53 protein-coding genes, 2 rRNA genes and 2 riboswitches (1 of these 57 running past the window's edge) are annotated in these 55,163 nt (G+C 66.7%); of the genes, 20 read left to right on the top strand and 35 right to left on the bottom strand.

The genetic code is table 11. From position 1 onward, the window contains the following. The 3 genes from PQU89_RS15070 to PQU89_RS15060 all read right to left on the bottom strand — a co-directional run. Window positions 1-668 carry the 5' portion of a translocation/assembly module TamB domain-containing protein gene (locus tag PQU89_RS15070; protein WP_272766541.1) on the bottom strand. Its footprint begins 3,160 nt before the window's first position, so 668 of the gene's 3,828 nt are visible here — the first part of the coding sequence; it begins with the start codon at window positions 666-668; the stop codon falls past the left edge of the window. Continuing rightward, window positions 668-2,383 (bottom strand): autotransporter assembly complex protein TamA, encoded by a 1,716-nt coding sequence (locus PQU89_RS15065; protein WP_272766540.1) that lies wholly within the window; start codon window positions 2,381-2,383, stop codon window positions 668-670. The genes PQU89_RS15070 and PQU89_RS15065 overlap by 1 nt, the downstream gene beginning before the upstream one ends. Before the next feature lie 155 nt (window positions 2,384-2,538). Next, window positions 2,539-3,387, bottom strand: coding sequence for a DMT family transporter (locus PQU89_RS15060; RefSeq protein ID WP_272766539.1), 849 nt, complete (start codon window positions 3,385-3,387; stop codon window positions 2,539-2,541). Window positions 3,388-3,610: 223 nt separating this feature from the next. Here PQU89_RS15060 and PQU89_RS15055 point away from each other — a divergent pair, with 223 nt between their 5' ends. Then, complete coding sequence (locus tag PQU89_RS15055) at window positions 3,611-4,381, top strand: class I SAM-dependent methyltransferase (protein ID WP_272766538.1); 771 nt, start codon at window positions 3,611-3,613, stop codon at window positions 4,379-4,381. 214 nt (window positions 4,382-4,595) lie between these two features. Next, complete coding sequence (gene trxC, locus PQU89_RS15050; RefSeq protein WP_272766537.1) at window positions 4,596-5,048, top strand: thioredoxin TrxC; 453 nt, start codon at window positions 4,596-4,598, stop codon at window positions 5,046-5,048. Window positions 5,049-5,249: 201 nt separating this feature from the next. Here trxC and PQU89_RS15045 read toward each other — a convergent pair whose 3' ends face one another. Further along, window positions 5,250-6,164, bottom strand: a complete 915-nt coding sequence (locus tag PQU89_RS15045; protein WP_272766536.1) for a DMT family transporter — start codon at window positions 6,162-6,164, stop codon at window positions 5,250-5,252. An 85-nt stretch (window positions 6,165-6,249) separates the two neighbouring features. On the opposite strand from PQU89_RS15045, the gene PQU89_RS15040 reads away from it, so the two are divergent. Beyond that, window positions 6,250-7,119, top strand: coding sequence for a LysR family transcriptional regulator (locus tag PQU89_RS15040; RefSeq protein ID WP_272766535.1), 870 nt, complete (start codon window positions 6,250-6,252; stop codon window positions 7,117-7,119). A 118-nt stretch (window positions 7,120-7,237) separates the two neighbouring features. On the opposite strand, the gene PQU89_RS15035 is transcribed toward PQU89_RS15040, so the two are convergent. From PQU89_RS15035 to PQU89_RS14990, 10 genes are all read right to left on the bottom strand, one after another. Then, window positions 7,238-7,543 carry a hypothetical protein gene (locus PQU89_RS15035; RefSeq protein ID WP_272766534.1) on the bottom strand — a complete coding sequence of 102 codons (306 nt, stop codon included), beginning with the start codon at window positions 7,541-7,543 and terminating at the stop codon, window positions 7,238-7,240. Window positions 7,544-7,916: 373 nt separating this feature from the next. Continuing rightward, entirely contained in the window at window positions 7,917-8,663 is a 747-nt protein-coding gene (locus PQU89_RS15030) for a hypothetical protein (RefSeq protein WP_272766533.1), read from the bottom strand. A gap of 167 nt (window positions 8,664-8,830) precedes the next feature. Then, on the bottom strand, window positions 8,831-10,624 hold the full coding sequence (gene lpdA / locus PQU89_RS15025; protein WP_272766532.1) for a dihydrolipoyl dehydrogenase: 1,794 nt from the start codon (window positions 10,622-10,624) through the stop codon (window positions 8,831-8,833). A gap of 107 nt (window positions 10,625-10,731) precedes the next feature. Then, window positions 10,732-12,402, bottom strand: a complete 1,671-nt coding sequence (gene aceF / locus PQU89_RS15020; RefSeq protein WP_272766531.1) for a dihydrolipoyllysine-residue acetyltransferase — start codon at window positions 12,400-12,402, stop codon at window positions 10,732-10,734. A gap of 195 nt (window positions 12,403-12,597) precedes the next feature. Continuing rightward, window positions 12,598-15,261: a pyruvate dehydrogenase (acetyl-transferring), homodimeric type gene (gene aceE / locus PQU89_RS15015; protein WP_272766530.1), complete on the bottom strand. Its 2,664-nt coding sequence runs from the start codon at window positions 15,259-15,261 to the stop codon at window positions 12,598-12,600. 345 nt (window positions 15,262-15,606) lie between these two features. Continuing rightward, window positions 15,607-17,049: a M48 family metalloprotease gene (locus PQU89_RS15010; RefSeq protein WP_272766529.1), complete on the bottom strand. Its 1,443-nt coding sequence runs from the start codon at window positions 17,047-17,049 to the stop codon at window positions 15,607-15,609. 193 nt (window positions 17,050-17,242) lie between these two features. Further along, window positions 17,243-18,949 (bottom strand): SulP family inorganic anion transporter, encoded by a 1,707-nt coding sequence (locus PQU89_RS15005; protein WP_272766528.1) that lies wholly within the window; start codon window positions 18,947-18,949, stop codon window positions 17,243-17,245. Continuing rightward, entirely contained in the window at window positions 18,946-19,389 is a 444-nt protein-coding gene (locus PQU89_RS15000; RefSeq protein WP_272766527.1) for a DUF6691 family protein, read from the bottom strand. The genes PQU89_RS15005 and PQU89_RS15000 overlap by 4 nt, the downstream gene beginning before the upstream one ends. 10 nt (window positions 19,390-19,399) lie before the next feature. After that, entirely contained in the window at window positions 19,400-19,831 is a 432-nt protein-coding gene (locus PQU89_RS14995; RefSeq protein ID WP_272766526.1) for a YeeE/YedE family protein, read from the bottom strand. 15 nt (window positions 19,832-19,846) lie between these two features. Then, window positions 19,847-20,170: an ArsR/SmtB family transcription factor gene (locus tag PQU89_RS14990; RefSeq protein WP_047967982.1), complete on the bottom strand. Its 324-nt coding sequence runs from the start codon at window positions 20,168-20,170 to the stop codon at window positions 19,847-19,849. A 119-nt stretch (window positions 20,171-20,289) separates the two neighbouring features. Between PQU89_RS14990 and PQU89_RS14985 the strand changes: the two genes are divergently transcribed. The 10 genes from PQU89_RS14985 (at window position 20,290) to PQU89_RS14940 (ending at window position 28,281) form a co-directional block, all read left to right on the top strand. Continuing rightward, window positions 20,290-21,150, top strand: a complete 861-nt coding sequence (locus tag PQU89_RS14985) for an MBL fold metallo-hydrolase (protein WP_272766525.1) — start codon at window positions 20,290-20,292, stop codon at window positions 21,148-21,150. 86 nt (window positions 21,151-21,236) lie between these two features. Then, window positions 21,237-22,190, top strand: coding sequence for a DUF2804 domain-containing protein (locus PQU89_RS14980; RefSeq protein WP_272766524.1), 954 nt, complete (start codon window positions 21,237-21,239; stop codon window positions 22,188-22,190). A 138-nt stretch (window positions 22,191-22,328) separates the two neighbouring features. Continuing rightward, window positions 22,329-23,690 carry an acetyl-CoA carboxylase biotin carboxylase subunit gene (accC, locus tag PQU89_RS14975; protein WP_272766523.1) on the top strand — a complete coding sequence of 454 codons (1,362 nt, stop codon included), beginning with the start codon at window positions 22,329-22,331 and terminating at the stop codon, window positions 23,688-23,690. 5 nt (window positions 23,691-23,695) lie between these two features. Continuing rightward, entirely contained in the window at window positions 23,696-24,160 is a 465-nt protein-coding gene (locus tag PQU89_RS14970; protein ID WP_272766522.1) for a GNAT family N-acetyltransferase, read from the top strand. Window positions 24,161-24,285: 125 nt separating this feature from the next. Beyond that, window positions 24,286-24,852, top strand: a complete 567-nt coding sequence (locus tag PQU89_RS14965; RefSeq protein WP_272766521.1) for a beta-class carbonic anhydrase — start codon at window positions 24,286-24,288, stop codon at window positions 24,850-24,852. Next, window positions 24,833-25,495 carry a nicotinate-nucleotide adenylyltransferase gene (nadD, locus tag PQU89_RS14960; protein WP_272766520.1) on the top strand — a complete coding sequence of 221 codons (663 nt, stop codon included), beginning with the start codon at window positions 24,833-24,835 and terminating at the stop codon, window positions 25,493-25,495. The genes PQU89_RS14965 and nadD overlap by 20 nt, the downstream gene beginning before the upstream one ends. 140 nt (window positions 25,496-25,635) lie before the next feature. Next, window positions 25,636-26,010: a ribosome silencing factor gene (gene rsfS / locus PQU89_RS14955; protein ID WP_272758572.1), complete on the top strand. Its 375-nt coding sequence runs from the start codon at window positions 25,636-25,638 to the stop codon at window positions 26,008-26,010. A gap of 84 nt (window positions 26,011-26,094) precedes the next feature. After that, window positions 26,095-26,565 carry a 23S rRNA (pseudouridine(1915)-N(3))-methyltransferase RlmH gene (gene rlmH, locus PQU89_RS14950; protein ID WP_272766519.1) on the top strand — a complete coding sequence of 157 codons (471 nt, stop codon included), beginning with the start codon at window positions 26,095-26,097 and terminating at the stop codon, window positions 26,563-26,565. Window positions 26,566-26,858: 293 nt separating this feature from the next. Then, a complete protein-coding gene (locus tag PQU89_RS14945) occupies window positions 26,859-27,371 on the top strand; it encodes a YcnI family copper-binding membrane protein (protein ID WP_272766518.1) in 513 nt (170 codons plus the stop codon). A 235-nt stretch (window positions 27,372-27,606) separates the two neighbouring features. Continuing rightward, entirely contained in the window at window positions 27,607-28,281 is a 675-nt protein-coding gene (locus PQU89_RS14940) for a lytic transglycosylase domain-containing protein (RefSeq protein WP_272766516.1), read from the top strand. Window positions 28,282-28,352: 71 nt separating this feature from the next. Here PQU89_RS14940 and holA read toward each other — a convergent pair whose 3' ends face one another. The 5 genes from holA to PQU89_RS14915 form a co-directional block, all read right to left on the bottom strand. Continuing rightward, on the bottom strand, window positions 28,353-29,363 hold the full coding sequence (holA, locus tag PQU89_RS14935) for a DNA polymerase III subunit delta (protein ID WP_272766515.1): 1,011 nt from the start codon (window positions 29,361-29,363) through the stop codon (window positions 28,353-28,355). Next, a complete protein-coding gene (locus PQU89_RS14930) occupies window positions 29,344-29,862 on the bottom strand; it encodes an LPS-assembly lipoprotein LptE (RefSeq protein ID WP_272766514.1) in 519 nt (172 codons plus the stop codon). The genes holA and PQU89_RS14930 overlap by 20 nt, the downstream gene beginning before the upstream one ends. Before the next feature lie 89 nt (window positions 29,863-29,951). Continuing rightward, complete coding sequence (gene leuS, locus PQU89_RS14925; protein ID WP_272766513.1) at window positions 29,952-32,567, bottom strand: leucine--tRNA ligase; 2,616 nt, start codon at window positions 32,565-32,567, stop codon at window positions 29,952-29,954. Window positions 32,568-32,693: 126 nt separating this feature from the next. Beyond that, window positions 32,694-33,506, bottom strand: a complete 813-nt coding sequence (locus PQU89_RS14920) for a sulfite exporter TauE/SafE family protein (RefSeq protein WP_272766512.1) — start codon at window positions 33,504-33,506, stop codon at window positions 32,694-32,696. Then, window positions 33,506-33,964: an EVE domain-containing protein gene (locus PQU89_RS14915; RefSeq protein WP_272766511.1), complete on the bottom strand. Its 459-nt coding sequence runs from the start codon at window positions 33,962-33,964 to the stop codon at window positions 33,506-33,508. Before PQU89_RS14915 ends, PQU89_RS14920 begins: the two co-directional genes overlap by 1 nt. Window positions 33,965-34,055: 91 nt before the next feature. Between PQU89_RS14915 and PQU89_RS14910 the strand changes: the two genes are divergently transcribed. Then, complete coding sequence (locus PQU89_RS14910) at window positions 34,056-34,235, top strand: hypothetical protein (protein ID WP_047967998.1); 180 nt, start codon at window positions 34,056-34,058, stop codon at window positions 34,233-34,235. Window positions 34,236-34,265: 30 nt separating this feature from the next. Here the strand turns inward: PQU89_RS14910 and PQU89_RS14905 are convergent, their stop codons facing one another. The 7 genes from PQU89_RS14905 to PQU89_RS14875 form a co-directional block, all read right to left on the bottom strand. Beyond that, window positions 34,266-34,871 (bottom strand): 5-formyltetrahydrofolate cyclo-ligase, encoded by a 606-nt coding sequence (locus PQU89_RS14905; RefSeq protein ID WP_272766510.1) that lies wholly within the window; start codon window positions 34,869-34,871, stop codon window positions 34,266-34,268. A 210-nt stretch (window positions 34,872-35,081) separates the two neighbouring features. Then, on the bottom strand, window positions 35,082-35,396 hold the full coding sequence (locus tag PQU89_RS14900; protein WP_047968000.1) for a cell division protein ZapA: 315 nt from the start codon (window positions 35,394-35,396) through the stop codon (window positions 35,082-35,084). After that, on the bottom strand, window positions 35,393-35,596 hold the full coding sequence (locus PQU89_RS14895) for a hypothetical protein (RefSeq protein ID WP_047968001.1): 204 nt from the start codon (window positions 35,594-35,596) through the stop codon (window positions 35,393-35,395). The genes PQU89_RS14900 and PQU89_RS14895 overlap by 4 nt, the downstream gene beginning before the upstream one ends. A 157-nt stretch (window positions 35,597-35,753) precedes the next feature. Continuing rightward, window positions 35,754-36,623: a cobalamin-binding protein gene (locus PQU89_RS14890; protein WP_272766509.1), complete on the bottom strand. Its 870-nt coding sequence runs from the start codon at window positions 36,621-36,623 to the stop codon at window positions 35,754-35,756. Next, window positions 36,620-37,153 (bottom strand): bifunctional adenosylcobinamide kinase/adenosylcobinamide-phosphate guanylyltransferase, encoded by a 534-nt coding sequence (gene cobU, locus PQU89_RS14885; RefSeq protein WP_272766508.1) that lies wholly within the window; start codon window positions 37,151-37,153, stop codon window positions 36,620-36,622. Before cobU ends, PQU89_RS14890 begins: the two co-directional genes overlap by 4 nt. Window positions 37,154-37,242: 89 nt before the next feature. Next, window positions 37,243-39,084, bottom strand: coding sequence for a TonB-dependent receptor domain-containing protein (locus PQU89_RS14880; protein WP_272766507.1), 1,842 nt, complete (start codon window positions 39,082-39,084; stop codon window positions 37,243-37,245). 126 nt (window positions 39,085-39,210) lie between these two features. Beyond that, a riboswitch (cobalamin riboswitch) is annotated at window positions 39,211-39,420 on the bottom strand. A gap of 261 nt (window positions 39,421-39,681) precedes the next feature. After that, entirely contained in the window at window positions 39,682-41,529 is a 1,848-nt protein-coding gene (locus tag PQU89_RS14875) for a TonB-dependent receptor domain-containing protein (RefSeq protein WP_272766506.1), read from the bottom strand. A 171-nt stretch (window positions 41,530-41,700) separates the two neighbouring features. Further along, window positions 41,701-41,909: riboswitch (cobalamin riboswitch) on the bottom strand. Window positions 41,910-42,026: 117 nt separating this feature from the next. Between PQU89_RS14875 and cobT the strand changes: the two genes are divergently transcribed. The 4 genes from cobT (at window position 42,027) to PQU89_RS14855 (ending at window position 45,202) form a co-directional block, all read left to right on the top strand. Then, complete coding sequence (gene cobT / locus PQU89_RS14870) at window positions 42,027-43,061, top strand: nicotinate-nucleotide--dimethylbenzimidazole phosphoribosyltransferase (protein WP_272766504.1); 1,035 nt, start codon at window positions 42,027-42,029, stop codon at window positions 43,059-43,061. Window positions 43,062-43,232: 171 nt separating this feature from the next. Further along, window positions 43,233-43,841, top strand: coding sequence for a histidine phosphatase family protein (locus PQU89_RS14865; RefSeq protein ID WP_272766503.1), 609 nt, complete (start codon window positions 43,233-43,235; stop codon window positions 43,839-43,841). Window positions 43,842-43,910: 69 nt separating this feature from the next. Further along, the gene (locus PQU89_RS14860) at window positions 43,911-44,759 is read left to right on the top strand and encodes an adenosylcobinamide-GDP ribazoletransferase (RefSeq protein ID WP_272766502.1); all 849 of its coding nucleotides are present in this window, start codon (window positions 43,911-43,913) and stop codon (window positions 44,757-44,759) included. A gap of 65 nt (window positions 44,760-44,824) precedes the next feature. Further along, window positions 44,825-45,202: a hypothetical protein gene (locus tag PQU89_RS14855; RefSeq protein WP_272766501.1), complete on the top strand. Its 378-nt coding sequence runs from the start codon at window positions 44,825-44,827 to the stop codon at window positions 45,200-45,202. 85 nt (window positions 45,203-45,287) lie between these two features. Here the strand turns inward: PQU89_RS14855 and speB are convergent, their stop codons facing one another. Then, complete coding sequence (gene speB / locus PQU89_RS14850; protein ID WP_120812258.1) at window positions 45,288-46,256, bottom strand: agmatinase; 969 nt, start codon at window positions 46,254-46,256, stop codon at window positions 45,288-45,290. A gap of 176 nt (window positions 46,257-46,432) precedes the next feature. Here speB and PQU89_RS14845 point away from each other — a divergent pair, with 176 nt between their 5' ends. Continuing rightward, entirely contained in the window at window positions 46,433-47,539 is a 1,107-nt protein-coding gene (locus tag PQU89_RS14845; protein ID WP_272766500.1) for a YjgN family protein, read from the top strand. Further along, window positions 47,533-48,561 carry a M48 family metallopeptidase gene (locus tag PQU89_RS14840; protein ID WP_272766499.1) on the top strand — a complete coding sequence of 343 codons (1,029 nt, stop codon included), beginning with the start codon at window positions 47,533-47,535 and terminating at the stop codon, window positions 48,559-48,561. The genes PQU89_RS14845 and PQU89_RS14840 overlap by 7 nt, the downstream gene beginning before the upstream one ends. 135 nt (window positions 48,562-48,696) lie before the next feature. On the opposite strand, the gene PQU89_RS14835 is transcribed toward PQU89_RS14840, so the two are convergent. The 8 genes from PQU89_RS14835 to rrf (PQU89_RS14800) form a co-directional block, all read right to left on the bottom strand. After that, the gene (locus PQU89_RS14835) at window positions 48,697-50,658 is read right to left on the bottom strand and encodes a PhoX family protein (protein ID WP_272766498.1); all 1,962 of its coding nucleotides are present in this window, start codon (window positions 50,656-50,658) and stop codon (window positions 48,697-48,699) included. 97 nt (window positions 50,659-50,755) lie between these two features. After that, a complete protein-coding gene (locus tag PQU89_RS14830; RefSeq protein ID WP_272766497.1) occupies window positions 50,756-51,562 on the bottom strand; it encodes a YoaK family protein in 807 nt (268 codons plus the stop codon). Between the two features lie 49 nt (window positions 51,563-51,611). Next, window positions 51,612-52,445: an SPOR domain-containing protein gene (locus PQU89_RS14825; RefSeq protein WP_272766496.1), complete on the bottom strand. Its 834-nt coding sequence runs from the start codon at window positions 52,443-52,445 to the stop codon at window positions 51,612-51,614. Then, window positions 52,442-53,158 carry a type III pantothenate kinase gene (locus PQU89_RS14820; RefSeq protein WP_272766495.1) on the bottom strand — a complete coding sequence of 239 codons (717 nt, stop codon included), beginning with the start codon at window positions 53,156-53,158 and terminating at the stop codon, window positions 52,442-52,444. Before PQU89_RS14820 ends, PQU89_RS14825 begins: the two co-directional genes overlap by 4 nt. Further along, window positions 53,155-54,120, bottom strand: a complete 966-nt coding sequence (locus PQU89_RS14815) for a biotin--[acetyl-CoA-carboxylase] ligase (RefSeq protein ID WP_272766494.1) — start codon at window positions 54,118-54,120, stop codon at window positions 53,155-53,157. The genes PQU89_RS14820 and PQU89_RS14815 overlap by 4 nt, the downstream gene beginning before the upstream one ends. Continuing rightward, entirely contained in the window at window positions 54,117-54,614 is a 498-nt protein-coding gene (rfaE2, locus tag PQU89_RS14810) for a D-glycero-beta-D-manno-heptose 1-phosphate adenylyltransferase (protein ID WP_272766493.1), read from the bottom strand. The genes PQU89_RS14815 and rfaE2 overlap by 4 nt, the downstream gene beginning before the upstream one ends. 165 nt (window positions 54,615-54,779) lie before the next feature. Further along, window positions 54,780-54,893, bottom strand: a 5S ribosomal RNA gene (rrf, locus tag PQU89_RS14805). Window positions 54,894-54,967: 74 nt separating this feature from the next. Next, window positions 54,968-55,080: ribosomal RNA gene (gene rrf, locus PQU89_RS14800) — 5S ribosomal RNA — on the bottom strand. Between the last annotated feature and the right edge of the window lie 83 nt (window positions 55,081-55,163).

The raw sequence follows: 55,163 nt of genomic DNA, 5'->3' as shown, positions 1-55,163 counted from the left end.
AGCCGCCCGCCGAGCGCGAACGGCGCGCTGCTGCCCAGCGCCACGCTGGCGTACATCCGCCCCCACGGGCTGTCCAGCCGCCGCAACACCAGCGCGTGCTGCTGTTGCTGGTAGTAGTAGCCGGCGTCGAGCGCGCGCAGCAGCGGCGGCGCGTCACCGAGCTGCAGCGTGTCCAGCCGCAGGCTGTCGATGGCGACCTCCAGTGGCAGGCGCAGGTGGTCCGGCAGCTGCGGCGGCCGGCCGTCGGACGGCTTGCTGCTGTGATAGCGCAGCACGCCCAGGTGCAGCTGTTCGATCTGCAACTGGCGCTGCCACAGCCGCCCCGGCGACCACGCCAGCTGCAGCCGGCTCAGTGCCAGCTGCTGTTGCGGCGTCTGCCAGCGGATGTCCTCCAGCACGAAGCCGTGCCACAGCGTACCGTGGCTGCGGCCAACCTTGAGCTGGCCGCCACTGGCGCGCTCCAGCAGCGGCCACAGGCTGGCGAAGCCGAGCGGCGTGGCGGAGAACCACACCAGCGCGCCCGCGACGCCGAGCAGCAACAGCAGCACAAACAACAGCAGCCAGCGCAGCCACCGCCGGCGGCGTGGCGCTGGCGGTTCCGGGGTCTGCGGTGCCGCGTCTGGCACCAGGGCGGGCGGCGGCGAGATCAGGTCTTCGGCGTGCGACATCAGAACGCCAGCCCCAGGTTGAGGTTCCAGCGCCAGCGCTGGTCGCGCGCGCCATAGGCGATGTCGAACGCCAGCGGTGCCAGCGGGCTGAGCCAGCGCACGCCGACCCCCTGCGCCCGCGCCAGGCGCCAGCTCTGCCAGCTGTCGGCGGCGTCACCGGCATCGACGAACGCCGCCAGCCGCCACGCCGGCGTCAGCGGGTACTGGTACTCCAGCGTCGCCGTCGCCAGCACGCGGCCACCGGTGACCGCGCCGCTGTCCGGATTGACGATGCCCAGGCTCTGGTAGTCGTAGCCGCGCACGCTGCCGACGCCGCCGGCCTTGAACAGGCGCGACGCCGGCACCTGCAGCGCGTCGTCGGCCCACACCTGGCCCAGCTCCAGCCGCGTCAGCCAGGTGCCGCGCATGAAACGCGGGCTCCAGTACAGCGCACCGCGGCCGTAGCCGCGCAGGAAGCGGGTGTCCGCCGCCAGCCCGGCGCCGGAGACATGCCCCTCCAGCAGATAGCCGGCCGCGGGGCGCAGCGGGTTGTCCACCGCACGCTTTGCCCAGCCGTAGGACAGGATCAGCGCCTTGTTGTCGCGGGTGGCCTCGCCCTCGATCTGCTCGCGCTCGATCAGGTATTCCACGCCGAAGCGGGCCTCGATATTGTCTTGCTGGCGGATGCGGAACAGGCCCAGCTCGGTGGCGTCGGTGACGGTCAGGTTCTGTTCGGCGTGGCGCTGCTGCAGGTTGAGGCTGTGCGCGTAGCCGTCGCCGCCGCGCGAAAAGCCGAGGCCGAGATCCAGCTGCTGCCGCGATTTTTTCCAGTCGTAGGCCACCGAACCGGTATAGCCGCGGCGCAGCAGGTTGTAGTGCTCGTAGCCGAGGCGGGTGCCGGCGCCGTCGCCGGTGCTGTAGTTGAGGCCGACCTCCAGCTTCTGCCGCTGCTGCTCGCTCAGGGTGATGCCCAGCGGCACGGTGTCGTCGTGCAGCTGCTCCCACAGCGGCGCCACCACCACGCCGGTGAAGTGCGGATCGTTCTCCAGCGCCGCCTGCAGCGCCACTAGCGACGGCTGCGAGTACGGCGCGCCGGGGGCGAAATCGGCCATGCCGCTGACGATGCTCGCCGGATAGCGCTGCAGGCCGTCGATGCGGAAGTCGCCAAAGCGGATCAGCGGCCCGCTGTCCACCGTCAGCGTCACCCGCGCCTGGCGGCTGGCCGGGTCGATGCGCACCTGCGCGGCGGTGAGTCTGGCCTGCGGGAAGCGGTCGAGCAGGAAGGGGCGCAGCGCCGCCTTCTTGCTGCTGTCCCAGTCGTCCTGGCGGAATACCGCGCCCTCCGGCAGCGCCCAGTCTTCCATCACCTTGGAAAGAAAACGGCTGTAGTCCGCCTGCTGTCGCACCGGCCCCTGCAGCGTGACATCGACCGCGCTGACGATCACCGGCGCACCGGCGCTGACCTGCACCCGCACCAGATCGCCGTCGCGGCTGACCTTCACCTCGCTGCCGAAATAGCCCTCGGTCTCCAGCAGCGCGCGTGCCTCGACCGGGGTGCCGGCCACGATGCTGTCCAGGTCCTGCGCCGTCAGCGCCTCATCCTGCTGCAGCGTGTACAGGTCGAGGTTGCCACGCAGCAGCTCGCTCAGTTCCGACGGCGCCACCAGCTCGACGCGGTAATCCAACGCGTGGGCAGTCAGGGGCAGGCAGGCAAGTAACAACAGGACGCGATACATGGGCGGATAATTCGGCAGGTGGGCGGGCAAGCGCCCATGGTAGTGCAGTTGCCGCGCAATGAAAAATGACATTCACACGGCCGGCGCGGTAGATCAGACCGCCGCCGGCGCGCGCCGTTCCCGCTGCGGCCAAGCTTACCGGCGGCGAACGCCGTCTAGGCGCGTGCCGGCCGCGCGCGGATCACCAGCGCGATGCCGCCGAGTATCGCCAGCGCCGCCATGAGCAGGCGCCAGCCCGGCTGCTCGGCCAGCAGCAGCCAGCCGGCCAGCGCCGTCAGCAGAGGCACGCTCAGCTGCACCGTGGCCGCGCTGCTGGCGCTCAGCCCGCGCAGCGCGCGATACCAGATGGCGTAGCCGATGCCGGACGCCAGCGCCCCGGACGCCACCGCGTACCCCACCCCGGCCACCGGCGGCGACAGAGGCGGCGTCTGCCACAGCCACAACAGCAAGGCCAGCGGCAGCGCGCGCAGGAAATTGCCGGCGGTCACCGCGGTGGCATCGCCGGCGCCGCGCCCGAGCATCGAATACGCGCCCCACGCCGCACCGGCCAGCAGCATCAGCAACATGCCGCCCAGCGGCGGCGCCGACGCCCCCGGCAACAGCAGCAGCAACAGCCCGCCCAGCGCGGCGGCAAAGCCCAGCCACTGGCGCGCGGCCAGGCGTTCGCCCTGCCACCAGCCGCAGGCGATCATGGTCGCCTGCACCGCGCCGAACAGGCACAGCGCACCGCTGGCCGCCGGCAGGCTGAGATAGGCAAACGAGAACGCGGCGGCGTAGACGAACAGCGCCGCCGCACCGCGCCAGCTGCCGGCCGCCGGCCACTGCCGCGTTTGCCACACCACCAGCACCGCCAGCATCAGCGCACCGGACAGCAGGCGGATCGCGGTGAAACTGGCGGCGTCGATACCGGTGCTGCTCAATGCCAGCCGGCACAACAGCGAATTGCCGGCAAAGGCCAGCATCGCCAGCCAGGTCAGCCACAGGGTCTGTGCGCGTGCGGTCACGGCGGCTCCTTTAATAGGGATCGGGGCAAGAGATCAGGATAGGCCGCTGGCGAGCGCCGCCAGCGGCTGGTGCTGCCTACCATAGCCGTTTTTTGCGGCGCCGGCACACGCTGGCCACCTCCGGCAGCGGAGACAGGTAGCACGGATACCAGGATAACTGCTTATCTTGTACCCCTATCCGGCAGCGGTTAAGGTCGGGACTCCATCTTGCAGAGCACCCGACATGAGCAGCCATCACCAGGCCACCCGGCAACAGTTCGATCCGCAGGCGCAAGCCTACCTCACCAGCGCGGTGCACGCCGCCGGCCCCGACCTTGCCGCCGCGCAGCAGCTGGTCGCCGCCCATCTGCCGCGCGACGGCCGCGGCCTCGATGTCGGCTGTGGCGCCGGCCACCTCAGCTTCGCGCTGGCGCCACTGCTGGGCGAAGTGGTGGCTCTGGATCCGGCACCGGCGATGCTGACCACCGTCGCCACGGCAGCCGCCAGCAACGGCCACGGCAATATCGCCACCCAACAGGGCGATGCCGCTACGCTACCGTTTGCCGACGCCAGCTTCGATCTGGTCGCCAGCCGCTACAGCGCCCACCACTGGCTGGACCTCGCCGCCGGCGTGCGCGAAATGTGCCGTGTGCTGCGCCCCGGCGGCTACCTGCTGCTGATCGACGTGGAAACCGACGCCGACGCGCTGGTCGACACCCACCTGCAATGCTGGGAACTGCTGCGCGACCGCTCCCACATCCGCGACCGTTCCGACGCGGAATGGCGCCAGCTGCTGGCCGACGCCGGCATCACCCTGCAACAGCAGCAACACTGGCCGCTGCGGCTGGAGTTCGGCAGCTGGGTCAGCCGCATGCGCACGCCACCGGAAAAGGTCGCCATGCTGCGCCAGCTGCAGCAGGAAGCGCCGCAGGAAGTCGCTAGCGCGCTGCAGCTGGAAGCCGACGGCAGCTTCACCACCCGCACCGGGCTGTGGTGGGGCCAGCGCGCCGGCTGAACGGGCAAGGCCACCCCTCCCGCCCTCCTGACGTTGGCCGCACGGCAGTCATGCCTGCGGCCAACCTTGCGGCCGGATCGGTGGCCGGTGCCGGGCCAGCATCAGCTCAGCGCGTCAGACCGGCGTGCCGCTCCGGCCGGCCGCGGCACGCGCCAAGCCTTGAAAGTGGCCACACCGTACCGATATGCCCAGCAGACACCCCCTGGAGCCAGCCATGAACACCCCCACCGCCCTGCACCTGGCCTGCCCGCACTGCCACGCGCTCAACCGCGTCCCCGCCAGCCGCCTGACCGACGGCCCCAACTGCGGCCAGTGCCACCAGCCACTGCTCACCGGCCAGCCGCTGGAACTGACCGTCGACCACGCCGAGCGCCACATCTCGCGCAACGACATCCCGGTGGTGGTGGATTTCTGGGCGCCATGGTGCGGCCCGTGCCAGATGATGACCCCGGCCTTCGCCCAGGCCGCCGCCGCCATGCCGCAGGTGCGCTTCGCCAAGATCAACACCCAGAACGAAACCACCCTCGGCCAGCGCTTCGCCATCCGCAGCATCCCCACGCTGATCCTGTTCGTTGGCGGCAGTGAAATCCAGCGCCAGGCCGGCGCCATGGACACCGCCAGCATCCAGCGCTGGATCGCCGCCGGTTTGCAGAAGGCGGGGCGATAACCGCAAAAAGGTTGGCCGCAAATCCAGTACCCAGTTTTAACGGGCACGCCGCCTGACGGCAAAGCGGCGAAACACCCCGGCACGGGCGCTCTCCTGTGCCGGGGCAGATCCGGCTTCGTCGCCCACGGCTTGAATCAGCGCCGCGCATCCGCGGGTCGGAGTCAAGCAGCACCGGACCCAAGTGTCGTGCGGACAGATGGCTCACGCGCCGCGCCGTACCGTCCACAGCGCGCCGCCCAACAGCAGCAGGCCGCCCAGCTGCAGCGGGCCCAGCGCATGGCCGTAGGCCAGCCAGTCGATGACAATGGCGGTAGCCGGGTAGATGAACTGCAGCACCGCGATGCGGCCGGTGGGCAGGCGGCTCATGCCGGCGTACAGCAGCACGTAGGCAAGGCCGGTGTGCAGGCTGCCGAGGCCGATCAGCCAGCCCCAGGCGGCACCGGCCGGCGGCAGGCCGTGCCACAGCGGCCACCAGGCGCTCAGCAGCACGCCCACCGCGCATTGCCACCACGCCAGCGCAAAGGCGCTGACACCGGGCGCCAGCTTGGCGATCAGCGGCACGCCGGCATAGCACAGCGAGCCGATCAGGCACAGCAGCAGGCCCTTGATGTAGCCGGCGCTCAACACCTGCTGTGCCGGCTGGTCGAACAGGCCGCTGGCCAGCGCCAGCCCCAGTAGCGCCACGCCACAGGCCAGTGCGCGGGTGGACGACAGATGCTCGCGCAGCAGCCACGCCCCCAGCAGCAGCACCCAGAACGGCTGCAGGTGGAACACCACCGTGCTGACGCCGATGGAGGTCAGCGGAATGGCGGCAAAGAACAGCGCCCAGTTGCTCACCATCAGCACCCCGGCCAGCACTGCGGCCAACCGCGCGCGCCCGCCCAGGCGCAACTCGCCCAGCCGGCCACTGGCCGCGCCCCACAGCAGCAGCGCCAGGCCGCCGAACAGACAGCGGAACAGCACCGTGGTCACCGGGTCCTGCCCGGCTTCGGTAACGAAAATGCCGATGCTGCCCAGCAGCACGCCGCCAAGCGTCATCAGCAGCGTGCCGCGCTGTTCGGCGGCGGTGGCGCTGCCGGTGGCAGCAGCGTTCAGGGTGGGGGTAGCGGTCTTCATGCAGCCATTGTGGAAGCGGCACAACATCGCGAAAAGCGGATTTATGGCGATGCTATCATTCGATTTCCGAATGCTTGGAGTGAGCATGAACAGTACCGATCTGCAGCTGGACTGGCTGCGTGCCTTCGTTACCGTGGTGGACAGCGGCTCGCTGACCGCCGCGGCGCGGCAGCTGTACCGCTCGCAGTCGGCGATCAGCATGCAGCTGAAGAAGCTGGAAGACGCCGCCGGCCGCCCCTTGCTCGCCCGCGGCCCGCGCCACCTGTTGCTGACCGTGGCCGGCAGCGAGCTGCTGCCGCACGCCCGCCGCCTGCTGGCGGTGCATGCCGAGGCGCTGGCGACGCTGCATGGCCCGGCGGTGAGCGGCCGCATCAGCCTGGGCGTGCCGGACGACTACGCCACCGCCTACCTGGCACCGGTGCTGCGCACCTTTTCCAGCCGCTACCCGGGGGTGGAGATCACCCTGGTGTGCGAACAATCGACAGTGCTGATTCCGCGCGTGGAGCGCGGCGAGCTGGATCTGGCGCTGGTAACGCGCGACCAGCCGCAGCGTGGCGAGCTGCTGTTCCGCGAGGCGCTGCTGTGGGTGGGGGCGGAAGAGCACGAAGCCTGGCGCCGCGAGCCGCTACCCATCGCGGTGCACGAGCTGGGCAGCCGCGCACGCAACGATGCGCTGGCGGCCATCGAGGCGCAGCAGCGGGCCTACCGCATCGTCTACTACAGCCCCAACGTGGCCGGTCAGCTGGCGGCGGCCTACAGCGGCATGGCGATCGCGGTGCTCAGCCGCTGCATCCTGCCGGCGGACCTGAAAGTGCTGGACGAACGCCACGGCCTGCCGCCGCTGCCGGAAATGGAGGTAGCGCTGATCCGCAGCGACGCCTCGGCCCGCACGCCGGCGGTGGACGCCATGCACGAACAGCTGCTGCGTACCCTGCGACGCGAGGGCATCGGGTAAACGGTACGGCGTGGCAACACCCCGCCTTGCATGCCCGCAGCCAGTGTTTTCTTGCCGCAGCAAACACGGGTCACCACTCGCAGCGCAGACAGCTGCTGATGCCGGGATTCACACCGCGTTACGGCAGACGAAGCAAGGTTGGCCACCAGCCATTCCAACCGCCAGCCAAAACCGGAGCGACGCGCCCCGTCCCGTTGGCGCAGGCCGTACCAGCGGCGGCCAGCCCGGAAACAAGCCGCCCCCTTTTGAGTGCGTAGGTCGGGTTAGCGCAGCGTAACCCGACACCGCTTGCGGCCAACCTTGTCGCGGTAATCGATTCTGATTTTTTGCCACGGAAGAACACGGAAAATATGGACAGAGGCAAAAACCGGTTGACCGTGAGCACCATGAAAAACACGAGAATTAAAGCGGCGGAATAAACCAAGGTTGGCCGCCAGCCAAAACCGTAACGACGCGCCCCGCCCCGTTGGCGTAGGCCGTACCAGCGGCCGCCAGCCCGGAAACAAGCCGCCCTCTTTTGAGCGCCGCGTATGGGCGGCGCCGGGATGGCGGCCGCTGGTACGGGAATTCCTGCGCCGTCGGGAGAGCGGGGATCGGAAAGGGGGATGCGGTATCCCCCTTTCCCGCCGCCGCGCGGAAAGCGGCAGATAAAAAACATCCGCGCAGCGGATACCCCAGACAAAAACAAGGTTGGCCGCAAAGCCGTGACGGCTTGCGGCCAACCTTTGATATTTGACCGCGTTAGACGGTGGGCTTTGCAGGCTCAGTACAACCACCGTGCGGCACCCGGCAGCATGCTAGCCCGCCTGCCTGGTACGCCGCAGGATGGAACGCCCCCATACCCCAAACGCCAGCCCCAAACCCAGCAATATCCAAATCATCAATGACTCGGCCTTTCCCGAAAACAGGATGTCCGGCCTTACAAGTGTCGCCATACTGGCAAGCAACAAAAAGGCAGCAGCAATCAGCCACAAAATGATAACGGCAATATAACCGACGCCACTGGGCAGCTTTACATCGGATTGCTGCGGCTTTTTCTTGACCTGATACGAGGCAGGCAGCCTGCCTAGCTGCGCTATCAGCACACCCACGCCAAGCCAGCCAATCAGCCGCAGCAGCCAGGTGCTGCTGTCACCAGTCACACTCAGACTTGGCTGGAACAGGCCAAATGTCATGCCTAGCCCCATGCAACCATATGCCGCCATCGCAGTGTGACGACGCCATTTTTCATAATTCGGATACTCGGGGCGCAGATCGTAGAGGTAGGCAAATGGTAGTAGGCTGGCTACTGCCGCCAACAGCAGCATCAGTTCGAGCAAACCTGCAGCCACACCATGAAAATGCGTACCAGGCCCTCGCTTGCCCATCAGATAGAAATCGTTATGCAGGAAACTGTACAGTGCATAAGCTACGCAGACAGCGGCCAACACAATGCGCTGCAACCGCTGCGACTTGGTGAGCAGTTGTTGCACCACTTCCCGTCTAGAAAAGTCCTCTGGCTGTTGACTCACGCCCTCGGCAGCGAACTGCGTAGTATTTTTCATGCACTCCCCCTGGATAAAGGCACGACACCTGCGTCACGGCAATTTGTCATGCCGAAAGTCATTCGACATATTTTGTTTATCATATTCTAAGTTCATAAAAAAAGGGCAAGCCGTGAGGCTTGCCCTTTCTCGTATCCTGCGGCCAACCTTGGCCGCAAGTAACACGCTTACTTCTTGCGTTGCGGCGGCAGGTCGGTGCAGCTGCCGTGCGCCACTTCGGCGGCCATGCCGATGCTCTCGCCCAGGGTCGGGTGCGCATGGATGGTCTTGCCGATGTCGGTGGCGTCGCAGCCCATTTCGATGGCCAGGCAGATTTCGCCCAGCATGTCGCCGGCGTGGGTGCCGACGATGGCGCCGCCGATCACCTGATGGGTCTCGGCATCGAAGATCAGCTTGGTGAAGCCTTCGTCGCGACCGTTGGCGATGGCGCGGCCGGAGGCGGCCCACGGGAACACCGCTTTTTCGATCTTGATGCCGTCACGCTTGGCCGACTCTTCGGTCACGCCGACCCACGCCACTTCCGGATCGGTGTAGGCCACGCCCGGAATCACGCGCGCGTCGAAGTAGGCTTTCTGCCCGGCGCAGTTTTCCGCTGCCACGTGTGCCTCGTGCACCGCCTTGTGCGCCAGCATCGGCTGGCCGACGATGTCACCGATGGCGTAGATGTGCGGCACGTTGGTGCGCTGCTGCTTGTCGACCTCAATGAAACCACGATCGGTCACGGCGATGCCGGCGTTCTCGGCGCCGATCAGCTTGCCGTTCGGCGCGCGACCGGCAGCCACCAGTACCAAGTCGTAGCGTTGCGGCTCAGCCGGCGCCTTCGCACCTTCAAAGGTGACATAGATGCCGTCTGCGCGGGCGTCCACGGCCACGGTCTTGGTGCCGGTCATGATGTTGTCGAAGCGGTGGGCGTTGTACTTCTCCCATACCTTGACCAGGTCACGATCCGGGCCTTGCATCAGGCCGTCCATCATTTCCACCACGTCCAGGCGCGCGCCCAGCGTGGAGTACACGGTGCCCATTTCCAGGCCGATGATGCCGCCGCCGATCACCAGCATCTTGTTCGGTACGGCTTTCAGTTCCAGCGCGCCGGTGGAGTCCACGATGCGCGGGTCTTGCGGGATGAACGGCAGGTTCACCACGCGGCTACCGGCGGCGATGATGGCGTTCTTGAACTTGATCACCTGCTTGGCGCCGGTCTTGTCCTGGCCTGTGCCTTCGGTGGTTTCCACCTGCAGGTGATACGGATCGAGGAACTGGCCGACGCCGCGCACCACTTGTACCTTGCGTGCCTTGGCCATGCCGGCCAGACCGCCGGTGAGCTTGCCGATGACTTTTTCCTTGTAGCCACGCAGCATGTCGATGTCGATTTCCGGCGCGGCAAACTTGATGCCGTTGGCGGCCAGGTGTTTCACCTCGTCGATCACCGCCGCGTTGTGCAGCAGCGCCTTGGACGGGATGCAGCCCACGTTGAGGCACACGCCGCCCAGGGTGGCGTAACGCTCGACCAGCACCACTTTCAGACCCAGGTCGGCGGCGCGGAAGGCGGCGGAGTAGCCGCCGGGGCCGGCGCCCAGTACCAGCACGTCGCAGTCGATGTCGGCGGTACCGCTGTGCGTTGCCGCAGCAGGAGCCGCGACCGGCGCGGCTTGCGGGGCAACCGCTGCCGGGGCGGCGGCCGGTGCCGCAGCAGGCACAGGGTTGGCCGCAGCGGCAGCGCCGGCGGCCTCGATCACCACGATCACGTCGCCTTCGGAGATCTTGCCACCGACGGCGGTGCGCACTTCCTTCACCACACCGGCCGCTTCGGCCGGCACTTCCATGGTGGCCTTGTCGGTTTCCAGCGTGATCAGGCTGTCGTCCTTGGCAACGGTGTCGCCGACTTTCACGAACACTTCGATCACGTCCACATTGCTGTGGCCGCCGATGTCCGGCACTTTCAGTTCAATCAGATTGCTCATGGTTCACATCCATGTGGTGGCGGCGCGCAGGGCACGCCGCCGGTATTCGGCACGATGGCTTGCTGGCAGCCGAAGGTTGGCCGCGGCCAACCTTCAGGCTGCGACCATTACAGGATCAGGCGGCGCACGTCGGACAGCAGCTTGCCCAGGTACACGGTGAAGCGGGCCGCAGCGGCGCCGTCGATCACGCGGTGGTCGAAGGACAGCGACAGCGGGCACATCAGGCGCGGCGCGAATTCCTTGCCGTTCCACACCGGCTTGATCTGCGACTTGCACACGCCGAGGATGGCCACTTCTGGTGCATTGACGATAGGCGTGAAGCCGGTGCCGCCGATACCACCCAGACTGGAGATGGTGAAGGTGGCGCCCTGCATGTCGGTCGGCTTGAGCTTGCCGTCACGCGCCAGCGCGGACAGGTCGGTCAGTTCCTTGGCGATCTGCTTGATGCCCTTCTGGTCCACGTTCTTGATCACCGGCACCACCAGGCCGTTCGGCGTGTCGGCGGCAAAGCCGATGTGGTAGTACTGTTTCAGCACCAGGTTGTCGCCGTCCAGCGAGCTGTTGAAGTTCGGGAACGCCTTCAGCGCCTCGGCGGCGGCCTTGATGATGAAGGCTAGCGGGCTGATCTTCAGGCCGGACTTTTCCCATTCCTTGCCGATGGTCTTGCGGAATTCTTCCAGCTCGGTGATGTCGCAGTCGTCGTTGAACGTGACGTGCGGGATCATCACCCAGTTGCGGCTGAGGTTGGCACCGGACAGCTTCTGGATGCGGGTCAGCGGCTTGGTTTCGATCGGGCCGAACTTGGCGAAATCCACCTTCGGCCACGGCAGCAGGTCCAGACCGCCGCCGTTGCCGGCTGGCGCAGCGGCCGGAGCCAGCGCCGCCGGGTTCTGCATGATGGTCTTCACGAAGCCCTTCACATCGTCTTCGACGATGCGGCCCTTGCGGCCGGAACCCTTCACCTTGGACAGGTCGACACCCAGCTCACGTGCCAGCTTGCGTACCGACGGGCCGGCGTGCGACTTGGCGAAGCCGGCTTCGTTGAAGGCGGCGGCGACGGCAGCGGCAACCGGCGTTGCTACCGGTGCGGCAACCACTGCCGGAGCCGCAGCGACCGGGGCCGGTGCGGCGGCCGGTGCAGGGGCAGCAGCAGCCGGAGCGGCGGCAGCGGCGGCACCTTCCACCACCACGATCAGGTCGCCTTCACTGGCCTTGTCGCCCACTTTCACTTTCACTTCCACCACGCGGCCGGCGGCGGTGGCCGGCACTTCCATGGTCGCCTTGTCGGTTTCCAGCGTGATCAGGCTGTCGTCGACCTTGATCTCGTCACCGACCTTGACCGATACCTCGATCACGTCGACGCCGCTGTGGCCGCCGATGTCGGGAATGCGGATCTCGCTACGGCCAACGTTGGCCGCAGCGGCAGGTGCCGCAGCCGCAACGGGGGCCGGGGCGGCTGCAGGTGCAGCTACCGGCGCGGGCGCAGCTGCTACCGGGGTGGCTACCGCGGCCGCCGGGGCCGGTGCGGCGGCGCTGGCGCCCACTTCGATGATGGCGATCACGTCGCCTTCGGAAATCTTGCCGCCGAGCACGGCGCGCACTTCTTTCACCACGCCGGCGGCTTCGGCCGGTACTTCCATGGTGGCTTTGTCGGTTTCCAGCGTGATCAGGCTGTCGTCGATGGCGACGGTCTGGCCCGGCTGGATGAAGACTTCGATGACGTCTACGTTGTTGTGCCCACCGATATCGGGCACTTTCAGTTCGATCAGATTGCTCATGGCTCTATCCACATCGTAGGGCGGAGGCCCGCGTGACGGGCAAGGCGTGGCGCCTTGCCGGCGGCGGGCTCCGCCAACATTCGGCTTGGTATCCCGGCTGCCGTCTGGCGGCGGCCGGATCGCGCTGCTGCAGGAGCGGCGAAAGCCACGCGGGTGACTTTCGCCGGTATCAGGGTTGGCCGCAACGGCCGCGCCTTATACCTTCCAGCTAGGCAGCTTGGCGACGTTGATACCGTACTTGGTGATGGCTTCCTGGACGCGGGCGGCGTCGATCTTGCCGTCGCGTGCCAGTGCCGACAGCGCGGCCACGGCGACGTAGCGGCGATCCACTTCGAAGAACTCGCGCAGCTTGGCGCGGCTGTCGGAGCGGCCGTAACCGTCGGTCCCCAGCACCACGTAACGGCCAGGCACGTATTCACGGATCTGGTCGGCGTAGTTGCGGATGTAGTCGGTAGCGGCGATCACCGGGCCGGAACGGCCGGCCAGCTGCTGCTCGACGTAGGACAGGCGCTGCTCGCCCACCGGGTGCAGCAGGTTGTGGCGCGAGGCTTCCATGCCGTCACGACGCAGCTGGTTGAACGAGGTCACGCTCCAGATGTCGGAGGCGATGCCGAAGTCGTTGCGCAGCAGGTCGGCGGCGGCAATCACTTCGCGCAGGATGGTGCCGGAGCCCATCAGCTGCACTTTCACCGCGGCGTCGCCACCGTCCTTGAACAGGTACATGCCCTTCAGGATGCCGTCTTCGGCGCCCTGCGGCATCGCCGGGTGGGTGTAGTTCTCGTTCATCAGGGTGATGTAATAGAACACGTCCTGCTGTTCCACGTACATGCGCTTCAGGCCGTCCTGCAGGATCACCGCCAGTTCGTAGGCGAAGGTCGGGTCGTAGCTGATGCAGTTCGGGATCAGGCCGGCCTGGATGTGGCTGTGGCCGTCTTCGTGCTGCAGGCCTTCACCGTTCAGCGTGGTACGGCCGGCGGTGCCGCCGAGCATGAAGCCGCGGGCACGCATGTCGCCTGCGGCCCAGGCCAGATCGCCGATACGCTGGAAGCCGAACATCGAGTAGTAGATGTAGAACGGAATCATCGGGATGCCGTGGTTGGCGTAGCTGGTCGCTGCCGCAATCCACGAGGACATCGCGCCCGGCTCGTTGATGCCTTCCTGCAGCATCTGGCCGTCCTTGGATTCCTTGTAGAACATCAGCTGATCGGCGTCCTGCGGCACGTAGTTCTGACCCTGGGTGGACCAGATGCCGTACTGGCGGAACATGCCTTCCATACCGAAGGTGCGGGATTCGTCCGGCACGATCGGCACGATCTGTTTGCCGATGTTCTTGTCTTTCAGCAGGATGCCCAGCTGGCGCACGAAAGCCATGGTGGTGGAGAACTCGCGCTCGCCCGAATCATTGAACTGACTGTCGAACACGTGCAGACCAGGGATGGCCAGCGGGGTCTTCACCGGCTTGCGGGCCGGCAGGTAGCCGCCCAGCGCGGCGCGGCGTTCGCGCATGTACTGCATTTCCGGGCTGTCTTCCGCCGGCTTGTAGTACGGAACGCTTTCCAGATCGGCGTCGGAGACCGGGATGCCGAAGCGGTCGCGGAACTTGCGCAGGTTGTCCAGTGCCATCTTCTTGGCCTGGTGGGCGACGTTCTGTGCCTCGCCGCTGGAGCCCATGCCGTAACCCTTGATGGTCTTGGCCAGGATCACGGTCGGACGGCCGTTGGCGTTGTGGGTGGCTTCGTGGTACGCGGCGTACACCTTGTGCGGGTCGTGGCCGCCACGGTTCAATGCCCAGATCTCGTCGTCGGACATGTTGGCCACCATCTCGCGCAGCTCCGGGTACTTGCCGAAGAAGTGTTCGCGAACGTAGGCGCCGTCCTTGGACTTGAAGGTCTGGTAATCGCCGTCGACGCACTCGTCCATGCGCTTTTTCAGCAGGCCCTTGGTGTCCATCGCCAGCAGCGGGTCCCAGCGCGAGCCCCATACCACTTTCAGCACGTTCCAGCCGGAACCGCGGAAGTCGCCTTCCAGTTCCTGGATGATCTTGCCGTTACCGCGTACCGGGCCGTCCAGACGCTGCAGGTTGCAGTTGATCACGAACACCAGGTTGTCCAGGCCTTCGCGGGCCGCCAGCGCGATCGCGCCCAGAGATTCCGGCTCGTCCATCTCGCCGTCGCCGCAGAAGCACCACACCTTGCGACCCGGGGTCTTGGCCAGGCCACGGCTTTCCAGGTACTTCAGGAAACGTGCCTGGTAGATCGCCATCAGCGGGCCCAGGCCCATGGACACGGTCGGGAACTGCCAGAAGTCTTCCATCAGCCACGGGTGCGGGTAGGAGGACAGGCCGCCGCCGTCCACTTCCTGGCGGAAGCTGTCCAGCTGCTCTTCGTTGAGGCGGCCTTCGAGGTAGGCACGCGCGTACACGCCCGGGGAGATGTGGCCCTGGAAGTAAACCAGATCGCCTTCCTGCTCGTCGTTGTGGGCGCGCCAGAAGTGGTTGAAGCCGACGTCGTAGAGGGTGGCGGAGGACTGGAAGGAGGCAATGTGGCCACCCAGTTCCAGGTCTTTCTTGCCGGCGCGCAGCACCAGGGCCATCGCGTTCCAGCGATTGATGGAGCGGATGCGGTGCTCCATCTCGTGATTGCCGGGGGACTTTTGCTCTTTGCCCACCGGGATAGTATTCAGGTATGCAGTCGTCGCCTCGAACGGCAGGTGTGCGCCACGGCGACGGGTACGTTCGACCATTTTCTCCAGCAGGAAGTGGGCACGCTCGGCGCCGTCACTATCCAGTACAGACTCCAGCGCATCGGTCCATTCGTGCGTTTCAACCGGATCGATATCGTCAGGGTAGATTGCTGCCATCTCACATCCTCACTTTTATTTTCAGTTCACTACCCGGTTGGGCAGCGTCTGCTGTCATGACATTGGGGCCTTGGTAAAGGCTATACAGAACTGCGTCGGATTATAATCGAACAATTCCGCAAATAAAATTTGCGAAAGTGAAAAGTTTCTTACATAGCGCAGAGTGTAAATCCTGCCGATTTCCACGCGAAGTGGGCAATTGGGGATATCACTCAAAATCGGCTTTTTCGGCAGCGATATTGCACTGCAATATGTTGTTTTTTTGCGATTATTCGAGGAACGACGGCAGGCAGGGCAGAAAGCGCCGGCGCACGGTGCGGACCGTGGCCGGACAAGGGGCAGGCGTCAGCGCGGCTTGGCCGGATGCTGGCTGTCGATTTCGCGCAAACGCGCCTCGACGGTGGAGCGCAGGTAGAAGTCGTCGCCGCCGGCGCGGCTGGCGAGCTGGTACTGGATGCGCGCCGATTCAAACTCCTGTTCGATATAGAACGCGTGGCCGAGCGCGGCGTGGTAGCGCAACGCGTCGCCCTCGCCGTAGCTGCGTGCCGCCAGCCGCCACAGCGCGGCGTTGTCGGGAGCGCGCTTCAGCGCCAGCTCGATCTGCTGCCGGGCCTCGGCGCTGCGCCGCGCCTGCAGCAGGGTGTCGATGCGCGCCAGCCACAGCGCGTCGTTGGACGGGAATTGCTGCAGCGCCTGCTGGTAGCGCACCAGTGCGCCGTCAAGGTTGGCCGCAGCGCGCTGGATGTCGCCGTCCAGCAGCAGCAATGCCGGATGCGGCGGCAGTTGCCGCTGCGCGCTGGCCAGCGCCTGCTGCGCCTCGTCGTAGCGGCCCAGCTGCAGCAGCGCGCGCGCGAGGCCATAGTAGGTGGCGCCCGGCTGCAGGAAGCGGCCGGCCACCAGCGCGGTGCGGTAGTGGCGCTCGGCCTCGGCGGCACCGAGGGTGGCCAGCCTCAGCTTCTCGCGCATCAGCAGGAAATCGCTGCTGTCGGCGCGCATGCGCAGCGGATAGCCCTGCGCGCGGTTCTGCGCCTCGCTGACGCGCTCGCCGGTCAGCGGGTGGGTGCGCAGGAAGCCGAAGGCGTTGTTGTCGTTGTGGCGGTGCGTCTGCTGCAGGCGGTCGAAAAAGCCGGCCATGCTGCGCGCGTCGAAGCCGGCGGCGGTCAGGTACTGCATGCCGATGCGGTCGGCCTCGCGTTCGAAATCGCGCGAGTAGGCCAGCTGGCGGCTGGCGGCGAGGCCGACGCCGGCGTTGACCATGCCGGCGCTGACGTCGCCGTTGGAGGCATTGGACGCCAGCACCCCAGCCAGGATCGCCGCCAGCATCAGCAGGTGGCGGTTGCCCTCGCCCTCCTGCATCCGCGCCAGATGGCGCTGGCTGACGTGGGCGATCTCGTGCGCCAGCACCGAGGCCAGTTCGCCCTCGCTCTGCGTCGCCAGCAGCAGGCCGCTGTGCACGCCGATGACGCCGCCGGGCAGCGCGAAGGCGTTGATGCTGCGGTCGTTGACGGCGAAGAAGGCAAAACGCATCCCCGGCAGCTGCGCGCCGGCGGCCAGCCGCCCGCCGAGATCGGCGAGATAGGCGTTGACCTCGGCGTCGTCGATCACGTCGCCGTCGCCGCGCAGCGAACGCAGGATGTCGCGGCCGATGCGGTTTTCCTCCGCCTGCGGCAAGGCGGACTCGGCCACCGTGCCGAGGCTGGGCAGGTCGTTGGCGGCAAACAGCGGCGGCGCGGCCAGGGTGGCGAGCAGGCTGGCGACGAACAGGGCACGGCGGGAGTGTCGTTTCATGCCGCTATGATAGCCAGCGGCGGCCGGAAGTTGCACGCGGCGTGTGCTTTTCAGAACGTGTTCACGATCTCGCGAGCTAGAGCGAGACAAGGCGAAAACGGCTGAGGAAGCGGAGTTTACAAGTAGTAAATGAGCATTCCGAAGCCGTTTTTAACGCGGTATCGCCGAAGCGCAGCAGATCGTGAACAGGTTCTCAGATCTGGTAGTCGCTGCCGGGGCATAGCTGCTGGATGGCGATGTGGGTGGACAGGTGCAGGCGGCCGTCAAAGCGCACCGCCAGCCCGGCGCGCTTGCACACGTCCAGTACCGGGCCCTTGACCTCGGCCAGGTGCAGGCGGATGCCGCGCTCGGCGAGGCCGTCGTCTAGTCGCTCCAGCATCGAAAGTGCAGTCATGTCGAGGCGATTGACCGCGCTCATCACCAGCAACAGGCTGTGGCTGTCCGGGCTGGCGGCGGCCAGCTGCTGGATGGCATTGCCGACGTGGCGGGCATTGCCGAAGAACAGGCTTTCGTCGACGCGCAGCAGCAGCACGCCGGGCAGCGGCTCGGTGTGGTAGCGCAGCACGTTGCGGAAGTGCTCGGTGCCGGGCACCCGTCCCAGCACCGCGATGTGCGGCCGGCTGCTGCGCATCAGCCACACCGACAGCGAGATCACCACCCCGGCGACGATGCCGGCATCGACGCCCAGCGCCAGCACCAGCAGGAAGGTGACGGCAAACGCCACCGCGTCGGCGCGTTCGGTGCGCCACGCGGCACGCAGCGTGCGGAAATCGATCATCACCGCCACCGAGGCGATGATGGTGGCGGCCAGCACCGCCAGCGGCAGATTGGCCAGCAGCGCGGTGGCGGTGCTCAGCAGCAGCACCATCAGCGCGGCGGTGATCAGCGACGCGAGCTGGGTATTGGCGCCGGCGTCGGCATTGACCACCGAGCGGGTCAGGCCGCCGGTGACCGGAAAGCCGCCGCTAAGGCCGGCGCCGAGATTGCACAGCCCCAGCGCCAGCAGCTCGCGGTCGGGGTCGATGCTTTCGCGCCGCGGCGCGGCCAGCATCTGCGCCACCGACAGGCTCTGCACGTAGTTGATCAGCGCGATGAAGAAGGCCGGCATCACCAGCGGCGCGAGGCCCAGCGACGGCAAGGCCGCCAGCCGCAGCGACGGCAGCCCGCCGGGCACCACGCCGACCACCGGCAGCCGCGACTGCCAGCCGGCCAGCGTCACCGCCAGCAGGCCGCCGAGCACCACCAGCATCGGCGCGGTGCGCGACAGCGTGCGCGCCACGCCGGCGGCCAGCCCCAGCGCGTGCAGCAGCGGCGCCAGATAGCGCCGCGCCAGCACCAGCAGCAGCAGCGCGACGAGCCCCAGCAGCAGCGCCAGCGGATTGAGTGCCGCGACATGGGTGAGGAAGGCCTGCGCGATGTCCGGCAGGCTGGCGCCAGCGGCGCGGAAGCCGGCCAGCGGCGCCAGCTGCGACAGCACGATCAGCAGCGCCGAGGCGGCGGTGAAACCGGCCAGCACCGGCTGCGACAGCGCGTCGGCGAGGAAGCCGAGGCGCAGCAGGCCGAACAGGAACAGCATGGCGCCGGACAGCAGCGCCAGCCAGATGGCGGCCAGCAGGTAGTCGTCGCTGCCGGCTGCGGCCAACCTTGACAGCGTCGCCGCCACCAGCAGCGAGGTCACCGCCATCGGTCCCACCGACTGCGCGTGGCTGCCGCCGCTGAACGCGTACAGCAGCAGCGGCAGCAGGCTGGCGTAGAGGCCGGCCTCCGGCGGCAGGCCGGCCACCAGCGCATAGGCCAGCCCCTGCGGCACCAGCAGCAGGGTGACGATCACCCCGGCGCTGACATCGCCGGGCAGGTCGGCGCGGCGGTAATGGCGCAGCCAGCGCGGCAGCCAGCTCATCGCGACAGCACTTTGTCCAGCGGCCGGAACAGCAGCATGCCCGCCACCATCGCCAGCACGAACACCAGCCCCGGCCACTGCAGGCTGCCCACCAGCACCAGTCCCGGTCCGGGACAGATGCCGGCGATGCCCCAGCCGATGCCGAACAACACGCTGCCCAGCACCAGCCGCGGCGTGATGCCGCTCTTGCCCGGCAGGTGGATGGGCGCGCCCGACCACGACGGCAGCTGGCGCTGGCTACGCGACTCGGCGATGCGGAACAGCGGCAGGCCGACGGCGATGGCGCCGCCCATCACCAGCGCCAGCGACGGATCCCAGGCCCCGGCGAGATCGAGGAAACCGATCACCTTCTGCGGATTGCTCATCCCCGACAGCAGCAGGCCGACGCCGAACAGCAGGCCGATGGCGAACGCCTGCCCTGCTTGTGCATGATGTTTCATCTTGTTCTCCTCACGCCAGCAGGTGGCGCAGCAGGTAGACCGCGGCAAAGCCGGCGCCCATGAACGACAGCGTCGCCACCAGCGAGCGCGGCGACAACCGCGACAGGCCGCAGACGCCGTGGCCGCTGGTGCAGCCGGAGGCAAAGCGGGTGCCGATGCCGACCAGCAGCCCGGCCAGCAGCAGCTGCGGGGTATCGACCATCATCTTGACCGCCGGCAGCTCGCCGCGCAGCAGCAGGTACAGCGCCGGCGCCAGCAGCAGGCCGCCGACAAAGGCGGCGCGCACGGCGCGGTCCGGCGCACCGTCGACCAGGCCGCCGAGCAGGCCGCTGATGCCAGCAATGCGTCCCAGCCCCAGCGCCATCCACGCCGCGGCCAGCCCGATCAGCACGCCGCCGGTCAGCGCCGCCAGCAGTGCGGATGGATCCCAGATGATGTTCATGGTGTGACTCCTTGATCAGGGTGACGGCGGTTTCGGCCCCGCGTCGTCGGCACAAAACAGGCTGTGCAGCGTGCCGAGGATGGCCATCGCCTCCTGGCTGGCTACACTGTAGTAGATCCACTTGCCCTCGCGCCGGGTGTTGACCAGCGCCTCGTTGCGCAGCACGCCCAGCTGCTGCGACAGCGTCGGCTGGCGGATGCCGGTCAGCCGTTCCAGCTCGGACACGCTCTTCTCGCCGTCCACCAGCTGACACAGCAGCAGCAGCCGGTCTTCGTTGGCCAGGCTCTTCAGCAGGCTGGTGGCGCGTGACGCGTTGTCATGCAAGATGCTCAGATCCATGGTTGATACTTCCTCCTGTCTGTCTTGTTATTTTATCGCAGCGCGTTTTTATTATATTTACAAATATAATGTAACGCAATATATTGAAGGCACTACCTGTCCTGTCACGAGGAGTCACGATGAATCCCCAAGTCCACGCCAGTTTCGATCCCGTCACCTGGACCATCAGCTATGTGGTGTACGACCAGCGCGGCGGCCATGCGGCGATCATCGACCCGGTGCTGGACTACGATCCCAAGTCCGGGCGCACCGCCACCACCGCAGCCGACCGGCTGCTGGCCTTCGTGCGCGAGCAGCAGCTGACGCTGGACTGGATCATCGAAACCCACGCCCACGCCGACCACCTGTCCGCCGCCGCCTATCTGAAACAGCAGCTGGGCGGCCGCATCGCCATCGGTCAACAGATCGACGGCGTGCAGCGCGTGTTCAAGGGCATTTTCAATCTCGAAACCGGCTTCGCCACCGACGGTCGGCAATTTGACCACCTTTTTGCCGATGGCGACACCTTTGCCATCGGCCAGCTGCAGGCGCAGGTCATCGCTGTGCCCGGTCACACGCCGGCCGACATGGCCTATCACATCGGCGACGCGATCTTTGTCGGCGATACCCTGTTCCTGCCCGATGTCGGCACCGCGCGCTGCGACTTTCCCGGCGGCAATGCCGCGGCACTATACCGCTCCATCCGCCGGCTGTTGTCGTTTCCTGACCACACCCGGCTGTTCATGTGCCACGACTACCCGCCGGATGGCCGCGCGCCGCAGTGGCAGTGCACGGTGGCGGAGCAGCGCGCGCACAACATCCACGTCCACGACGGCATCAGCGAGGCCGACTTCGTGCAGCTGCGCGAGGCGCGCGACGCGACGCTGGCGATGCCGGTACTGATCCTGCCGGCGATCCAGGTCAATATCCGCGCCGGCCAGCTGCCGCCGGCCGAGGACAATGGCACCGCCTACTTAAAGATTCCGCTGAATCTGCTGTAAACTGCAGTCATCGTGATGACATCGGGCGCACAGCGACCCGTACCCTAATGGACCCCTACCCCTTACCCCCGGCACCGGCGCGACTTGTGCACGAACGCGGCGTGCCGGCCTTCGGCATGTACCGCGGCACCGTCGAACAACTGTCGTGGCAGGCGCTGAAGGCGCCGCTGGCCAAGCAATTGACGCGCCAGCTGCACCACAAGCGCTGGCAATACGCCGCCATCGGCCACGCCGACTTCTTCATCGGCGTGGCGGTGGTCGATACCGGCTGGTGCGGCAGCGCCTTTGCCTACCTGTTCGACCGCCGCCGCCGCGAGCTGGTCGCCAGCTTCAGCAGCAACGGCCTGCCCCTGGTGTCCACCCGCATCGAAAACCGCAGCTTTGGCGACGCCACCTTCCGCCAGGGCAAGAACTGCATCGCCTTCCGTCGCGCCGACGGCCGCCTGGAGCTGACCGTCAACACCCCGGCGCTGCGGCTGGCGGCACACATCGCGCTGCCGGCGCCGCACAGCGTGATGGCCGCCATCGCCCCCGCCAACTGGCTGGCGCACGCCACCCACAAGAGCAGCGCGCTGCCGATCAGCGGCTTTGCCGACTGCGGCGGCCGGCAGCTGGCGCTGGATGACGCCATCGCCAGCCTCGACGCCTCCAACGGCCTGCTGGCGCGCGACACCGCGTGGCGCTGGGCCAGCGCCCACGACCACCGCATCGGCTTCAACCTGCAGCAGGGCTATATGGGCGACGCCGAGAACGCGGTGTGGCTGGACGGCGTGCCGCACCGCGTCGGCCCCGCCCGCTTCGACTTCGATGCCGCGCAGCCGCTGGCACCGTGGCAGATCTACACCGACGACGGCGCGGTGGCGCTGACCTTCACCCCGGAAGGCGCGCGCCAGCACGACCAGGACCTGCTGATTGCCGCCAGCCGCTACCTGCAGCCGATCGGCTGTTTCAGCGGCCGCATCATCCATCCGCACACCGGCGTCGCGCACCCGGTGTCGCAGCTGCTCGGCATCACCGAAGACCACCACTCGCGCTGGTAGCGCCCGCCTGCAGCCAACGTTGGCCGCAGGCGGCGAACGCTGCGCCGCGCCGCCTGTCTCATAACGCAGGGAGCAGCCGTCCGCCGGCTGCAGCCGCGGCCGTCCCGCTGCGGCGCCTTGCCTGGAGTGCGGCCAACCATGTTCGACAAGATCCTGATCGCCAACCGTGGCGAAATCGCGCTGCGCGTGCTGCGCGCCTGCCACGAGCTGGGCATCAAGACGGTGGTGGTGCACTCCGAAGCCGACCGCGACACCAAGTACGTGAAGCTGTCCGACGAGTCGGTGTGCATCGGCCCGCCGCCGGCGGCGCACAGCTACCTGCACATCCCGGCCATCATCGCCGCCGCCGAGGTCACCCGCGCGCAGGCTATCCATCCCGGTTACGGCTTCCTGTCGGAAAACGCCCACTTCTCGCAGTGCGTGGAGGAATCCGGCTTCGTGTTCATCGGCCCGCGCGCCGACACCATCCGCCTGATGGGCGACAAGGTGTCGGCGAAGCAGGCGATGCTGGCCGCCGGCGTGCCGTGCGTGCCCGGCTCCGACGGTGCACTGCCGGACAACGACAAGGCGGTGCTGAAGATCGCCGCCAAGATCGGCTACCCGCTGCTGATCAAGGCCGCCGCCGGTGGTGGCGGCCGCGGCATGCGCGTGGTGCGGCACGCCGACGAGCTGCTGGCGGCGATGCAGACCACGCAGCGCGAGGCCGAGGCCGCCTTCGGCAACGCCTGCGTGAACCTGGAACAATACCTGCCGGCGCCGCGCCATATCGAGATCCAGATCCTGGCCGACGAGCACGGCAACGTCGTGCACCTGGGCGAACGCGACTGCTCGCTGCAGCGCCGCCACCAGAAGGTGATCGAGGAGGCGCCCGCCCCCGGCATCAGTGCCGCCCAGCGCAAGAAAATCGGCGAGGCCTGCGCCGACGCCTGCCGCCGCATCGGCTACCGTGGCGCCGGCACCTTCGAATTCCTGTACCAGGACGGCAAGTTCTACTTCATCGAGATGAACACCCGGGTGCAGGTGGAGCACCCGGTGACCGAGATGATCACCGGCATCGACATCGTGCAGGAGCAGATCCGCGTCGCCGCCGGCCTGCCGCTGCGCTTCAAACAGCAGGACATCGTGCTGCGCGGCCACGCGATGGAGTGCCGCCTCAACGCCGAGCACGCGTTCAGCTTCCTGCCATCGCCGGGCTGCATCGAGCACTACCATCCCGCCGGCGGCCCCGGCATCCGCATCGATTCGCACATCTACCAGGGCTATCACGTGCCGCCGCACTATGATTCGATGATCGGCAAGCTGATCGCCTACGGCGACGACCGCGCGCAGGCGATGGCGCGCATGCGCGGGGCGCTGCGCGAGCTGTCGATCAGCGGCATCGACACCAATATCCCGCTGCACCAGCTGCTGCTCAGCGACCCCGGCTTCATCGCCGGCAGCACCAGCATCCACTATCTGGAACAATGGCTGGCCGCCCGCCAAGCACCGACACAAGGATGAGAACGATGCCCGACGACACGCTGCAACTGCGCCCGGCGCACCCCGACGATGCCGCCGACCTCGCCCGTCTCAGCGGCGAGCTGGGCTATCCCGCCAGCGCGGCACAACTGCGACAGCGCCTGGCCACACTGCTGGCGGCACCGCAACAGCACTTCGTCTGCGTCGCGCAGTGGCAGGGGGAAACCTGCGGCTGGATTCACGGCTTTGTGCGGCCGTTGCTGGAGTCCGACACCTGCGTCGAGCTGGGCGGTCTGGTCGTGGCGGCGAAACAACGCGGCCACGGCATCGGCAGCGCGCTGCTGGCGGCATGCGAGCAGTGGGCGAAAACGCAGGGCATCCACCAGCTCGGCTTGCGCAGCGCCGAGCACCGCCAAGATGCGCACCGCTTTTACCGGCAGCACGGTTATGTCCATGTCAAAACCTCGCTCACGCTGCGCAAAACCCTGGCATCAGACAACGCCCCCCGCTGACAAAGCCGGCACGAGACCGTCGCCAAAACCCGTGGTAGCATGGCGCCCGACCCCGATAGAGCAAACATACCAATCCCGTGACCCTGCCTGCTACCCGCGGGCAAACTTCAAGACAGGAGAACACCATGGGCCTGCTTAACAGCTTGCTGGAACACAACCGCGCCTTCGTCGAAGCGCGCGAATACGAGCAATTCACCACCGACAAATTCCCGGACAAGAACCTGGTCGTGCTGTCCTGCATGGACGCCCGCCTGGTGGAGCTGCTGCCCAAGGCGATGGGGCTGAAGAACGGCGACTTCAAGCTGATCAAGAACGCCGGCGCGCTGGTCACCCACCAGTGGGGCTCGGTGATGCGCAGCCTGCTGGTCGCCGTCTACGAGCTGCGCGCCGAGGAAATCTGCATCGTCGCGCACCACGACTGCGGCATGCGCGCCATCGATCCGAACCGCATCCTGAGCCATGCCCAGGAACGCGGCGTGTCGGCGGACACCATCGCCACCCTGCGCGGCGCCGGCATCGACCTCGACGCCTGGCTGAAGGGCTTCGACAACGTGCAGGACAGCGTGCGCCACACCGTGGCCACCATCCGCAGCCACCCGCTGATGCCGAAAGACATCCCGGTGCACGGCCTGGTGATCCACCCGGCCACCGGCGCGCTGGACCTGATCGTCGATGGCAACCAGCCCGGCTGAGCACCCGCCACGCATCGGCGTGTTCGGCGGCACCTTCGACCCGCTGCACGCCGCCCACCTGCGCCTGGCGCGCGCCTTTCGCGACGAACTGGGGCTGGACGAAGTCAGGCTGATCCCGGCCGGCCAGCCCTACCATCGCGACCGTGCCCCGCACGCCAGTGCCGCGCAACGGCTGGCGATGCTGGACGCGGCGCTGGCGGAAGAAGCGCCGGGGCTGGTCAGCGACGACCGCGAAGTGCGTCGCCCGCGCCACGCCTACACCGTCGACACCCTGCAGGAGCTACGCGACGAGCTGGGCGATAACGCCGAGCTGTGGTTCCTGATCGGCGGCGATTCGCTGCAACAGCTGCACACCTGGCAACGTTGGCCGCAGCTGCTGCAACTGGCCAACCTCGCCGTCGCCATCCGTCCCGGCTTCGACGCCGGCCGCCTCGATGCGGCGGTGGCGGCACGCTGGCAGGCGCGGCAAGTATCTGATTTTTCAAATCGAACGCCTTCCGGTACAATCCGCGCCTTGGACTTGCCGCCCATCACCCTCTCTGCCACCGCCATCCGCCAGCAACTGGCGGCGGGGCAGGACTGCAGCGCGCTGCTGCCAGCGGCGGTGCTGGCCTATATCCGCCAGCACCGGCTATACCGCTAGCCGGGCAGCGCAACACGCGGCGGCAAGCAGGATTTGCACTGGCCGGCGGTTGCCGGCCATTCGCTCTTTTGCGGGACCTCTGGCCACGCCGGGCGCTGACGCGTCGCCACGTCCCCTGACACCGAATATCAAGGATGCACATGGAAGTTCAAGAAATCGTCAAACTGGCCATCAACGCGCTGGAAGACGTTAAAGGCAAAAACATCGTCTCGCTGGACACCAGCAAGCTGACCTCGCTGTTCTCGCACCTGATCGTCGCCACCGGCGACTCCAACCGTCAGGTGAAGGCGCTGGCCAACAACGTGGCGGTGGATCTGAAGGCCGCCGGCGTCGAGCTGGTCGGCACCGAAGGCCACGAGAGCGGCGAATGGGTACTGGTCGATGCCGGCGACGTGGTCATCCACGTGATGCTGCCGGCGGTACGCGACTACTACGACATCGAGGCACTGTGGGGCGGCCAGAAGCCGTCGTTCGTGCCGGTCGGCGGCCGCCCGTGGGACGCCACCGCGGAGTAAGCCCCGCCCTGCCGTGACCGCAAGCGCACCGCCCAGGCGGTGCGTTGTGCTTTGCAGCCAACCTTTTGCACCTATAGCCCTGCCATGAAAATTACTCTGCTGGCCGTCGGTACCAAGATGCCGCGCTGGGTGGACGAAGCGTTCAACGACTACGCCAAGCGCTTCGGCCGCGACATCAGCTTCGAGCTGAAAGAGATCAAGCCGGAGAAGCGCGGCGGCGGCGTCACCGCCGAGAAAGGCATCGCCGCCGAGCACGAGCGCCTGGTGGCGGCCATCCCGCCGCGCAGCAAGCTGATCATCCTCGACGAGCGCGGCAAGAACTGGACCTCGGTGCAGCTGGCCGGCGCGATGAAGGAATGGATGGCCGGCGGCGACGACATCTGCATCGTCATCGGCGGCGCCGACGGCCTGTCGGCCGAGCTGAAAGCCCGCGCCGACATCATGCTGCAGCTGTCGGCGATGACGCTGCCGCACGGCATGGTGCGCGTGCTGCTGGCCGAGCAGCTGTATCGCGCCTACTCCATCCTCAACAACCACCCCTACCACCGCGAGTAAGTACGCCCGTTGCGGCCAACGTTGGCCGCCGCCTCACGCCGCCAACGCGCCGGCGTCGGTTGCCAGTGGCGGCTATCCCCAGCGCTGGCGGGCGCGGCGGCACTGCTCGCTGCCCTCGTGCAAGTCGCGGCAGGCGCGGCGGCGCCGTCGTCGTCGTCAAGTGCGGGCAGCACCTGGGTCGCGGCCGCGCCACAGGACCACGTCGCCGGCCGCCAGCTGCGACATTTTGCCGCATTCCCGCCCGTGCCGGCGGCGCCTAGACTGGCGTCCTGTTTCCCCATACCGGACCGACCATGAAATCCCTACTCCTCGCCCTCGGCCTGCTGCTTGCCTGCGGCACCACCCTCGCCCACGTCACCCTGGAAAGCCGCGACGCCGTTGCCGGCAGCAGCTACAAGGGCGTGCTGCGCCTGCCGCACGGCTGCAACGGCAGTGCCACCACCAGTGTACGCGTGCAACTGCCGGACGGCTTCCGCCTCGCCAAGCCGATGCCCAAGGCCGGCTGGCAGCTGCAGACGGTGCGCGCCGCGGTGACGCCGTTCGACAACCACGGCCAGACGGTGCGCGAGGACGTGCGCGAGATCGTGTGGTCCGGCGGCCAGCTGCGCGACGATTTCTACGACGAATTCGTGTTCCGCGGCACCCTGCCCGACCGTGCCGGCGAAACCGCCTGGTTCAAGGTGATCCAGCAGTGCGGCGCGCAGGAAATCCGCTGGCAGCAGCTGCCGCAGGACGGCGGCAACGGCGAGTTTCCCGCCACCGGCGTCAAGCTGCAGAGCGCACCAGCGGCGGTGCATGTGCACTAACGCTTAACAATCGCAGCGGCGGCGAGCGGTCGCCGCTATTTGTCGCATTTAATTTAAACACTTTTACAACAAATCTAATGAGAGCCGATCCCGGGCATCGCCCTGCCCCTGCTCGACATACGCCATTGACATAAAAAAGACCACTGCGCCAGCGACTTCGTTACTGGAAAATGGCCACTTCACTCAGTAACATGAAGGTATCGCTCCTTCACCCTGAGCCTGAGTTCTTTACATCATGACGAACCGCCTGTTACTGACCATCGTGCTGCTACTGGCCACAAGCCCGGTGCTGGCACTCGGTCCCCAGCCTGCTGATGATTTCCTCGCCGACGCGGTGCGCCCCGGTCTCGGTGCCACCCTCAGCTTCGATGCCCAGCCGGAACCGCCTCCGGCACCCGAGTCACGCGGTGACGCGGTACCGGCCGTCAAGACCCCGGCCTACAACCGGCAACAGGCGGCCCTGTTCAGCAAGCTGATCAATCAGGTGGCGCGCGAGCACAAGCTGGATCCGCAACTACTGCACGCCATTGTCACCGTCGAATCCGGCTACAACCCGGTGGCGACCTCGCCCAAGGGGGCACAGGGCCTGATGCAGCTGATGCCGGACACAGCCGCCCGTTTCGGCGTCAGCAATCCGGCCGACCCGCTGCAGAGCCTGCGCGGCGGCGCACGCTACCTGCGTTTCCTGCAGGGTCACTTCAAACAGGACATGACGCTGGTGATCGCCGCCTACAACGCCGGCGAAGGCGCGGTCGGCAAATACCGCAACACCATCCCGCCGTATCGCGAGACCCGCGAATACGTGGCCAAGGTGCTGGCATCCTACGAGTCGCGCGCCGGCCAGCCGCTGGTGCCGGTACGCCAGCCACGCTTCCAGCTGATCCTGCCGCCACCGATGTTCCCGCTGTAAGGCGGCCGGCCACCACATGCAAAAGCCCCTGTCCGTGGACAGGGGCTTTTGCTTGGCCGGCGCGTCGCAACTCAGCGTGCGGCGAGACTGGCGGCCAGCCGTTTCAGGCTGTGCCAGGCGTCGCCCTGCGCCACGCCCTTGATCTGGCGGTCGATGCGCGCGCACTCGGTCAGTGCCTGCATCAGCCGCGCGCCGCCGATGCGTTTCAGCGCCGGCTCCGCCAGCCGCTGCTTGTCGCCCCACAGCCGCAATTCATTGGCCATGTCGCGCACGCCGCGGCCGTCCTTCAGGCCGCGCCCGAGCTTGATCAGCATGCGCACGTCCTCGGTGAACGACCACAACACCAGCACCGGCGCCTCACCCTCCGCCTCCAGCCCGTCCAGCATGCGCGCGGCGCGCGCCACGTCACCGGCCAGCCAGCTTTCCGACAGGTGAAACACGTCGAAGCGCGCCACGTTGGCCACCGCGTCGCGGATATCGGCCAGGCTCAGCTCGCCCTGCGGGTACAGCAGCGCGAGCTTGTCGATTTCCTGCTTCGCCGCCAGCAGATTGCCCTCGACCCGGTCGGCAAAGAAGCTGGCCGCGTCATGGTTCAGGGTCTGGCCCTGGCGCTGCAGCCGCCGCGCGATCCACGCCGGCAGCTCGTGGCGGCCCACCGGCTTGGCCTCGGTGATCACCGCGCTCTTTTCCAGCGCGGCAAACCACTTGCTCTTCTGCTGGCTGCGGTCCAGCTTCGGCAGTTGCAGCAGGGTGATGGTGTCCGGCGGCGGGCTGGCGGCCAACCTTTGCAGCGCCTCGCCGCCCTCCACCCCCGGCTTGCCGCCGGGAATGCGGATTTCCAGCAGCTTGAGGCTGGCAAACAGCGACACGCTGCTCATCGCGTCAGTCAGCTGTGACCAGTCGAAATGCGCGCCCTCCACCGTCAGCACCTCGCGCTCGGCATAGCCGGCCTGCCGTGCCCGGCTGCGCAGTGCGTCGGCGGCCTCCAGCGCCAGCAGCGCTTCCTCGCCGTGGATCACGTACAGCGGCGCCAGAGTGCGCGCCAGCTGCGTGATAAAGGCGTCAGGGCTTAATGCTGGCATTGCCCGGTTTCGGCAGGTAGGCAAGACGGTGCATCAGCTGCTCGGCGGCATCGCGGCGCATGTCTTCCAGCAGCAAGGCTTCCTCGCGCTCCTTGCCCAGCACCGCGCTGTCGCTGTAGCTCAGCTCGCGGCGCACCACCACCGTCAGCGGCAGGGGCAGCTCCTCGCCCTTGCGCTGCACGCTGGCCTCGACACGGTAGGTGAGCAGGTATTCGTTGACCTTGCCGCCACGGTTGATGGTCAGGATGTCTTTGGCATTGGCGGTGCTCTCGATAGTCAGCACCACATCGGCGTCGGCGGCACGGCTTTGCAGCTGCACGCGACCGTCGCGCTGCAGCGCGCTTTGCAGCGGCTCGGTTAGGCTGCCCGCCTGCTGGATGGCGATACTGGCAAACGGCAGCGGTGTCAGCGGTGCCGACAGCCCGCGCAGGTGAAAGCCGCAGGCGCTCAGCGCCAGCAGGGCGCCGGCCAGCAGCGTGCTCTTGATCAGTCGGTTCATACGACACTCCGGTGTGCGCCGCTGTGAAAACGCGGCTGACGGGCATACCGTCAGCCGCCTTGTTGCGTTGCGGCGCGTAGCTAGCGGGATTAAACGACGATGTTCACCAGGCGACCCGGCACCACGATGATCTTCTTGGCCGGCTTGCCTTCCATGAACTTGATCACGTTGTCGTGCGCCAGCGCCGCGGCTTCGATCACGTCCTTGCCGGCGTCGGCGGCGACGGTGACGCTGCCGCGCAGCTTGCCGCACACCTGTACCATCAGCTCGATCTCGCTCTTCACCAGCGCCGACTCGTCCACCTGCGGCCAGGCCTGCGCCAGCAGCTCGGTGCCAGGCTGCAATTCGCTCCAGATCGCCTCGGTGATGTGCGGCACGATCGGCGACAGCAGCACGGTGACCGCTTCCAGCACTTCCTGCGCCACGGCGCGGCCAACGTCACCGCTGGTATCGGCCTTATCAAAGGTATTGAGCAGCTCCATCACCGCGGCGATGGCGGTGTTGAACTGCAGGCGGCGACCGTAGTCGTCGGCCACTTTCTGGATGGTGCTGTGCAGCTTGAAGCGCAGCTCCTTCTGGCTGGCATTCAGCTCGCCACCGGTATAGGCGGTGGTGATGCCGGCGGCGACATGCTCGCGGCTGAGTTTCCACAGCCGTTTCAGGAAGCGGAACGCACCCTCCACGCCGGCGTCGGACCATTCCAGCGACTGCTCCGGCGGTGCGGCGAACATCATGAACAGGCGCGCGGTGTCGGCGCCGTAGTTTTCGATGAATTCCTGCGGGTCCACGCCGTTGTTCTTGGACTTGGACATCTTCTCCACGCCGCCGACCACCACCGGCTGGCCGTCGACGCGGTGAGTGGCTCCGGTGATCTTGCCCTTGGCGTCACGTTCCAGCACCACGTCCTGCGGCGCGATCCAGTCTTTCGAGCCATTCGGCAGGTCGCGGTAGAAGGTCTCGCAGATCACCATGCCCTGCGTCAGCAGGCTCTTGAACGGCTCGTCGCTGTTCACCAGGCCTTCATCACGCATCAGCTTGTGGAAGAAGCGCGCGTACAGCAGGTGCAGGATGGCGTGTTCGATGCCGCCCACGTACTGGTCCACCTGCAGCCAGTAGTTGGCCGCATGCTTGTCCAGCATCGCGGTGTCGCACTGCGGGCTGGCGTAGCGCGCGTAGTACCAGCTGGACTCCACGAAGGTGTCCATGGTGTCGGTTTCGCGCTTGGCGGCGCCACCGCAAGTCGGGCAGGTGGTTTCGTAGAATTCCGGCATCTTGGCGAGCGGCGAACCGGCGCCATCCGGGATCACGTTTTCCGGCAATACCACCGGCAGCTGCTCGGCCGGTACCGGCACGTCGCCGCAGCACGGGCAGTGGATGATCGGGATCGGGCAGCCCCAGTAGCGCTGACGGCTGATGCCCCAGTCGCGCAGGCGGTACTGGGTCTTGCGGGCGCCGGCATCTTTGGCTTCCAGATCGGCGACGATGGCGTCAAAGGCGGCGGTAAAGTCCAGGCCGTCGTACTTGCCGCTGTTCACGGTGGTGAGGCCTTCCTTGGCGCCGTACCAGTCTTGCCACTGGCTGGCGTCAAAGTTGTCTTCGCCGGCGGCCGGAGCGTACACCTGGGTGATCGGCAGGCGGTACTTGTTGGCAAACTCGAAGTCGCGCTCGTCGTGCGCCGGCACAGCCATCACCGCGCCTTCGCCGTAGCCCCACAGCACGTAGTTGGCGATCCACACCGGCAGCTTGGCGCCGGTCAGCGGATGGATGACGAACAGGCCGGTATCGACGCCCTTCTTCTCCATCTTGGCGACGTCGGCCTCGGCCACCGAGCCGGCCTTGCACTCGGCGATGAACGCCTGCAGTGCCGGGTTGCTTGCTGCCGCCTGCGTCGCCAGCGGGTGCTCGGCGGCGACGGCGACGTAGGTGGCCCCCATCAGCGTGTCCGGACGGGTGGTATACACCTTCATCACGCCGTCGTGGCCGATGCTGTCCTGGTCGTAGGCAAAGGACACGTCGGAGCCGAAGCTCTTGCCGATCCAGTTGCGCTGCATGGTCTTCACCTGCTCCGGCCAGCCGTCCAGCTTGTCCAGGTCATTCAGAAGCTCGTCGGCGTACTTGGTGATGGCGAAGTAGTACATCGGGATTTCGCGCTTTTCCACCAGCGCGCCGGAGCGCCAGCCCCGGCCGTCGACCACCTGCTCGTTGGCCAGTACGGTCTGGTCTACCGGGTCCCAGTTCACCACACCGTTTTTCTTGTAGATGATGCCCTTCTGGAACAGGCGGGTGAACAGCCACTGCTCCCAGCGGTAGTAGTCGGGCTTGCAGGTGGCCAGTTCGCGCTCCCAGTCCAGCGCGAAGCCGAGGCTGTCCAGCTGCTTTTTCATGTACTCGATGTTGGCGTAGGTCCACGCCGCCGGCGCGCCGCCGTTCTTCATCGCCGCGTTTTCCGCCGGCAGGCCGAAGGCATCCCAGCCCATCGGCTGCAGCACGTTGAAACCCTGCGCCCGCTTGAAGCGCGCCAGCACGTCGGTGATGGTGTAGTTGCGCACGTGGCCCATGTGCAGCTTGCCGGACGGGTACGGGAACATCGACAGCGCGTAGTATTTCGGGCGAGTGGTGTCTTCGACGGCTTTGAAGGCGGCGGTAGCCTGCCACTTCTGTTGGGCGGCGGCTTCAAGCTCGCGCGGGCTGTATTGTTCTTGCATGGAGATCTCTAGGCGCAAAAAAGCGTGAAAATTCAATCGCAACATTATAGCGGCGAGTTGCCATCGCCGCGAAGGGCTGCACGGAAAAGGTTGGCCGCAGCGCCGGCCTAGGGCCTGTTAGAGACCCTAACTCTGACGCAGCAGGCCGAGCAGCATCTCGCTGGCCATCACCACCATCAGCAGCGCAAAGCCCTTTTTCAGCTTCGCCACTGGCAGCGCGTGGGCGGCGCGCGCGCCCAGCGGTGCACACAGCACCGTCATCAGCATCAGCGCCAGCATCGCCGGCAGATAGATGAAGCCGAACGCGCCCCACGGCAGCCCCGGCGTCTGCCAGCCGGCGGTCAGATAGCCCAGTGCGCCGGACACCGCGATCGGCCAGCCCAGCGCGGCGCTGGTGGCGATGGCGGTATGCATGCGCACATTACACCAGCCCATGAACGGCACGCTCATCGAACCGCCTCCGATGCCGACCCAGCTCGACACCATGCCGATCACGCCGCCGGCGGCACTCTGCCCGGCGATGCCCGGCAGCTCGCGGCTGGCGGCTGGCGCCGCGCCGAAGAACATCTGCGCGCCGATCACGTAGGCGTAGATCACGAAGAACCAGCGCAGGCCGTTGCTGGGAATCCAGCCGGCCAGCAGGCTGCCGATGAAAGTGCCGACCATCATCGCCGGCGCCATACCCCGCACGATCGCCCAGTTCACCGCACCCTTCTTGTGGTGCGCGCGCACGCTGGCAATGCTGGTGAACACCATCACCGCCAGCGAGGTGCCCACCGCCAGATGCTGCACGTAGTTGCCGCCGAGGCCGGCGGCATCCAGCACGCCGACCACCACCGGCACGATCACCAGCCCGCCGCCGACCCCGAGCAGGCCGGCGAGAAAGCCGGCGACCACGCCGCAGGCCAGCAATACCGCAATCAGCGTCAACGACAACATCAGAGCAGGTTCTCCATCAGGTAATGCCATTGCTGCGGCGTCACCGGCGTGATCGACAGCCGGTTGCCGCGCTGCAACACAGTCATCTCCAGCAGCGCCGGATGCTGGCGCAAGACGGCCGGCGACAGCAGCGCGGTCTTGCACACGAAGCGCACGTCGACGCACTGCCAGCGCGGCTGCTCGGGGCTGGACTTGGGATCGAAATACGGGCTGGCGGGATCGAACTGGCTGGAATCGGCGTGCACGGCGCCGACCACCTCGGCGATGCCGGCAATGCCCGGTTGCGGGCAGGACGAATGCCAGAACAGCAGCTGGTCACCCGGCTGCATCTGGTCGCGCATGAAATTGCGCGCCTGGTAATTGCGCACGCCGGTCCACTCGAACGCGCGCTCGGGGTTGGCCGCGAGGTGGTCGATGCCCACCTCGTCCGGCTCCGACTTCATCAACCAGTACGCCATGCCTGTCCTCCGCTGCCGGTGCTCGCCACCGGGTGCGATGTCATATAATGCGACATCCCCTTCCCTCCCACCATCCAGAAGAGACAATGTCATGAAAACAGTCCTGCTTGCCAGCCTGACGCTACTACTTGCCGCCTGTACCATCAGCGGCCCGCGCGTGTCGGTGAAACCGATCGAAATCAAGCCGCTGGAAATCGAGATCGGCGACGGCCATCGCGGCAGCGGTTCGTTCTGCCCGCCGGGCCAGGCCAAGAAAGGCAACTGCCGCTAAGCGGCACCGCGCCGGCAACCGCCGGCCGCATTACGCCGGCGCCGCCAGGCGTCGGTAACGGATGAGGCCGGACTCGGTCAGCAGGTAATCCAGCTGCACGTCCCACGCCTCTTTCGGCACCGCCGCCACCCGCTGGCAGTCGAAGGCGACGCCGACCAGCAACGGCCGCCGCCAGCGGCGAAAACCGTTGAGATAAGCCAGCGTGGTGTCGTAAAAACCTCCGCCCTGCCCCATGCGATAACCCTGCTCATCCACCGCCAGCAGCGGCACGAACAGGATCTCCAGATCGCGCGCACGCCAGTTGGCGCCGTCAAACTCCGGAATGCCGTAGCGGTTGTGATACCAGCGCCCGCGCGCATCCAGCACCGAAAACAGCATCTTGCGGCCGCGCTGCGGCAGCGCCGGCAAGGACACGCGGCAGCCGTGCGCTAGCGCACGCGCCATCAGCGCGTCCAGTCCCAGCTCCGAGCCGGTAGCGACATAGGCACCGATGCGGCGGCCATGGCGGAAAAACCGGCGGGCATGACGGCTGATCGCCTGTTCGGCGTGATGGCGTTGTGCGGCAGGAATGGCTTTGCGCGCCTGGCGAATCTCGCGGCGCAAACGCGCCTTGTCAGCGGCAGCAGAGGATGTCATGGGCGGAAGGGGGAGTCCCCCGCGAGAGTCGATCGGGCCGAATTCGCTTGTACCCTGTTTCCAGGGGGGGTCGCCGGCCAGTAGCTTCGGGCACATCTGCAAAGGGACGCGACACACCTGCTACTCATGCTGACAACCATAAGCGAACGCATTGGTACAAAGGAATTATGGGCCGTCTCGAACACCGCAGGGGATTGAACGGATATTCGTTTAGAACAGGTTTTGCTGGCTCTGGCGTAACGCCTCGTCAGCGGCCTCGCTCATGTGTTGTATTTTACGCCTGATTGTCGCCATCTCCAAGCCACCATCGCCAACTTTTACTTTCAGCAGGTCGTGGGCGATGTTGAGCGCGGCCATGATTGCGATCTTGTCGGCGTCGACGATGCGGCCGCCGCTCTGGATCGCCTGGATCTTGTCCGCCAGCAGCCGTACCGCCTGCTCCAGCGTATCGCGCTCTTCCAGCGGCGTGCCGATGGTGAACTGACGCCCGAGCAGGGTCACATCTACCTGTACGATCTCGCTCATTCGGCATCCTCCTGCGGCAGGCGCGTCATCAGCGCGGCAACGCGGTGGCGGGTTTCCTCCAGCGCGAATTTCATTTCGGCATTTTCCTTCATGGTCTGCGCCAGCACCTCGGCGAAGCGGCCATTCTGGTTTTCCAGCTCGTGGATACGCGCAATCAGCGCCACCACACGGCCTTCCAGATAATCGAGTTCTTGTTCCATAGCGGCGAGGATAGCCAAGGGTAGTGGAGGCGTCAAACCGGGTCTGCCACCGTCGCCCGGCACGGGCGCCCAGCGCAGCGACCGCCAGATTTTACGTCCTGCCGCGCAACGATGTCAGCAAGATATGCCGCGCCGCAGCGAAATGGCCGCGCCGGCCTCAACCCGCCGGCAAGCGCTGCCGCGCAGCATCGATCTGGCGGCACAGCTGGCGGGCGCCGTCGGCCAGCCGCGGGCCGGGGCGGCTGATGCTGTCCTCGGCCAGCAGCGACAGGTTGCCGAGCGCCACCGCCGGCAGTTGCGGCCAACGTTGCCAGTACGCCAGCTGCCGCGCCTCGAACGCCAGGATCAGCTGCGGCCGGCGCGCCAGCACCACCTCGACGCTGACCTGCGGCGCCGGCACTGCGGCATCGGCAAACACGTTGCGGCCACCACACAGCTGGATCAGGCTATCGACAAAACTGTGGCGGCTGACGCTGAACAGCGGCGTGTCGCCGACCTGCACAAAGGTGCTCACCGACCGCGCCGCAGCGTAGTGCTGCCGCAGGCTGGCGAATTGCTGCTCGAAGCGCACCGCCTGTTGTGCCGCACCGCGCTGTTGGCCGCTGAGGCTGCCCAGCGCGCGCATTTCGCGGGCGATGTCGGCCACGCTCTGCGGCGCGCTGATATACAGCGGAATGCCCAGCGCGCGCAGCCGCGCCAGCTCGCGCGGATGACCGCCGTCGCGCCAGGCCACCACCAGCTCGGGGCGCAGACGCAGGATCGCCTCCAGGCTGATGCCGCTATAACTGCCGACGCGCGGCAGCTGCCTGGCGGCCGGCGGATGGTCGCTGTGCTCGACCACCGCCACGATCTGCGCCGCGGCGCCGATCGCGTACAACGTCTCCACCGCGTGCGGCACCAGCACCACAATGCGCCGCGCCGGCGCCGCCAGCGTCACCGTCTGCCCCAGCCCGTCCGTCACCGTCAGCTGCGCGACGGCCGGCAGCACCCAACCCAGTGCCAGGACAATGGCCGCCAGCCGTCTCACGCCGGCGCCTTCAGCGGCAAAGGTTGGCCGCACGCCACCAGCGTCACCCGCCGGCACAGCGCGGCGATGTCCTGGTTCAGCCGCCCCAGCTCGTCGACGAAGTGGCGGGTCTCGGCGCCGAGCGGCACCACGCCCCAGCCGATCTCGTTGCTGACCAGCAGCACCGCGGCCGGCGTCGCAGCCAACGAATCCAGCAGCGCGCTGCGTTCGCGCTGCCAGGCGTCGGCCTGGAACTGGCCGTCGGCGTCGAAAAAGCGCATCAGCCACATGCCGAGGCAGTCGACCAGCAGCAGGCTGCCGGCCGCCCCCTGCGCCACGATCACCGCCGCCAGCCCCGGCCCGGCCTCGATCAGCCCCCAGGCCGCCGGACGGCGCTCACGGTGATGGGCGATGCGCGCGGCAAAGCTGTCATCGTCGCGCCGCTCGGCGGTGGCGACATACAGCACCGGCCTGTCATGGGCCAGCGCCAGCTGCTCGGCGTAACGGCTCTTGCCGCTGCGGGCGCCGCCGGTGATCAGATGCGTAGTCATGTTCGCTCCTGCTGGAAATCAAAAACGACCTGCCCGACTGGCGGGCAGATCGTGTTGTGTTACACACACCGAGACGACGCCCGACGGGCTTACTCGGCGTAGCGTACGCCGACGAACCAGCCGCGGCGAGGCTGATTGTAGTTCTGTACCGTCTGATAGTCTTTGTCGGCGACGTTGCTCAGCCGCGTGTTCAGCTGCCAGTGCTTGTCGAGCTGGTAGTCGGCACCGAGATTGAGCACGCCGTAGCCGCCCAGTACCTTGTCTGCGCTGTTGTCGGCATCGTCGTAGCGGCGGCCACTGGCGCGCCATTCCGCGCTGAGGCGGGTACGGTCCAGCTGCCAGCCGGCCGTCAGCGCACCGAACAACTTGGCGTGGCGTGCCAGCAGCTTGCCGGAAGGCTGGCTGCGCGGCCGCTGCGAGGTGATGCTGCCGGCGAGGCTGAAATCGCCCCAGCTGCGGCCGGCTTCCAGCGTCTGGCCGGTGATGCGCGCCTCGTCGATATTGACCTGCAACCCGTCGGTCGCCGATTTGCTGGCGATCAGGTTGTCGATCCGGTTATCGAACACGATCACGCTGAAGTAGTCAGCCTGCTGCCGCCACTTCAGCGACAGCTCGCGGTTGCGCGCCTCTTCCGGGCGTAGTGCCGGGTTGCCGTGATAGCTGGCGCCGGAGCCGCTCCAGTACAGCTGGTTGAAGGTCGGCGCCTTGAACGCGGTGCCGTAGGCGGCGCCGAGCAGCCACTGCGGCGTCAGCGCGTAGCCGTAGCCGAGCTGGCCGGTGGCCTTGTCGCCGAACTGCGAGTTGTCGTCGTGGCGCAGGCTGCCCTGCAGCCGGTGCGCGCCGAAGCTACCCTGGTAGGCGGCGAACAGCGAATCCACGCTGCGGCTGGTGCCGTTGAAGCTGCTCAGGGTCTCGATCTGCTGCTCGGTGCGCGCCGCGCCGAGGCTGAACTGGCCGACGCCCTGCCACTGCACGTCGTGCTGCCACTGCCACTCCTGCTGGCGGGTAGCGGCAATCGCGGACGGCTTGCTGAAATTGCCCTTGGTAAAGGTGTGCTGCCGGTCATTGGTCTCGGCGTAGCGCAAGGTACTCTGCCAGTTGGCGCGCAGCTGGTTTTTCAGCTCGATGCTATGCCCCTGCAGGCGCGTACGCAGCTCGTCCGCCTTGTTGACGGTGGCGTCGTAGGCGCTGCTGGCCTCGGTCTGGTACAGGTTCAGCCCCAGGCTGTGGCCGGCGGCCAGCTCGTGCTGCACGCTGGCGAGATAGGTGGTGTTCTCGTAGCCGTCACGGTCGGGGTTGTACTTGCCCGGCTGGAAGCTGCGCGAGGAAATGCCATCGGTACGGTTGTGCTCCAGCGCGAGGTTGAAGGCGGTGTTGCCGGCCTTGCCGGACAGCCCGGCGCCACTGCTGCGCTTGTGTTCGGCACCGATGCCGGCATGGAAGCTCAGTGCCGGGCGACCTTCACCACGCTTGGTGAAGATCTGGATCACGCCGCCGATGGCATCGGCGCCATACAGGCTGGAGGCCGGGCCGCGCAGGATCTCGATTTTTTCGATCGCGGCCAGTGGCAGGTGTTCCAGCGCGGTGGCACCGGTGGTGACCGAGGCGATGCGCATGCCGTCGACCAGCACCAGCACGTGATCGGCCTTGGTGCCGCGCAGCAGCAGGGTGGCGGACTTGCCCTCGCCGCCGTTGCTGTAGGCCTCGACCCCCGGCTGGCGACTGAGCAGCTCCGGCAGCGTCAGGCTGCCGGATTGCTCGATTTCCTCGCGGCCGAGCACGGTGACGTCGGCCAGCACGCGGCTGAGCGGGATCGCGCTACGGGTGGCGGTAACCACCACGGTCTCGCCAGTGGTGACGGGATCGGCGGCCACGGCGGCATGGCCGGAGGCCAGCGCCAGCAGTGCGGCCAGGGTTTTGTTGTCAAACATGAATACACACTCCGGGATGAGAAAAAGGGAGTGCGGAGAAATCAGGACCAAAAGACACGCGCGCCGGCCGTTGCGGCAGGCGAACTGTCAGCTCGCCTCCCCGCGATGCTCCAGCAAGACGCGATTCCGCCGCGTCTGTTGCAGGCCGGTCTCCGGGCTTGGTCATGCGGGGCAACGCCTTCCCGTCCCTGCGGGACAGTGGCGAGTGTTGCACCTGAGGCGCGACATGCGCGCCCAGACCTTACCGTTGCGGGGGCAGCGCCGGAATTGCACCGGCTTCCCAGTTTCACCCGGCGCGCTTGGAGCACGCCGGACACCTGCAGGGGCGCGATTATACCCGTGTGCTCTGCACAATACGCGCGCTGCTGCAATTTACCGCCACCGGTCTTCGTCTGCGGAACGAGGGCATGAAAAAGCCCCTGTTTGAGCACGTCAAACAGGGGCCTGGATCAAACACTTAACTAACATTACCAAGACGCTTGCACGGCAGTGCAAGTGACCCGCACCGCATGCCAAGAAACTAGCAGCATGGCCTTTGCCAGCACGCAACCAGCCTTACCATTAGCAACATGTCATGCCAGCTAAGCGGCTCCACACTTATTGTGCGTAACGAACACCCACAAACCAGCCACGACCCGCTTGGTTGAAGCCTTTAACGGTCTCATACGCTTTATCGCCCACGTTAGTAAGTCGGGTGTTCAGCGTCCAGTTCTTGTCCAGTTGATAGTCGGCACCCAGATTCAACAACCCGTAGCCAGCCAGATACTCACTGTTACTACTGTCAACCGGACGGCGGCCGCTAGCCTGCCACTCTGCAGACCAGCGAGTACGATCCTGCTGCCAAGCCAGTGTCACCCCACCGTGCAGTTTGGAACGTTTCGTCAGCAGCTTAGCTGTGTTGCTGTCACGCGCCCGCTGTGAGGTGAGATTACCGCTAAGCGTCACCTCGCCCCAGCTGGTAGCAGCTTCCAAGGTCTGGCCACGAATGCGGGCATTAGCCACATTTTCTACCGTGGAAAAATCATCAGTGGTCTGAATCAGGTTATTGATACGGTTGTCGAATACCGTCAGCCGCAGATAACGACCTCCATCACGCCACTGCACCGCCAGCTCGCGATTACGTGCCTCTTCCGGCTTCAAGTTCGGGTTGCCCTGATAAGTAAAACCACCACCGTAATCTTCAAATGGGTAGTACAAGTCATTGAAAGTCGGCGCCTTGAACGCGGTGCCGTAAGCCGCACGTAGCAACCAACCCTGAGCCGGCACAAAGCCGTAACCGATCTGGCCGGTGGTCTTGGCACCGAACTGCGAGTTGTCATCAATCCGCAGACTGCCTTGCAGGCTGTGCGCACCGAATTCACCCTGATAGCTGGCAAAAGCGGCATCAACGGAACGGCGGGTATTGGTAAATGCCGTACTGCTTAGTACACGCTGCTGGGTATTGGAGACACCGAGCGCCAGCTGCTGGCCAGCTGTCAGCTTCACATCGTTTTGCCACAACCACTCATCCTGACGGGTTTCGTAGGCATAGGCGGGCGAACTGAAATTACCACCGATATAGCTCTTGGCGCGGTCATCGCTATGGCTGTAACGCAGTGTGCTGTGCCAATTGGCGGTCAGTTGGTCTTTCAGCTCCAGGCTTTGCCCTACCAAACGAATCTGATCCTCATCCTGTGCGCTGGCACTGTAATCGAACTCGCTACTAGCTTCGGTCTGGTAAAGATTAAGCCCCAGCCTGTGACCGGCCGCCAACTCATGCTGCATGTTCAGCAGATAGGAGGTGTTGTCATAGCCGTCACGATCGGGATTGGTGCTGAAACTGTTGCGGACGTTAGCCGAAGAAATGCCATCGGTTTGGTTATGATCAAAGGCGAGACTGTATGCCGTGGCACCACTCTTGCCGCTGATACCAGCACCAATCACCCGCTTGCCCTCGGCACCGAAACCGGCGTTGAAGCTGACAACCGGTGTGCCGACGCCGCGCTTGGTAAAGATCTGGATCACGCCACCAATGGCATCGGCGCCATACAGACTTGAAGCCGGCCCGCGCAAAATCTCGATGCGCTCCACTGCAGCGAGCGGAATATGCTCTAGTGCGGTGGTACCCAACGTCGCCGACATGATGCGGACACCATCCACCAGCACCAGAGTATGGTTGGCACTGCTACCGCGTAGATAGATACCACCGGTCTTGCCTTCGCCACCGTTACTGGCCATCTCCACGCCCGGCTGGCGTGACAGCAACTCCAGCAGACTAACACTACCCGACTGTTCCACCTCCTCACGGCCCAGTACCGTCACATCGGACAGTACCTTGGCGACAGGGATGGTCATACGCGTGGCGGTGACCACCACTTCGTCCAGCTGGGTCACGGGGGTCGCGGCCAGGGCCAGAGGGCTACAGGCCAGCGCCACCAGCGCGGCCAACGGTTTGCTCTTGAACATGAATACACACTCCGGGGTGAGATAAAGGGAGTGCGGAGAAAATAAGGACATGCGCACCGGTGCTTGCCACCGGCGGGCCGTCGGATCGCCTCCCCGCGATGCTCCAGCACGACGCGATTCCGCCACGTCGCTGCACCTGGGCCACCGGGGTGTCGCTGACACGCTTCCGGCCGCACGGGCACGCTGCAGGCCGGTCTCCGGGCTCGGCCTTGCGGGGCAACGCCTTCCCGTCCTGACGGACAGTGGCTGCTTGTTGCTCCTGGATCGCACTGGACGCGATCAGGCCTTACCGTTGCGGGGGCAGCGCCGGATTGTCACCGGCTTCCCGTTTCACCCGGCCTGTCGTTGACAGGCCGGACACCTGCAGGGGCGCAATTATACCCGTCACCGCCGCCGCCCGCCCGTCGCGGCGGCAATTTGCTTATTACCGGTCAAGACGGTTGCCAGCACGGCCGCTGCTGCCGTAAGGTCTGCCCCATTCGTTGTCAGGAGCCATCATGTCGCGCATTCCCGTCCCAGATTTGTCCGCCCTCGCCGCCGCCCAGGCCCGCCAGCAGCAACTAACCAAACCCGCCGGCAGCCTCGGCCAGCTGGAAAGCCTGGCCTGCCAGCTGGCCGCGCTGCAGGGGCGCGAGGTGCCGCTGCCACTGTCGCCGGCGATCACCGTGTTTGCCGGCGATCACGGCGTCTGCGCCGAGGGGGTGTCAGCCTATCCGCAGGCGGTGACCGGCGCGATGGTGGCCAATTTCGTGCACGGCGGCGCGGCGATCAGCGTGCTGGCGCGCGTCAACCAGGCACGGCTGGAAGTGGTCGACGCCGGCGTCGCGGCCAACCTTGACGGCCTGCCCATCGTGCACGCCAAGGTGCGCGCCGGCAGCGGCAACATCCGCCGCGAGGCGGCGCTGAGCACCGGTGAAGTGCAGCAGGCGCTCGACGTTGGCCGCGACGCGGCACGGCGTGCCATCGCCAGCGGCGCCACGCTGCTGATCGCCGGCGACATGGGCATCGGCAACACCACACCGTCGGCGGCGCTGATCTGCCGCCTGACCGGCCACAGCGTGGACAGCATCGTCGGCCGTGGTACCGGCGTCGACGACACCGGGCTGGCGCTGAAGCGGCAGGTGGTGGCCGACGCGCTGGCACGCGTGGCGGCGGCCGAGCTGGACGGCCGCACGCTGCTGGCCGAGCTGGGCGGGCTGGAAATCGCGGCCATCGCCGGCTTCTATCTGGAAGGCGCGGCGCAGGGCGTGCCGCTGCTGCTGGACGGCTTCATCAGCACCGCCGCCGCGCTGGCGGCGCAGGCCATCGACCCGGCGATCACGCCGTGGTTCATCGCCAGCCACTGCTCGCAGGAAACCGGCCACCAGCTGGCGCTGGCGGCACTGGGGCTGACGCCGCTGCTCGACCTCGGCTTCCGCCTCGGCGAAGGCTCCGGCGCGGCAGCGGCGATCCCGCTGCTGCAACAGGCGATCGCGCTGCACGCCTGCATGGCCACCTTTGTCGAGGCCGGCGTGGCCGGCAAGAGCGCCTGATGTTCCGCCACCCTTAAAAACCGTTTCAACCACGGAAACATACCGACAGACACCGCAGCAAACCGGCACGCGGCCTATTGCCGCGACATCCTGAAATGGTTGGCCGCATGAGCGCCATGCGGTGCCTGTCCGGGTGTGCCGTATCTTTCTGTGGCCAAGAAGACTCGAACCATGAATCCCTACACCCTCACCCTGCTGCGCCACGGCGACATCGACCACCAGGGGCGGCTGATCGGCCACACCGACCTGCCGCTGACCGAACGCGGCGCCGCCGACATGGCCGCCAGCTGGCAGCGCATCGTGCGCCACGCTCCGGTGACCAGCATGGCCACCTCGCCGCTGCTGCGCTGTCGCGAATTCGCGGTGCAGCAGGCGCTGGCCTGCGGCGTGCCGCTGCAGGTGGCGCCGCTGCTGGCCGAGTGCCACTTCGGCGCCTGGGAAAACCGGCCGCTGGCCGACATCACCGCCACCACGCCGGACTGGCAGACGTTGCTGGCGCGCGGGCTGCTGACGCCGGAGGGCGGCGAATCGTTCGATGCGTTCCGCACCCGGGTGCTGACCGGCTTTGCCGACTGGATGCAGCAGGCACGCGGCAGCCACCGCGTGCTGGTCAGCCACGGCGGCGTGATCAACGTGCTGCTGGCCGAGCTGCTGGGCACCGACTTCAACGTGGCACGGTTGATGGCGGTGCAGCGCGGCGGTTTCGCGCAGCTGTCGATGCTGGAGGGCCACCCGGCCTACCTCACGCGGCTGGAAGCGCCGGATCACGGCGGCCACTGAGTTACCCACAGCCACGCCGGTTTCCGAAAGTTATCCACAACCACCCCCTCGCCCCGCTACGACCCGACCATGCGCTCACTGATCCTCGCCGTGCAGTTCCTCACCCGCCTGCCCACACCCCAGCTGAAAACCTTCGACCCGGCGTGGCTCGCCGACGCCGCGCGCTGGTTCGCGCCGGTCGGCCTGCTGGTCGGCACCGTGGTGTGGCTGGCGGTGCTGGCCGGCAGCCTGCTCGACCCGTGGCTAGGTGCGCTGCTGGGGCTGCTGGCCTGGCTGTGGGTCACCGGTGGCCTGCATCTGGACGGCCTCGCCGACCTCGCCGACGCGCAGGGCGCCGCGCACCGTTCCCGCGAGCGCTTTCTGGAAGTGCTGAAAGACCCGCATCTGGGCAGCTTCGGCGTGATGAGCATGGCGATGCAGCTGATCGCCAAGCTGGTGCTGCTGATGCTGGTGCTGAAGTTTGCGCTGGCGGAGGCGGGGGTTTCCCCGGATGCGCTGACGTCCCCGGATGCGCTGCGCTTATCCGGACTACCAGACTTATCCGGGCGAGCAGGCGGGATATCTGGCGGCATGATCGCCCTTGCAGCCAATCTGGCGCCGCTGCTGCTCGTACCAGCGTGGGCACGGCTGTTCACCGTGGCGTGGTCGGCGACGCTACCCAGCCTCGCCGCCGGCAGCGGCGAGCGCTTCGCCTGGCGCACGCACTGGCCTTCGTTCTGGCTGAGCGCCGCGCTGCTGGCTGCCGCCACGTACTGGCTGGCGCCGGTGCTGCTGCTGGCTCCGCTGGCCGGGCTGTGGTGGTGGGCGTACCTGAAAAGGAAACTCGGCGGCATGACCGGCGACTGCCTCGGCGCAGGCATCGAGCTGTGCGAGAGCCTGCTGTTGCTTGCACTGGTCGTCGGCCGGCAGCTGCACTGAAATGCGCGATTGACATAATCGGTGCCTCACGATTCAATTGCGAATCAGTTGCAATTGAATCCATCATGAAACTTTCCACCTATGCGCTAAGCGCACTGCTGTGCCTCGCGCTCACCCCGTTTCTGGTCTGGCTCAGTGTCCAGCTGGCGGTGGACGGCTTGCTGGTCCTGTTGCCCGGCATGCTGCTGTCGCTCGCCATCCCCCACCTGCTGCATCCACCACGACAGCATGACGTGGCGACAGACACCAGCAGCCGTCTGGCCTGGCCCTGGCGGCTGGCCGCGCTGCTGTTGGCCAGCGGCAGCGGCGCCGTGATCCACGACAGCCCTTGCTGGCAGCAACCGACGCAGGCCAACCTGGCGGAATTGCTGCTGTTGACGCTAGGCGCGGCGCTGTTCGCCTGGCTCGGCCTCAGCGGCAGGCAGCCACGCTTGCCGCACTAAACCGGCCTCCCCATGAAAAAACCGCGCCCGGTCTGCACCCGGCGCGGTTCTTGTTTGCGGCCAACGTTGGCCGCAGGCAGACGGCTTACAGCGTGCCGGCCACCTTCTTGTTGCGCAGCAGGCACAGCATGTCACAGGCGATGTGCGCGGCGGCGATGGCGGTGATCTCGCTCTGGTCGTAGCTCGGCGCCACTTCCACCACGTCCATGCCGACGATGTTGAGGTCGCCCAGGTTGCGGATGATCTTCAGCGCCTGCGCAGTGGTGAGGCCGCCCGGCACCGGGGTGCCGGTGCCCGGCGCAAATGCAGGGTCGAGGCAGTCGATGTCGAAGGTGACGTACACCGGTGCGTCGCCGATGGTCTTCTTGATCTCGGCGATGGTGGCGTCGACGCCGTTGTCGTGCACCCACGGCGCGCCCAGCACGTTCAGGCCCATGAAGTCGTCGTTCCAGGTGCGGATGCCGACCTGTACCGACTTGGCCGGGTCGATCAGGCCTTCCTTCACCGCCTTGTAGAACATGGTGCCGTGGTTGAGCGAATCCGGCTCGTCGTCTGGCCAGGTGTCACAGTGTGCGTCGAAGTGCAATAATGCCAATGGCTTGCCGTACTTCTCGGCGTGCGCGATCAAGAGTGGGTAGGTGACGAAGTGGTCGCCGCCGAAGGTCAGCATCTTGGCGCCGGAGGCGAGGATGGTGCGCGCGTGTTCGATGATGGACGGCTTGATGGTCAGCGGGTTGTGCGCGTCGAACCAGCAGTCGCCGTAGTCGATCACCGCCAGGTCGTCGAACGGGTCGAAGCCCCACGGGTAGGGCTTCAGCTCGGCCAGCTGCACGCTGGCGGCACGGATGGCCTGCGGGCCTTGGCGGGCGCCGGAGCGGTAGGTCACCGACAGGTCCAGCGGAATGCCGGACACCGCGACGTCGACGCCGTCGAGATTGCGCGTGTAGTTGCGGCGCATGAAGGACAGCACGCCGGCGTAGGTATTTTCGATGGAGGAGCCGTACAGGCTCTGGCGGCGAATGGCGCCGTCGCCCTTGATTTGATCGTCAGACATGTTCGCTCCGCAAGAAGAGCACGCCGCGGCGACGCGCCACGACGATTACCGTCCATCTGTACAGCCGACGGTTTGAGGCTGGCGCACCCCGCGGTGCGCAGCGCGCAGTGTGCCGCGTGTCCGCCGCCAGAGCAAGTTTTGCCGTGGAATTAACTACTTAGCGAGAGACGTTCTCAATGAATCAACGCGATCTTCACCCGGCCCCGCCGGGCGGCAAATACGTGCTGCCGTTTGCCTTCACCGCCACCGCGCGCGCGTATTACCGGCTGTGGCTGGTCAATATGGTACTCACCATCGTCACGCTGGGGATTTACTCGGCGTGGGCGAAAGTCCGCACCCAGAAATACCTGCTCGGCCACACCACGCTGGATGGCGGACGTTTTGATTACCACGGCAAGCCGATCGCCATCCTGAAGGGCCGCCTCATCATGCTGCTGGCGCTGGCGGCGTGGACGTTTTCCGAAAGCCTGCCGCTGCTGCACGCGGCCATCGCGCTGCTGGCCGTTGCCACCGCGCCGTGGCTGGGTGTGCTGGCGCTGCGTTTCCGGCTGGCCAATACCAGCTGGAACCAGATGCGCTTCCATTTCAGCGGCAGCAGCGCCGACAGCTACAAGGCCTTTGCCAAAAGCTGGGCGCTGCTGATCCTGAGCCTCGGCCTGGCCTGGCCGTGGGCGACGCAGATCAAGCAGCGTTTTATCACCGGATACAGCACGCTGGGGCAGGCAAGGCTGCAGCTGCAACCCTGCGCGGGCGCGCTCTATCGTGCGGCGCTGGGGACAACGTTGGCCGCCGTCTGCTATCTGCTGGGTGCCGGCATGATCGGCGGCCTGATCTGGCAGGCCGCCACGCTCAGCGGTTTCGCGCACGGCATTGCCGTACGGTTTGGCGAGGCGACGCTGACGCAACTGGACATCGTCTTCTTCGGCATGACATCTGCGCTCTGGGTAATGGCCACGCTGGGCTATGCGCGCATGGCGATCAGCCGCGTGCTGATCAACCACACCACGCTGCAGCTGGCGGCACTGGAAGCGCGCCTGGTCTGGTCGCTGCCCGCCCGCCGGATGCTGGGGCTGCACTTTTCCAATACGCTGGCCTTGCTGCTCAGCCTGGGTCTGGCCTGGCCGTGGATACGCATCCGTACCCTCCGCCTTCAGCTGCAGTCGCTGTCCCTGCTCAGCAGCAGCGACCTGTCGGCACTGCCGCTGCGCACCTCTCTTAACCGGCTGGACGACGCGCGTGGCGACGAACTGGCCGAGCTGATGGCGCTGGATCTGGGATGGTGACGATCAAGGCCCTATGGCGCGACGGCAAGACGCCGCAGGCGCAGGCGGCCAACGTTGGCCGCATCGACGACGAGCTGTTGCTGCTATGCGATGACCGGCAGTACCGCTATCGCCTGGCTGATATCCGGCTGGAAGCCGGCGTCGCCGATCTGCCGGACACCGTGCAGCTGCCGGATGGCGGCACGCTGGAGGTGGCCGATCGCATCACCATCCGCCGCCTGATCGGCGGGCTGTCCTGGGGCGACCGCAGCGGCCACTGGCTGCAACAAAGCTGGCGCGCGCTGGCCGGGCTGGCGCTACTGGCCAGCGCGGTCCTGTGGCTGGGCTATCGCCATTTGCTGCCGCTGGCCGCCGGGGCGCTGGCGCCGCTGGTACCGGTTCCGGTAGAGCAGGCGCTGGCGGACAGCACCCTGCAGTGGCTGGACCGGAGCAGTGCCATCGGCCCCAGCCGCCACGGCGAGGCACGCCGTGCGCAACTGCAGCAACAACTGCAGGCGCTGCTGCCCGACAGCCGCTATCGCTACCGCCTGCTGCTGCGCGACGCGGCGGTCATCGGCCCCAATGCCTTTGCCCTGCCCGGCGGCACCATCGTCGTCACCGACCAGTTGCTGGCGCTGATCCGGCGCGATGATGAGCTGCTGGCCATCCTCGCGCACGAGGCCGGACACGTCGAGGCGCGGCACGGCCTGCGCAGCGCGCTGCAATCGTCCGGCCTGCTGCTGGCGCTGAGCCTGATCACCGGCGATGCCAGCAGCGCGCTGCTGGTGCTGCCGGTCTCGCTGGCCAATGCCGACTATTCGCGCGCGCACGAGCGCGAGGCCGACCGCTTTGCCTACGCCCGCCTGCGGGAGCACGGCCTGTCACCCTGCCTGCTGGGTTACAGCCTGCAACGCATCGAGGCCGCCACCCACCCGCAGGCCACCGACGACGAAAACACTCCCGGCAGCTGGTTTGCCAGCCACCCGGACACCGCCGAGCGCAGCCAGCTGGACGGCCTGCGCTGCCCGCCGCGGCCGGACTGAACGTCCCGCGCCGGGCGAGCAGGCTCACGGGGGCGGCACCTCGCGAGCCGGCCGGCAGCGCTGCGGCCAACGTTGGCCGCAAAAAAACAGCCCCGCACACGCGGGGCTGTTGTCCTTCGCTGCCATGCCAGCGGTTTAGCTGCCGATCACGCCGCCGTTCAGCTTGCGTACCACCACCGTGCCGGCGCGTGGGCGGCCGGCTTTCGGGCCGTCCGGCCAGGTGGAGATCGCGGTCGGCTTGGCCGGGTCGTTGCGCTCGGAATCCGGTTCGCCCGGGTGCTGGATGTTGACGAACATGGTCTTCATGTCCGGGGTGAAGGCGAGGCCGGTGATCTCGCAGCCTTTCGGGCCGACCAGGAAGCGGCGGAATTCGCCGGTTTCCGGCACCACCGCCACCATCTGGTTGTTGCCCATGTCCTTGTATTCCTTCATGTTCACCGTGGAGGTGGACACGTCGGTCTGTACCCACAGCACGCCGTTGTGGTCGAATTTCAGGCCGTCCGGGCTGCCGAAGGCGTCGCCCTTGATGTTGCCGACGTGCTCCGCCTTGGCGGCATCCGGGCGGCCGGCCAGCACGAAGATGTCCCACTTGAAGGCGGTGGCGGCGGCGTTGGCGCCGGCCTCGTGCCAGCGGATGATGTGGCCGAACAGGTTGCCGTTGCGCGGGTTGGCGGCGTCGGTGCCCGGCTTGCCGTCCTTGCCGCGGTCGCTGTTGTTGGTCAGCGTGCAGTACACCTCGCCGGCCTGACGCGGGTTGACCGCGATCCACTCCGGACGGTCCATCTTGGTGGCGCCGACCTTGTCGGCGGCCAGACGCGCCATGATCACCACTTCGCCCTGATCGGCAAAGCCGTTTTCCGCGGTCAGGCCGTTCTGGCCGTGCACCAGCGGCAGCCATTCGCCGGCGCCGTCGGCATTGAAGCGCGCCACGTACAGCGTGCCCTCCGACAGCAGGCCCATATTGGCCTTGCGGTTTTTCGGGTTGTACTTGTTCTTGGATACGAACTTGTAGATGTATTCGAAGCGCTGGTCGTCGCCCATGTACACCACGGCGTGGCCGGACGGGGCGATGGTGACGGTGGCGCCTTCATGCTTGAAGCGGCCCAGTGCGGTGTGCTTCACCGGTTTGGCGCTGGCGTCGAAGGGGTCGATCTCCACCACCCAGCCGAAGCGGTTGGCTTCGTTCGGGTTCAGCTGCAGGTCGAAGCGGAAGTCTTCCACCGCCCAGTTGTAACCGGCGCCCTTGTTGTTGATGCCGTAGCGCTTCTCGTTGGCGGACAGGGTGCCGGAGTCGTTGACGAAGTAGCCGTCCCAGTTCTCTTCGCAGGTGAGGTAGGTGCCCCACGGCGTCTGGCCGTTGGCGCAGTTGTTCAGCGTGCCGAGGATTTCCACGCCCTTCGGGTCGGCCTCGGTCTGCATCAGCGTGTGGCCGCGCGCCGGACCGCTGATCGCGATCGGGGTGTTGGCATGGATGCGACGAGCGTACTTCGACGGCCGTACCACGCGCCAGCCCTTGCCGGTGTCCTCCACCTCGATCACCGATACGCCGTGTGCGTGCTGCGATTTCAGCACCTTGTCGGCATTCCATTTCTTCATGCCGTCCACGTGCAGCAGGCCGTCGTCGGTGTATTCGTGGTTCATCGCCAGCAGGCCGTGCTTGGAGCCGGTAGCGGCCAGCGGCAGCGGGAAGTAGCTCATGCCGTCGTGGTGCATGCCGGCCTGGGCTTCCTGCTCGGCGGCGGTGTTGGACGCATCCTGCTTGAACACCGGCATATTGCCCTTGATGCCGACCGGGTCGCCCCAGGCGTACAGCACGTCGGCGCTGTAGCCTTCCGGCACCACCACACGGTCGTCACTGGAGAACGGGATGGACTTGAAGCCCAGCAGCGGCGTCTTCTTGGCAAACGGCACGCTGGCGGCTTCGGCCAAGGTGGCGAAGCTGCCCGACAGCACGCCGGCCACACCGAGGGCACCGGTGCCCTGCAGCAGGCTGCGGCGGGAGAAGCGGGCTTCCAGCACCTCGGACAGCGCCGGGTTGGCACAGGTGTTGGAGGTGTCATCGACACCGTATTGTTTGTATTTGTAGCTGTCGGACATGATAAACCTCGTGGCGGCATGCGTTTGTTGACCGCGCCTACCTTAAGGCAGCCGCGTGACAGCCAGATCACGAAAGCATGTCACTTCGATGACAGATTCATGTCTTTTCACGCAGCGAGCCGCTGCGACTGTGGCGCCACCAGCGCCAGCGCAGCCGCAGGTCGTACCACAACGGGCGCAGGCCGAGCACGAACAGGAACAGCGCCAGCGGCACGCTGAAGCCGTAGCCGAGGTAGCTGAAGCCGAGCGCGCCGACCAGGCCGCCGACAAAGAAGGCGCCGAGGATCAGCAGGTAGATCTGCAGCCGCTCGCGGTTGGCGTGTACCTGCGCCACCTTGCTGCTGCGGTCGCGGTTGAAGTAGCTGGCGCGGGCCAGTTCGATGCCGATGTCGGTGGCGATGCCGGTCATGTGGGTGGAGCGCAGCAGGCCGCCGGACAGCTTGGTGACGATGGTGTTGTGCATGCCCATGATGAAGCACAGCAACAGCACGATAGGCGGCGCGAAGAACGCGGGCGCGATCGCCAGCGCGGCGCCAAACACGCCGAACAGCAGCAGCAACAGCGACTCCTCGATCAGCGACACGCCGTAGCCGCTGCGCAGGCGCTGCCGCCGCGCCCAGTTGATCAGCCACGCGGCGTGGGCGGCGCCGGCGATGAAGGCCAGCAGCGCGGCCAGTGCGGCCAACGTTGCCGACACGTCGCCCAGTACCAGATGGTCCGCCATCGACGACACCACGCCGGAGACGTGCGAGGTGTAGCGCTGTACCGCGAGAAAGCCGCCGGCATTGAGCGCGCCGGCGATGAAGGCCATCGCCCCACCCAGCAGCCAGGTCAGCGGCTCGCGGTACAGGCTGCGGGTGGCGACGCGCTGGTCCAGCAGCCGGGAAAAATGTTGTCGATGCATGGCGGGCCAAAGAAAAAGGCAGACCGCACGGTCTGCCTCGGGTTCGCGATCAGCTGCAGGCGCGCAGCGGAATGCCGGGCAGCAGCCGCTGCTGCAGCGCGCGCAGCTTGTCGGCCTGGGCCGCGTCCAGCGCGCGGAAACTGAGGGTGGTGACCTGGCTGCGCTCGCTGCGGGCATCGACCTTGGCCTTGTCGTAGCCGGCCGCCTTCAGCCGCATCACCAGTGCCTGCGCCGCCGCCTCTTTCGAGAACAGGCCCAGCGACAGGTGGCCCCTGAACTCGCCCTCGGTCTTGACGATGTAGCTGTCGAAACCCTTGCCCTTCAGCTCTGCCACCAGCGTCTGCGTTTCCGCCTGCGTCGCCAGCGGCGGGTAGAACACCCACACCCGGCCGGAGCCACGCGCTTCTTCCTTGACGCTGCTTTGCGGCGCGGTGGCCAGCTTCAGCGCCAGCAGGCCACCCTGCACCCGTGCCAGCTGCTTGGCGTCCAGCGCACCCCACGCCAGGCACTGCCCGGCCACCGGCTTGGTCTCCGGAGTTGGTTTGAGCTCGATCTTGGCCACGGTCGGCATGTCGGCCTTTACCGGCGCCACCGGCTTCTGCATGACCGGCTTCTGTACTGATGGCTGGCTGGCGATGGTTGCCGGCAGTGCCGCCGCCGGGGTGGCGACACTGGCGTCGAGGTTGTCAGTCAGCGCGGTGACGGCGCTGGCTTCCGGCTGCGCCACCGGCGCGGATGCCGGGCGCCAGCCGGCCGGCAGGATGGTCAGCTGCGCGGCATTGATGTCCTGCGCGCCGATGTCGGCGGCCGGTTTCTGCTTCAGCACGCCATAGAGGCCGACCAGCACGTTCAGTACCACCACGATAACGAGAAACCACTTCATGAGCCGTCTGCCACGCTTGCTAATCCATAGAGGACCAGATTATCCACCATCCGCGTGTCCGGCGGGAGGTGCGGCTGCAACAAAGCGGCGTCGCCGCCGGTGAGCAGCAGCAGCGGCGGCCGGCCGGTGTGTGCGGCCAACCTTTGCTGCAGACGCTGCATCGCGCCGCACAGCGCGTCGATGGCGCCGGAGGCCAGCGCATCCTCGGTGCCCTGCGGAAAAGCGCAGGCGTGGCCGGCGGCGCGGTCGAGATTGGCGGTATTCTGCGCCAGGCTGGCCAGCATCAGGCGGTAACCGGGCAGAATCAGGCCGCCCAGATAGTCACCCTCGGCGGTCAGTGCCTCCACCGTCAGCGCGGTGCCGGCACTGGCAATCACCACGTCCTGCGCCGGATAACGCTGCCGCGCGCCGAGCACCGCCAGCCAGCGGTCGGCACCCTGCTCGGAAACATTGCGGTAGTGATTGCGCACCCCGAACGCCACCGCCTGCGAACGCTGCCACTGCACCGGCAGCGGCGCCGCCGCCTCGATCGCCTGCCGCACCGCGTCGTGCGCCACGCTGGCGGCCAGCACTGCGTCCAGCGACAACGCCGCCCACGGCGCGGCCAGGCTGGCGATGTCGGCGTGCGCCACCGCACCCTGCTGCCGCAGCTGCTTGCCGTCCCACAGCGCCCACTTGACGCGGGTGTTGCCGGCGTCGATCAGCAGCTTCATGGCGCCGCCCGCAGGCTGACTTCGCCGACATGGAACACGCGGCGCCCGGCGGCGCTGTCGACCAGCAGCGCGCCGCTGTCGTCGACGCCGACGGCGATGCCATCGACCGGCTCGCCATGACTGAAGCTGAGACGCACCGGCTGGCCGATGAAGGCCGCCAGCTGGTGCCACTCGTCGCGGAAGGCGACAAAGCCGTCGCGGTCGAACTGGCTCAGCACCTGCGCCAGCTGGTTGAGCAGCGCCGCCAGCAACGCATTGCGGCCAACCTTGCAGCCGGCATCGGCGAGATTGGCCACCGGCTGGTCCACCTCGCCCGGTGCCGCCACGTTGAGGCCGATGCCGATCACCACCGCCGCCGGCCCCAGCGCATCGCCGGACAATTCGATCAGGATACCGGCCAGCTTGCGGCCGTCGAGCAGCACATCGTTTGGCCATTTCAGCGCCACCGGCACGCCGAATTCGCGCAGGGCGCGTACGATGGCAATGCCGACCACAAGCGACAGCCCGGCCAGGCCGGACAGGCCGCGATCAAAGCGCCACAGCAGGGAAAACGTCAGCCCGGCGCCGAGCCGCATCTGCCAGCGCCGTCCCAGCCGGCCGCGCCCAGCGGTCTGCCGCTCCGCCGCCAGCACCAGGCCGTGCGGTGCGCCCTGCGCCGCGCGCGTGGTGAGCTGGGTATTGGAGGAGTCGATCTCCTCGGCCAGTGCCAGCGTGAACACATTGGCCGCACGCTCGTCCAGCCCGGCGCGCACCGCAGCCACCTCCAGCAGCGCAAACGGCGCCGGCAGGCGGTAGCCCTGGCCGCGCACGCTGAACACGGTGAGGCCGAATTCGTTTTCCAGATGATGCACCGCCTGCCACACCAGGGTGCGCGAACAGCCGAGCTGCTGCGCCATCGCCTCGCCGGAGTGGAAACGGCCGTCGGCCAGGGTGCGCAACACCGAAAACGCCAGGTCTTTCATTGGCCGTCCGCGGTCCGGATTTTCTTGATAGTGGCGGTGGTCGAGGTATCGAACAGGAAGGGGATGGAGTGCACCTCGCCGCCGCGGGCCAGCGTTTCGGCGCTGCCGACGATGTTGGCCACCGTCCAGTCGCCGCCCTTGACCAGCACATCCGGCTGTACCAGCGCGATCAGCCCCGCCGGGGTGTCGCTGTCAAACCAGGTCACCAGGCTGACACTTTCCAGTGCCGCCAGCACCGCGGCGCGGTTCAGCTCGTTGTTGATCGGACGGTCGTCGCCCTTGCCCTGCCGTTTCACCGAAGCGTCGGTATTCAGCCCCACGATCAGGCTGCCGCCGAGCGCGCGCGCCTGCGCCAGATAGGTCACGTGACCGCGATGCAGGATGTCGAAACAGCCATTGGTAAACACGATCGGCCGTGGCAATGCGGCCAACCTTGCGGCCAGTTGCTCGGGCGGACAGATTTTTTCTTCAAACTGCGGAGTCGGGTAAGCCATGCGGTTCCTTTACTGCGGCCACGACGACACGCGGCACACCATACGATAAGCGGCAAGGATACCATTGCCTCCGCGCTCGCCGCAGTGCCAATGCAATGCAAAAAGCCCAGACACATGGTCTGGGCTTTTCTGTCCACCGCGGTATTTTCCGCAGCAGTAATGGGGCTCTGGCAATGTCCTACTTTCACACCCGCAATGGGCACTATCATCGGCGCTAAAGTATTTCACGGTCCTGTTCGGAATGGGAAGGCGTGGTACTACTTCGCTATGGTCACCAGAGAAACTGGTCGTTTACCGGCATTCGGCGGGTAAACCAATGCCCTGACCATCAGGTCAGGGCATCTCTATGGGGCGTCTGGCGGTGTCCTACTTTCACACAGGTATCTGCACTATCATCGGCGCTAAGGCGTTTCACGGTCCTGTTCGGAACGGGAAGGCGTGGGACCACCTCGCTATGGCCACCAGACATAAACTGTCACAAATCAAAGAAGCCTACGCTGAGTTTTGGTTATTTTCTCAGCCTGGTAGAAGATTTCGTATTCTGTATCG

Source organism: Vogesella indigofera (assembly GCF_028548395.1).
GTDB lineage: Bacteria > Pseudomonadota > Gammaproteobacteria > Burkholderiales > Chromobacteriaceae > Vogesella > Vogesella indigofera_A.
Note: the sequence above shows the minus strand (reverse complement) of the source record. Positions and strands in the feature narration are given on the sequence as shown.

What these genes read in the sequence shown, in the direction of transcription:
- PQU89_RS14875 (WP_272766506.1), bottom strand. Translation starts at nt 41,529, where the DNA reads ATGTTCAAGAGCAAACCGTTGGCCGCGCTGGTGGCGCTGGCCTGTAGC.
- PQU89_RS14945 (WP_272766518.1), top strand. Translation starts at nt 26,859, where the DNA reads ATGAAATCCCTACTCCTCGCCCTCGGCCTGCTGCTTGCCTGCGGCACC.
- rlmH (WP_272766519.1), top strand. Translation starts at nt 26,095, where the DNA reads ATGAAAATTACTCTGCTGGCCGTCGGTACCAAGATGCCGCGCTGGGTG.
- PQU89_RS14860 (WP_272766502.1), top strand. Translation starts at nt 43,911, where the DNA reads ATGCGCTCACTGATCCTCGCCGTGCAGTTCCTCACCCGCCTGCCCACA.
- PQU89_RS14830 (WP_272766497.1), bottom strand. Translation starts at nt 51,562, where the DNA reads ATGCATCGACAACATTTTTCCCGGCTGCTGGACCAGCGCGTCGCCACC.
- PQU89_RS15010 (WP_272766529.1), bottom strand. Translation starts at nt 17,049, where the DNA reads ATGAAACGACACTCCCGCCGTGCCCTGTTCGTCGCCAGCCTGCTCGCC.
- aceE (WP_272766530.1), bottom strand. Translation starts at nt 15,261, where the DNA reads ATGGCAGCAATCTACCCTGACGATATCGATCCGGTTGAAACGCACGAA.
- PQU89_RS14840 (WP_272766499.1), top strand. Translation starts at nt 47,533, where the DNA reads ATGGTGACGATCAAGGCCCTATGGCGCGACGGCAAGACGCCGCAGGCG.
- PQU89_RS14990 (WP_047967982.1), bottom strand. Translation starts at nt 20,170, where the DNA reads ATGGATCTGAGCATCTTGCATGACAACGCGTCACGCGCCACCAGCCTG.
- PQU89_RS15040 (WP_272766535.1), top strand. Translation starts at nt 6,250, where the DNA reads ATGAACAGTACCGATCTGCAGCTGGACTGGCTGCGTGCCTTCGTTACC.
- PQU89_RS15045 (WP_272766536.1), bottom strand. Translation starts at nt 6,164, where the DNA reads ATGAAGACCGCTACCCCCACCCTGAACGCTGCTGCCACCGGCAGCGCC.
- cobU (WP_272766508.1), bottom strand. Translation starts at nt 37,153, where the DNA reads ATGACTACGCATCTGATCACCGGCGGCGCCCGCAGCGGCAAGAGCCGT.
- PQU89_RS14965 (WP_272766521.1), top strand. Translation starts at nt 24,286, where the DNA reads ATGGGCCTGCTTAACAGCTTGCTGGAACACAACCGCGCCTTCGTCGAA.
- leuS (WP_272766513.1), bottom strand. Translation starts at nt 32,567, where the DNA reads ATGCAAGAACAATACAGCCCGCGCGAGCTTGAAGCCGCCGCCCAACAG.
- PQU89_RS15065 (WP_272766540.1), bottom strand. Translation starts at nt 2,383, where the DNA reads ATGTATCGCGTCCTGTTGTTACTTGCCTGCCTGCCCCTGACTGCCCAC.
- speB (WP_120812258.1), bottom strand. Translation starts at nt 46,256, where the DNA reads ATGTCTGACGATCAAATCAAGGGCGACGGCGCCATTCGCCGCCAGAGC.
- PQU89_RS14820 (WP_272766495.1), bottom strand. Translation starts at nt 53,158, where the DNA reads ATGAAGCTGCTGATCGACGCCGGCAACACCCGCGTCAAGTGGGCGCTG.
- PQU89_RS14900 (WP_047968000.1), bottom strand. Translation starts at nt 35,396, where the DNA reads ATGAGCGAGATCGTACAGGTAGATGTGACCCTGCTCGGGCGTCAGTTC.
- aceF (WP_272766531.1), bottom strand. Translation starts at nt 12,402, where the DNA reads ATGAGCAATCTGATCGAACTGAAAGTGCCCGATATCGGTGGGCACAAC.
- nadD (WP_272766520.1), top strand. Translation starts at nt 24,833, where the DNA reads ATGGCAACCAGCCCGGCTGAGCACCCGCCACGCATCGGCGTGTTCGGC.
- PQU89_RS14895 (WP_047968001.1), bottom strand. Translation starts at nt 35,596, where the DNA reads ATGGAACAAGAACTCGATTATCTGGAAGGCCGTGTGGTGGCGCTGATT.
- lpdA (WP_272766532.1), bottom strand. Translation starts at nt 10,624, where the DNA reads ATGAGCAATCTGATTGAACTGAAAGTGCCGGACATCGGCGGCCACAGC.
- PQU89_RS15055 (WP_272766538.1), top strand. Translation starts at nt 3,611, where the DNA reads ATGAGCAGCCATCACCAGGCCACCCGGCAACAGTTCGATCCGCAGGCG.
- PQU89_RS14815 (WP_272766494.1), bottom strand. Translation starts at nt 54,120, where the DNA reads ATGAAAGACCTGGCGTTTTCGGTGTTGCGCACCCTGGCCGACGGCCGT.
- rsfS (WP_272758572.1), top strand. Translation starts at nt 25,636, where the DNA reads ATGGAAGTTCAAGAAATCGTCAAACTGGCCATCAACGCGCTGGAAGAC.
- PQU89_RS14940 (WP_272766516.1), top strand. Translation starts at nt 27,607, where the DNA reads ATGACGAACCGCCTGTTACTGACCATCGTGCTGCTACTGGCCACAAGC.
- PQU89_RS14920 (WP_272766512.1), bottom strand. Translation starts at nt 33,506, where the DNA reads ATGTTGTCGTTGACGCTGATTGCGGTATTGCTGGCCTGCGGCGTGGTC.
- PQU89_RS14970 (WP_272766522.1), top strand. Translation starts at nt 23,696, where the DNA reads ATGCCCGACGACACGCTGCAACTGCGCCCGGCGCACCCCGACGATGCC.
- PQU89_RS14835 (WP_272766498.1), bottom strand. Translation starts at nt 50,658, where the DNA reads ATGTCCGACAGCTACAAATACAAACAATACGGTGTCGATGACACCTCC.
- holA (WP_272766515.1), bottom strand. Translation starts at nt 29,363, where the DNA reads ATGCCAGCATTAAGCCCTGACGCCTTTATCACGCAGCTGGCGCGCACT.
- PQU89_RS14845 (WP_272766500.1), top strand. Translation starts at nt 46,433, where the DNA reads ATGAATCAACGCGATCTTCACCCGGCCCCGCCGGGCGGCAAATACGTG.
- PQU89_RS15005 (WP_272766528.1), bottom strand. Translation starts at nt 18,949, where the DNA reads ATGAGCTGGCTGCCGCGCTGGCTGCGCCATTACCGCCGCGCCGACCTG.
- cobT (WP_272766504.1), top strand. Translation starts at nt 42,027, where the DNA reads ATGTCGCGCATTCCCGTCCCAGATTTGTCCGCCCTCGCCGCCGCCCAG.
- PQU89_RS14865 (WP_272766503.1), top strand. Translation starts at nt 43,233, where the DNA reads ATGAATCCCTACACCCTCACCCTGCTGCGCCACGGCGACATCGACCAC.
- PQU89_RS14855 (WP_272766501.1), top strand. Translation starts at nt 44,825, where the DNA reads ATGAAACTTTCCACCTATGCGCTAAGCGCACTGCTGTGCCTCGCGCTC.
- PQU89_RS14985 (WP_272766525.1), top strand. Translation starts at nt 20,290, where the DNA reads ATGAATCCCCAAGTCCACGCCAGTTTCGATCCCGTCACCTGGACCATC.
- PQU89_RS15000 (WP_272766527.1), bottom strand. Translation starts at nt 19,389, where the DNA reads ATGAAACATCATGCACAAGCAGGGCAGGCGTTCGCCATCGGCCTGCTG.
- PQU89_RS15030 (WP_272766533.1), bottom strand. Translation starts at nt 8,663, where the DNA reads ATGAAAAATACTACGCAGTTCGCTGCCGAGGGCGTGAGTCAACAGCCA.
- rfaE2 (WP_272766493.1), bottom strand. Translation starts at nt 54,614, where the DNA reads ATGGCTTACCCGACTCCGCAGTTTGAAGAAAAAATCTGTCCGCCCGAG.
- PQU89_RS14930 (WP_272766514.1), bottom strand. Translation starts at nt 29,862, where the DNA reads ATGAACCGACTGATCAAGAGCACGCTGCTGGCCGGCGCCCTGCTGGCG.
- PQU89_RS14995 (WP_272766526.1), bottom strand. Translation starts at nt 19,831, where the DNA reads ATGAACATCATCTGGGATCCATCCGCACTGCTGGCGGCGCTGACCGGC.
- PQU89_RS14825 (WP_272766496.1), bottom strand. Translation starts at nt 52,445, where the DNA reads ATGAAGTGGTTTCTCGTTATCGTGGTGGTACTGAACGTGCTGGTCGGC.
- PQU89_RS14915 (WP_272766511.1), bottom strand. Translation starts at nt 33,964, where the DNA reads ATGGCGTACTGGTTGATGAAGTCGGAGCCGGACGAGGTGGGCATCGAC.
- PQU89_RS14905 (WP_272766510.1), bottom strand. Translation starts at nt 34,871, where the DNA reads ATGACATCCTCTGCTGCCGCTGACAAGGCGCGTTTGCGCCGCGAGATT.
- PQU89_RS14880 (WP_272766507.1), bottom strand. Translation starts at nt 39,084, where the DNA reads ATGTTTGACAACAAAACCCTGGCCGCACTGCTGGCGCTGGCCTCCGGC.
- trxC (WP_272766537.1), top strand. Translation starts at nt 4,596, where the DNA reads ATGAACACCCCCACCGCCCTGCACCTGGCCTGCCCGCACTGCCACGCG.
- PQU89_RS14910 (WP_047967998.1), top strand. Translation starts at nt 34,056, where the DNA reads ATGAAAACAGTCCTGCTTGCCAGCCTGACGCTACTACTTGCCGCCTGT.
- accC (WP_272766523.1), top strand. Translation starts at nt 22,329, where the DNA reads ATGTTCGACAAGATCCTGATCGCCAACCGTGGCGAAATCGCGCTGCGC.